The organism is Brevibacillus borstelensis (assembly GCF_003710865.1).
Classification (GTDB): domain Bacteria; phylum Bacillota; class Bacilli; order Brevibacillales; family Brevibacillaceae; genus Brevibacillus; species Brevibacillus borstelensis.
In genome coordinates, this window is sequence record NZ_RHHO01000007.1 from 57,672 (window position 1) to 101,557 (window position 43,886).

Here is a 43,886-nt window from a genome sequence, read left to right on the forward strand (position 1 = left end):
CTGCTGATCTTTGTCCAAAAACGCCCGATTGGCCGCCGTCAACAGCAGGTTGGCTGCGATCTGCTGCCGCTTCGTGCTTTCCTTGAACTGCTTGCTGGCGTCCCCCTCCAAAAAATGATGCAAGCGGGTGAGCACAACCGCAAACTGGGCTCTGGTCATGTTGGAGTACGGGTCAAAATTTCGCTGCCCGCCAAACAGTTGGAATTCCCGAATCGCTTCCGCATAAGGAGAAACGGTATCGACGTAGCTGCTCTTGTGCTTCCACTGGGAATAGCCGTCATAAAACAGTCTTACGTCATTGATTTTGGGCTCGACGATGCGAAGCTTGTATGGCGACAGCACATGGAACAGGATCATGCTCGCCTCTTCCCTCGACATCGGATATTGCAGGTAAGGCGTAGGCACCCACCATTCGGGATTGACTTTCTGCGGTTTTTTCATCAGCATGCCATTTGATGCGAGATGCAGATTGTAGACCATCAGATCGCCCGGCCTGAAATCGTTGACAAACCCGGTGTTTACATCGAGCAACACCTGCATGTTGGCAACCAGTCCTTCGATTTCCGTTTTCAACGGATAGCGATGATCCAGATACGGCTGGGGGACGGGGGTTGCAAGTCTTCCGTACACATCCTCCAGAACGCGGTTGACCAGTGCCAGCGCTTCTCCGCGCGACACCGTCTTGTCCGGGTTGAAGTGGCGGTTCCCTCCGTGCTTGAATATGCCCCGCTGTTCAAGAAAGAGGATCTCCTTTTCAGCCCAGTGCCCTCTGATATCATCGTAGTAAGTTTCCGCCGCCCCCGCCTGGACAGCAAAAACTGACTGCACCAGGATTGCGACAATGAGTAGGAAAAGAGAATGCCGTTTGCGCATACTATACTCCTTTCAGATTATTTTTAAAGCTAAGCTAATATGTAAGCCAACTATTCCCTCTCCATTTGGCAGGTCCACCTAGCCGAATGGTTGCATTTTCCCTTACTAAAACACTATATGACCCGAGACAAAAATACCAATCATTTCTACAATTGTAAAGATTGCCAGAAAAATTGAACAGATAGAAGTAGTCTTCAGGAACTAAAAATAGTTCCTTTCGCCCATCACCAGAAAAAATAAACGGCTTTATGTACAATCATCGTTAGTTCCAAAGAATCGTTTTGAAAACAGAAAAACCGGAGACCCTGAGGCCCCCGGTGACAGCTTGCAAATGATCAGTCGATTTTTTCCATCCAGCCTGGTCCTTTTTTCATCAATATACGATACAGAATCAGGTCCACGATCACAAACAGGACGCATACAGTGCCGGCAACCATGGAGCTTGCGGCATCTCCCTGGATCACAAAGAAGAAAATCAATCCGGAAACAGCCAGCATGATGATGAGCGGTATGAGCGTGTTCATGTTCTGCTTCACCGCTTTTTGCTCCGAGTCCCAATCCAGCTTGGGCATGTTCAGGTCGATCATGATCCCAATCAGATTGATAAACAGGATTCCCGGGACAGCCGCCACAAAAGACAGGAGCAGAAAGGAGACAGGAGCTTGCAGTGCGATACCCGCCAGAACCTCCATCAATAGCAGGCTGAAAACGCCTAAAATACATCCCGGTACAATTTTTGCCAAGATGATCACCGAAGCGGGAACCGGCAGAAACTTGTTGACGAAAAAGTTCTGTCCCTCCCGAGAAATTGCCGTTACAGAGATGCTCCCCGTGGTCGTAATAAACATGGCTGCGGCCACTGCGATTGCAATGCCGATCCCTGCCGCTGTCTCCGATTGAAGCATCTCCCCGTATGCGGAAAGGCCGGACAAGCCATCTGAGCGTGTCGCCAAGGGCAGAAAAGCAATAAACGGCAAAAAGAGACTGGAAAGCACGCAGTTGAGCAGAAAGGCAGGTGTCCGGAACAGCGTTTTCCACTCTTTGATCGCGTAGGCGAGGAAGGCGGAACGTTTTCCCGTCATGCGGTCAAACTCTTCCGCACTGGCCCGCTGGCGCTTCGCAGCCGTTTCCGAAATGCCCATAACGCCTTTCAAATACAACCGATCACCGAGAATAATGAGCGCTGCTCCGAAGGCTGCGGAGATGAACAGGAAAGCCCCAAGATAGCCGATGCCGACTAACGTGCCTGCTTCTGCCAAAGCCATCGCGCCCAGTCTGCTCGTCGGAAACATCTGTGTGACGAGCGACAAAAACATATTTTTGTCTGACAAAATCATTTCCTGAAGCTGCTCTGCGTTCTCAATCGTACTTGCCCCCCGCTGCACGATTGCCTGAAACCCGATCGCGATCGCGGTGGCCACCAAGCCGCCGACCAGCCGGAAGCGGTCTTTACTCTTGCCGATGTTGGTAAACCGCATGAACACCATCGCCACAAGCGAGGCTAGGACGACAGGAATGACCGGCAGCACCAAAAAAGTGATCAGCATGTGCAGGTAGTAAAGGACGCCTGCGCCGCTTTTGACTCCGTACGTAATCAAAAGAGGTCCTAAAAGGATCGCCACCGTCGCATACTCGTACAGAAGCGTGACGAGAAACTTCGCGCCGATAATCTGAGCGGGCTTGAGCGGCAGAGGGAGCAGATGCTCAATGTCCTGTGAATAAAAAAAGACGGATAGAACGTAAAAAATGCCGAGAACAAAGATGCCCAAGCAGGCTGCAGCCAGCCCCAACCCCAACAGAACCGTTTCCTGTCCGACCAGCTTCAGGCCGTCATAGAGCGCTGATGCAATCATGACGTAGGCCGACATCAACGGCAACAGGCCGAGACAAGCCAACAGCAGCAGCGCAATCTTTTTCCACCTGTCCTTTGCTTTGCCTCCCAAAAAGCCGCTGCCGTTTTTCAGCATCACTTTTGTCAATTGCCAGGTCTTATTCATGATCGGTCATCTCCAGGAACAAGCGCTCCAGTGATTCATCGGACTGGAAGTGCTCCTGCATCTCGCGGAATGTACCGCAGAACTGCAGGACTCCTTTGTTGATAATGGCTACCCGATCGCACAGCTTTTCCGCCACTTCCAGTACGTGAGTCGAGAAAAGCACAGTCCTTCCGGAGTCGGCGTGCTCCCGCATCATTTCTTTCAGGGTATAGGATGATTTCGGATCGAGACCGGTCAGCGGTTCGTCCATAATCCAGACTTCCGGCTCGTGGATGAGCACTCCCATGATAATGATTTTTTGCCTCATTCCGTGGGAATAGCTCTGGATGGGATCGGTCAGGGCATCGATCATGTCGAACCGTTTCGCCAGAACTTCGATCCGTTCCTTGCGCAGGCTGTGCGGAACCTCGTACATATCCGCCATGAAATTGACGTATTCCAATCCTCTCAGCCGCAAAAACAGATCCGGGCTGTCGGGTACAAAGCCAAACTGGCGCTTGGCCGCAACTGTATCGGTCAAAATATCCTTTCCATTGATCAGCACCGTTCCCCGGTCAGGACGAGTGATCCCCGTAATCATTTTGATAGTGGTTGTTTTCCCTGCGCCATTTGGCCCCAGAAAACCGAATATCTCGCCTCTCGGAATGGTCAACTGAAGGTTGTCGACCGCTTTTGTCGAGCCGTTGTAGCTTTTGGTAACTCCTTGGAGTTCTATCATCATGTACCTCCTCATATGTGCCGCTGGGAAGGAAGGTCCCCTGTTTAAGTACGTTTTAACCGGCTTATTGGTTGCATATATCGGAATTTGCGCAATTCCCCAAATTTATCAAACAAAACAAAAAGGAGCAGTGAACAAATTCACTCTCCTTTTTGGATGCAACTGTTTGCCGCATTCTGTTCATTAGGCTTGCGGAATGAAGCTTCCGTCTCTGAGCATGGTCAATTCGCCCATGATAAAGGCAATATCTTCATTGTCGCCCAGCACGCCGCGCTCTTCCAGCGCTTCCAGACGGCGCAGCAAAATATTGGCAAAGTCCTGGATTTGCACCGGATGCCCTTCCATGTCTGCCTCGTCCATGACAGTGATGTCCATCATGGCTTCCAGGTGGGTAACCATGCGAAAACCGCCGATCTCACCGAGGTATTCGGGCTTGTTGAAAGAAGAGCGCTCCAATTTTTTCAACATGCTCACAATATCGTTTGCATACATGCTGGGAAAGGCCACCTGATAAAAATTCCGGTTGGCTGCTTCTTCTGTCTTAATGATCAGTACGTCCGTACCTTCCAGCTTTTTCACTTTTTTTCCAAAACCAAACATGATTATCCACCTCAACTATTCGAACTGCATGACTCCCTTCATGATAGCCGTAAATACTGGTTGGAAACAACCCCTATCTGTTTCCTGTTTCTTTCACCTGGTCTTTCTTGCCCTGTCAGGAAAAAGTTAACGCGATTGGCTGTTCTCTCCCGCAGGCATGCTAGATAAAGAGAATCATGTGAGGAGAAGTGAGGTGCTGGCATGAAACGATGGTTGATTCTGTTTGTGGCGGCTGCTCTCTTCGCTGGCTGCAATGCGGGACCGCAGGACGAGAAGGGAAAAGCCAAAACGACGCAAAGACAAGAAAGACAAATCGCTGTACAAAAACTGGGGGAGAGCAAGGCCGATACGGTTATTTTCCTCAACAGGGCTGAACACGTCTGGGAGGAGCTTTACTTTGCGGCGATGGAAAGCAAAAGAAAGCCGATCCGCGAAGACGGCTTGACCTATCGTGCCCTTCCCTCCCGCTTTGACAGCCGGGAGAAAATCGTCTCCTATTTTTCCCGCTACTGGACTCGCCCCTTGGCTGAGCGGATGTACGACAATCTGACTACTAAGATAGTCAAGGGAAAGGTCTATCTGGCAGGGCCCTCCGCCCTGTATCCGGTATTGATTTCGACCGGCAACACGAGCTTGGAAAAAACGGCAGACGGGCTGCTCGTCACGGTGAACGAGGCCACCTCCCCTTCTTTTGCGTCGGAAAGGACGATTACGTATTTGCTCGTTCGCGACAAAAAAACAAAGCGGTATGAAATCAAATCGAGAACGGGTGCGTACGGCAGCGAACAATTTGAATAACCCTCTTGACATTTTTATCCCTCCATGCGAATAATTATGAATTAATAAGCGCATACGGATTGCAATGACGGGGACTAGTAAAATCGCATGTCCGGACCAGAGAGCGAAATTCAGCGGCTGAGAGATTTCGCCCGCGATACGGTTTGAACCCACCCCCAGAGCTGCCAGGGATGACCTGGACAGGTTTCTTTCACCTGTTATCAAAGAAAGAGAGCTGGACGATATCCGAGCATCCAACGTGCTCCTATCGTCAAGTAAGGTGGTACCGCGAAGGTAAATGAACCCTTTCGTCCTTATGTCGAGGAACGAAAGGGTTTTTTATTTTTCTAGACAAGGAGGCTCTGAGATGAAAAAGGGAAAATTGCGGCTGGTTGTAAAGGTGGGCAGCAGCTCGCTTGCCGCTGCGGGTGGAGGCTGCGACCCGTACAAGATGTCTCTGCTCGTCTCCGCTGTAAGCAAGCTGCGGGAGGCAGGACACCAGGTCGTTTTGGTCTCCTCGGGCGCGGTGGCGAGCGGTTTTCGGGGACTGGGGTATCAGCAGCGACCGCGAACGCTGGCAGCCAAACAAGCAGCAGCCGCGATCGGCCAGAGCCTGCTGATGCAGACCTATACACAGCTTTTCGGGTCCTACGGGATCACAATTGCGCAAATATTGCTTACACGCAGCGACTTTTCTCACCGGGGACGGTATCAACACGCTTTCCAGACGCTGTCGCTCCTTTTGGAGAAAGGCGTGCTGCCGATCATCAACGAAAACGACACAGTCTCTGTGGAAGAGCTTACCTTCGGCGACAACGACATGCTGGGCGCGCTCGTTGCCGGTCTCGTTCACGCCGATCTCTATCTTATTTTGACGGATACGGATGGTCTGTACGACAAAGATCCGCGCAGCCATGACGACGCCGTTCGCATTCCTCACCTGCCTGCGATCACAGAAGACGTGGAGGCGCTTGCCGGTGGCGCTTCCCGGCTCGGTACAGGCGGAATGCGTTCCAAGCTCATCGCTGCCAAAACAGCCCATCATCTGGGCATCTCTACCTTCATCGGGCGCTTGGGAGAGCCGGACGACCTGATTGCCGTGTTGCGCGGCCAAGGGAAGGGCACGTACGTCGGCCACAAGCCGGAAGAACCGCCGCTGCACGCTCTTCCGACCCGCAAGCAATGGATTGCCCTGCACTCCCCTGTCAGCGGCCAGATCACGATTGACTCCGGGGCGGCAGAGGCTGTCCTGGAAAAGCGGAGAAGCTTGCTGATAGCAGGCGTTCTGGAGGTCAGCGGAAGTTTCCTGCAGGGCGAGGTGATCGACGTGTACTGCGACGGCCGCCTGATCGGCAGAGGCGTAAGCCGTTATGACGCGAGCGAATTGCAAGACCTGTTGTCAGCGCATCACCCGGCGAAGCCAAGCGGTACGGTAATCCACCGCGATCAATGGACGGAAGCCGCCTTTTTAACCTAGAAAGACAAATAAACGGCAGTAGCCGCTGACGTATTGGAAAGGGAGATGAGAACCATGGAGAGCGCCCTGAAAGAGAAATTGTATGGGCAAATGAAGCTGGCAAAGGAAGCGTCCCGCCAGTTGGCCCGCTTCAAGCAGGAAGCCAAAGACGCCGCCCTTTGCGAAGCAGGCAGACAGCTGCTGCAAAACCAGACGGCGATCCTGGCGGCAAACGAGCAAGACCTGATCAAGGCCCAGCAGGATGGTCAGCCCGCCGCCTACCTGGATCGGCTGCGACTGACGCCTGAGCGGCTGCAGGATTTGGTGGACAGCCTGCATCAGCTCGCAAAGCAAACCGATCCGGTCGGTGAAATCATGGAGCGCTGGACTCGTCCAAACGGTCTGGTTATCGAGCAAATCCGCGTCCCGCTCGGCGTGGTCGGCATCGTCTACGAGGCACGTCCCAACGTCACTGTCGATGCGGCGGCAATCGCCCTGAAGACAGGAAACGCGATCGTCCTGCGTGGCAGCCGAAGCGCACTTTCCAGCAACCTCGCGCTCACCGAATGCATCCGCAAAGCGCTGGTCCAATCCGGCCTCCCCGAAGAAGCCGTTCAGTACCTGCCTTATCCGGATCATGAAGCTGTAGATCTATTGTGCACCGCAAACGGCTTGATCGACGTCATCATTCCTCGCGGAGGCGCTTCGCTGATCCAGCGCGTACTGCAAAAGTCGACTGTGGCCGTTCTGGAAACAGGGGTCGGAAACTGCCACGTCTACATCGACAAAACGGCCGACTACGACATGGCCGAAGCGATCATCCTAAACGCGAAGTCAAGCCGCCCGGCTGTGTGCAACGCCGCCGAAACTCTGCTCGTCCACCGCAACTGGCCGCAAGATTTGCAAAACAGACTGCTTGCCAAGCTGCTTTCAGCCGGAATCGAGCTTCGCGCCTGCGAAAAGACACGGTTGCTCCACCCCGCTCTTGCGAACCGATTGGCAGCAGCTTCGTCAGCGGATTGGGATACCGAATACTTGAGTCTGACCCTGGCAGTCGCCACTGTTGACAGTCTTGATGACGCCATCGGGCATATCGAAAGCCACGGAACGGGGCATTCGGAAGCCATCGTCGCTTCGGACAAAGAGAGAGCCGAGTTGTTTCTGTCCCGTGTAGATGCCGCTGCGGTTTATCACAATGCGTCGACCCGCTTTACAGACGGAGGAGAATTCGGCTTCGGCGCGGAGATCGGCATCAGTACTCAAAAACTGCATGCACGCGGCCCGATGGGTTTGACCGCCCTGACGACCAGCAAGTACGTCGTCCGCGGCTCTGGCCAGATCCGCTAATACAAACAAATCAGCTGCAAGTGGGCTCGCCTGCACCGCTGCCCGCCTGGGAAGGCGACTGGCAGGCAGGTCCCCGCGCAGACAGAGGAGGATTCAGCATGAGTAGCATCAACCTTCAAACCGTGCGCATCGGCTTTCTCGGCGCAGGCTCCATCGTAGAAGCCATGCTGGCCGGTATCGTCAAAAACCGATTGCTTTTGCCGGAGCAGGTGCTGATCACCAATCGCTGCAACCAGGATCGTCTTCAATGGCTGTCAGAACAATTTGGCGTATCCGCGTGCTCCAATAAACATACATTGATTTCCCAATCGGACATCCTGATCCTGGCGATGAAGCCGAAGGACGCTGCCGAGGCCTGCCAAAGCCTGAGAGGATTGGTACGCAAGGAGCAGCTGATCATCTCCGTCATCGCCGGTGTCTCTACCGATTGCCTCGGCGAATGGCTCGATATCGACTGCCCGATCGTCAGAACGATGCCCAACACTTCGTCCGCCATCGGCTTGTCGGCGACCGGCATGGCAGCCAACCGCTTTGTCACAAAGGAACAGCTCCAGCTCGCCACCCTGCTGTTTGAAGCAATCGGTTCCGTCTACACCGTTGCCGAGGAAGAGCTGGACATCATCACAGGTCTGTCCGGCAGCGGCCCTGCATACATTTACTATCTGGTGGAAGCGATGGAAGGTGCAGGCGAGAAAGCCGGCCTTTCCAGGGAGATGGCCCGGAAGCTGACGGTCCAGACTCTGCTCGGGGCAGCCCAGATGCTGCTGCACACTACGGACGAACCTGCCCTTCTCCGGAAAAAGGTGACCAGTCCGGGAGGCACCACTCAAGCTGGCCTGGAGGTGCTGGAATCGTTCCGCTTTCAACAAGCGATCACTTCAGCTGTTCTTCGCGCAGCCGAGCGGGCCCGTGAACTCGGTGCCCAGTACCAATAAGCCCTCGGGCTTTTCCGCTGGGGCCCGCTTTCGTGTATACTGGTAGAAATGAACCGAACGAGGAGAACATGCATGGAGATCTACGCCCTTTTTGGAACAAGCGGAACCGGAAAAAGCACGAGCGCCCTCCAGCTTGCCCATCAGCTGGGGATTGACGCCATCATTGACGACGGCATTCTGATCCATCAGGGACGCAAGCTGGCCGGGACTTCCGCCAAATATGAAAAAACAAAAATACAGGCGGTAAAACGGGCCATTTTTCACTACCAGGACCACGCCGATGAAGTGCGCCGGACGCTCGCGCTGACCAATCCGGAGCGCTTGCTGATCCTTGGCACCTCCCGCCGGATGATCTCCCGAATCGTCGAAGCGCTCGGACTGCCGGACCCTGTCCGCTACATCCCGATCGAATCGATCAAGCCCCAGCAGGAGATTGAAGCAGCCCGCTACATCCGGGAGACGCAGGGAAAGCATGTGATCCCGATTCCGCGGGTCGAGGTGGAAAAGGATTTGCTGCAGCGCCTGATCGCCTCCGCCCAACAAATTTTTTCCCCGAAAAAAGAAGTGATCGGCGAAACGACCGTCGTCCACCCTTCGTTTACTGGCGGACGAATCATGATTCATCCCCAGGTTTTGCGAAAAATCGTTCAGGTTACATGCGCCCGATTTCCCGAGGTCACGCAGCTGCAAAAAACAGTCTATACGTTTGAGGATTTGCCGCGTCTGGAGGTTTCCCTGACGCTGCGTCTGCCCTTCGGCACTCCCCTGCAGCCGCTTGCTCACCGGATTCAGCAAGCGCTTCACGAGGAAGCGACGTATTGTCTGAACATCGCACCCGCAAGCATCGATCTGAAAGTGGTTCAACTCGAATTGGAAAAATAAAGGGCTGGGGCAGTTCTCTGCTTCCAGCCTTTTTTTGCTTCCTTCCTGCAAGGATATTCCCCTTTGGCTTGCCCCATGCTAATACGTGTGTATCCCATCATGGTTAATGAAAGGAGAACACCGATGCCTGCAATGATGACTGCTCCGCAGCAAACACAAGTGCCGATTCCCCAGCCTCCCCGCGCAATCACCACAAAGGACTGCAGCTACCTGAAGGATGCCCTGTCATGGCAGCTTTTGGCCTTTAAAAAGCTTCACTTTTTTGCCCAGCAAGCGACCGATCCGGAAGTGAAGCAGGCTTTGGAAAAAGCAGGCCAAATGCACCAGCGGCACTACCAGAAGCTGTTGACCCATTTGCAGGTCAACAACGCCGCGGTGATGGCTTCCATCCCTCAGATACAAGCCCAAGCGCAGCAACAGCAAAACCAGGCCCAGTAAAGGGAGGGGAAACCTGATGCCCAATCAAAATCAGATTGCCAATCCACAAAGCGGACAGCTCCCCCAGGTAAAAGGACCGCAGATGAACGATCGGGACTTTATCAACGATGGCCTTGCCACGTGCAAATACCTGACTGACAGCCTCAATGTTGCCGTACGGGAAGCCAGCCATCAGCAGTTGTACGACGACCTCTTGCAAATCTTGAACGAGACGCACCAGAGCGCTCGGGAAATGTACAATCTGATGTTCCAAAAGGGCTGGTACAAGCTGGAGGCAGAAGAGCAGCAAAAGCTGCAGCAGGCATATCAGCAGTTCAGCGGGTACTCCAGCCAATTTCCTTATCATTGATGGGAGAAACACGAAAGAAGGGACATCCACGACCGGATGTCCCTTTGCTTTGAAATCGATGTACGCAATGCAATACCGCTTGGCGTTAATGACTACAGCACAAAAATATCAGTCTTTTGCCGCAGCTGCCTGATGTGGACTGCTACCTCTTCTGCTTCCCTCGCAACCTGCCGGATATGTTCCCCAACCTCCTGGATCGTAGCGGTGACCTCCTCGGCCGAAGCAGCGGTCTGCTCGGAAACCGCGGTCACGGAAAGGACGTCCTGCCGAATCGACTGCTGGAATCGGCTCATCTCATCCGTAATGACTACGACTTGCTCCAGAGCCATCTGCAAAGCGTCCGTGATGGCTGCCAGACGGGATACTCCGTCAGAAACGCCCTTGATCTTTTCGGACTCCTCTTCGTACTTCGACATCGTCAATTCCAATTCACTTGTCACCCGGTTTACTTCTCCGATGACATCCTGCACATTTCTTTGGATCACCAGGGTCGCTTCGGAGGTTTTCTCGGCCAGCTTTCGCACCTCTTGGGCGACGACAGCGAAGCCTTTCCCCGCTTCCCCCGCCCTGGCGCTCTCGATGGCCGCATTTAGTGCGAGCAGATTCGTCTGCCCGGCAATTTCCTGAATCGTGGTCACGACGCTGCCGATGTCAGCCGACTTTTGCACCAGCCGTTCCATACCGGAATTGACTTGTCTGAGCTGGGCTGACGTTTCTCTGGAATGCGACAGGAAGGACTCTAGCTGCAGCCGGCTTTCTTCTCCTGTCCGCAAAACGTCTCTGCCCAGGCGCTGCATGTCTTGCACCTGTTGATTCACGTTTTGAATCTTATCCGTCAACTCGCCATTGAGCCCGGAGATGGCTTCGACAGACCGGGCCGTCTGCTCGTTCCCCCGCGCGATCTCGCTGCTCGCCGTGCCGATTGCAAGTGCCTGTTCCTCTACGTTTTGCATGCTGCGGGCCATTTCGTCGGTCATTTGATCCATTTGTCCAGCCGCTGTTTTCACATCGCCAATCAGCTCTCTGAGGTGCGCAATCATCTGGGAAAAAGAATCCATAATCAGGCCGATCTCGTCTTTTCTCGAATAGGCAAAATCCGCTTCCGCGAGTTTTCCGGCTGAGACTTCCCCGGCCTTTTCGCTGATTTGGCGCAGAGGACGCAGCCTCCTGCGAATGAACAGCGCCAGACAGATCGCGGCGAGGAAGGAGACAATCAAATTGAGTGAAAGCGTAGCGGGCAGGCTTTCCCATTGGACCTTCGAGATGATGCCTTGGACAGCCGAAGCATCAATATCGACGCCGAGAATGCCTACCACCTTGCCAGACTGGACCAATGGGGCAAATGCAGAAAGGTAGTCCTCATTGTATTTGGCATCATGGACGATCGGCTGACTGGCTGTTCCCCCGTTGAGAACAGGAACCAGCTCCTTGTACGTCAAGGTGGAAGCCTCATCGCCGATCTCGGCTGCATTCGGCTCCCCTTTGGGCAAGCCATCGATCATCAGCTTCACGTTTTCTGCCTCATCTACCTGAATCGTATAAATGTACTTTGCCCCCATTTTCTTGCGAATGTCGTCCAATTGATTCCGGATGCTCCAATAGTCCTCGCCCTCCACAGGGTTTTCCAGGAAGCGTTGATACGTCCCGATGTCCACCTGTGCTGCCGCATTCCGGGCCAAATCCATCCCGAAAGCGGAGATCGACTTTTCTACGGCATTGCTGTTGTGCAAATAAAGACTAAGCGCATTGACAGCCGCCAATAAAAGCATCACCACTCCGATGATGATCACGATATTTGTCACGATGCTTGTCTGTTTTTTTGTTTTCATGGAATCCCCCCAGCAATGGCTTTCCCGACATGTTTTTGTATGGATTTCCCTACCCTTTTTCCCGCCGCGATAAACCCGCTACTTCCGCAATAACTGCGAGAGCCGGTACAGCGCATGCTCCAGGTCCTCCTCGCTTGCGTAAGCGTAGGAAAGACGCATATGCTGACTGTCTGTTTGGTCATACACATATCCGGGGTTCAGCAGGATTCCCTCGGAGAGCGCCCGTAAAAAGAGCGTCCGCATGGATCTCGCCTGCTCTAGGCGCAGCCAGATGTAAAACCCGCCACGCGGCTCCTGCCATTCGGCAATGCCGGAAAACCAGCGAGAAAGAGCACTGCATGTCAGGTTCCTCCGCTCTTTCAGCGACGCTCTTACCCGCTTCAAGTGTTGCTCGTAGCGATTTCCCCGCAGCCACTCTGCCGCAGCCAACTGGGACAGAGCGCTTGCACCGTAATCTGTCTGCATTTTGACATCGGCCAGCCGCTCGATCACCGGCTCCGGCCCGACGATCCATCCGATACGCAGCCCGGGGCTGAGCGTCTTGGACAGGCTCCCGGTGTACAGGACAAGCCCGTTCTGGTCCAGCGCTTTCAGCGGCAGCGGTCCCGGCTCGTCCAGCCACAGCTCGCCGTACACATCGTCCTCCAGGATCGGAAGCCGCTCCCGTTCGCAAATAGCCATGACCTGACGTCTTCTGTCTTCAGACATGAGCGTGCCGGTCGGATTGTGAAAAGAAGGAATCGTATACAAAAGAGCCGCATCCCGGAGCTGCTTTTGCCTGGCCAAAGACTCCGGCCGTATTCCTTCGTCATCCATCGGAATCCCCAGCAGGCGCATCCGGGAAGCTTGGAAAACCGATAGCGAGTAAAGGTAGGAAGGTCGCTCCAGGAGAATACCGGAGCCCTGTCGCAGGATACCTTGCGAGATCAATTGCAGGGCTTGCAAGGCTCCCGACACGATCAGTATCGATGCGGGCGACGCCTCAATCCCTCTTGTCCGCAGATAGCCGCTGACGGCCTTGCGCAGCGGCATCCAGCCCTTTGGCTCCGAGTAGCCCAGGTGGGTAAGGCGTCCCCGCAGCGAACCGAGGATCTCTTCCGTTTCCCTGAGCGGCAACAGGTCGGGGGACAGCTCTCCCGTTCCCAGACGGATCATGGAAGGATCACTCTCGTATTTGTTGATGTCCTGTATCGTCTGCATATTGGACGGATGATCTCCTGTCTGTACATAGCTCATCCAATCGGGAGGCGCTGCGGATGCGAGAACGGACCATGTATTGTTGCTTACGACCGTTCCGCTTCCCACTACAGACTCGATCAGTCCTTCCGCTTTTAGCTCGTCCAAGGCCGTGACCACTGTACTGCGATTTACCCCCCAAGCCTCCGCCATCGCCCTTTGCGTGGGAAGTCGGGTATGAACCGGCCATTCGCCGCTTGCGATCTTTTCCTTTATATACTGGATGATTTGCAAATAAACAGGCAGGTCAGCATGTTTGTCCGGCTTCCAGTCCAGCTTCAGCATCACAGCATTCCCCTCCTTTTCCGACAGTTCGTTTTGTTGCTATTTTACGAATTGGTTGGTCTCAAAGCAAACCAATTGGCTGGAGACATTCTCCGTTTTTTCACGTACGCTAAAACCTATGAAAAGGATACAAAGGAGGCTCCCGCATGTGGGAAGCAATCGCGCACGGTTTCGCACTCGCACTTGGCTTAATACTGCCGCTAGGTGTGCAAAACGTATTTGTCTTTAACCAGGGAGCACTGCAGCCTACTCTCTGGCGTGCACTGCCAGTCGTCATCACGGCTGCTCTTTGTGATACCGCCCTTATTTTGCTGGCTGTGCTCGGTGTTTCACTGGTCGTCCTTACCTTTGCCTGGCTGAAAATGATCCTGTTTGCAATCGGTGTCTGTTTCCTCGCATATATGGGCTTCATGACCTGGCGCAGCCGCCCGGCTGTGGACAAAGAGGCAGCGGAGCGCTTCACGCCCAAGCGGCAGATCATGTTCGCCGCGTCCGTTTCCCTGTTGAATCCGCATGCCATCCTGGACACGATCGGGGTCATCGGAACGAGCTCGCTTCAGTATACGGGTACGCTGAAATGGGCCTTTTCCCTCTCCTGCATCCTGGTCTCCTGGCTCTGGTTTCTGGCGCTTGCCATCGCCGGAAGAACCGCTGGAAAGCTCGACACCTCCGGCAGACTGCTCCGCGGGCTAAACATCGTCTCCGCGCTGATTATCTGGGCTATCGCATTGTATATGGCCATTTCCTTGATCCGCGATTTTCAGTCTCTTTCCTGACCAAAAAAAGAGAGCCTCCCCGCTCTCCTTTTTTGCTTCTCTACGTTCCTCTGCGCTTTTCGGCCGCAAACACTTCTCTTGTTTATCCCAAAGAGGTCCAGGGCAGGATAATAGTAACACCTCCAAGAATTCCGCACACGCAAAGGAGCTGAAGGGATATGACTCGTCAACGGTACAGGCAGCTTCGCTATCCGTTAATCGCGTTGGCGTTGATACTGGGGTTACTGGCTATTCATCAGTACCGCCTGTATGCCTCTCCAGTGACTGCCCAACGCGTGCAGACTGTAACCATCTCCAATGCAGGTTTCTTGCCCAACAAGCTATCCGTCAACAAAGGAGAGACCGTCTCCCTGATGATCGTCAATACGGATATTCGCCCGCACAATCTCGTGATCCGCGAATTGAACGTGCAATCCTCCGATCTGAAGCCAAACCAGTCGGCAACGCTGCAATTTTTGGCTGAGCAGGAAGGCCAATTTCCATTCATCTCCAATACCCCCGGCTATCCGGAAATCGGTTACCAGGGGACTTTGATCGTCAATTAGCCTTCACGCTGGATGGCTCTAGCAACGGAAGAGCTTTGCTAGAGGTGGCTGCTTTGGGCAAACCGGGGCTGCTTCCACGGCCCATAGCGGATTACTAGCAAGGGAATCAAGCCTAGAGCAGTCGCAATCCCAAAGAACAAATACGTTTCCAAAATCGACGAGAGGTCCTTGATCCAGCCGCCGACCAGATTGCAGGTCATCGACCCGAGTCCATTCCCGATAGACACAAATAAAGACAGCGCCGTCACTTGCAGAGAAGCCGGTGTGTTGTCCCTGACAAATTGGGAAGCTGTGGCCAAATAAAAGCCGACGGAAAGTCCTTGCAGGAAAAAGAAGGCGATCACAAATGTCGTCCCCGGCGCCGAGCTGTACCATAGCCAGCGCATGGCAGAAACAGTCCCCGCCAAAAGAATCGTCAGCTCCAGGCCGAAGCGGCGGACAAAGAAACTGGCCAGCTTCATGAACGGCGCCTCACTGCCGGCAAAGAGCATAAAGGCAAGCCCGATGCCGGCGACAGAGCCGCCAATATGCTGGTAGTACAGCGAAAACCAGATGTTGTGCGCATTAATGGCTCCGTAGATAAAGAAAGAAGCAATGAGAAAAAGGACATAGCGAGGGAGCTTCATCAGCTCCATCACGCCCTGAAGGAGGCTCCCGCCAATCCGCGGAGCCGATTCGGTATTATCCGGAATATTTCGCAAAAACCAAACAGCGATCAGCGACGCCGCACAGTAGGAAACGAAAATGCTTCCCGTACCCCATTGCTCCAGAGCGAGTCCTGTCAACAGCGCTGCCACGGCAAAGCCGACGCCACCCCATAGGCGAATGTCTCCAAACTGGAGGTGATGTTGTTTGGCATAGCCGAGCGCCATGCTGTCCGAGATCGGTACCAGCGCACTTTGGAAAATAGAGAGCAGGACGTACATAAGGAAGACGAGCGCAAACGTCGAAACCGCCGGAAAGAGCAGACCGACCAATCCCGAAGCGACCAGCGCAAGCATCAATACAGGTTTTCGTATCTGAAAACGATCACAGATCATTCCCCAAATCGGCTGGGTGACCATGGAAACAACAGGAGTCACTGCACTGATGATGCCGATTTGGGTTCCCGTGAGCTGAATGGACTGATAATACTGAGTAATCAGCGGATAAAGCGCCCCGTACCCGTAATAGATGAACAGATACAAAGCACACAAGCTCATATGCCGCCCTACCTTGCCCTCCATAGAGTCCTCCTTCTGATTTAAGAAAACCAGGTTTTCGCCAAACTGTTTGGCGGTCGACCAAAGAAAAGACGAGCCAACAGTGCTCGTCTTTTGCAGGTCTTCAGCATCCGCGCCCCATCGACAGGCTCTGGCTCTCCTGCCGCAGTGAGCCAGCCGCCTGACGAAAGCCGGCGCTTTACTTTACCGATGGAAGGATTTTGTTCATATTGACCGTTCTTTTCTTATCCCACGTCTCCGGCTTCGTTTCGTCGTATTGCTCGAGAAACTGGATAACCTCTTTGGTCAGCGGCGTCGGGGTGGACGCCCCGGATGTTACAGCCACCCGCTTTTTCCCTTTCAGCCACTCCAGATCAAGCTCGGACAAGTCTGCGATCCGATATGCCGGCACACCGGCAATCTCTTCCGCTACCTGAGCGAGCCGGTTGGAGTTGTTGCTGCGGGGATCGCCGACGACGATGGTCAGATCGGCCTCGCCTGCCTGTTCGGCAACGGCTTCCTGCCGAACCTGCGTGGCCAGGCAAATTTCATTGTGGACCTCTACTTGCGGATAACGCTTGATGATCGCGTCCATCAGGTGTTTGACATCCCACTGGCTCATCGTGGTCTGATTGGTGACAATCAGTCTGTCGGTCGGCATCGACAGTTTTTCGATTTCGTCTACGGTCTGCACCAAATGCACCCGATCAGGAGCGATTCCTACTGCCCCTTCAGGCTCCGGATGCCCCTTCTTGCCGATGTAGAGGACGTGGTATCCCTCCGCCACCTTTTCACGGATCAAATCATGCGTTTTGGTGACATCGGGGCATGTCGCATCCACGACGGTCAGCCCTTTATCACGAGCTTTTTTTCGCACCTCCGGCGAAACGCCATGGGCGGTAAAAATGACTGTCCCTTCGTCTATTTGATCCAAGAGGGCAAGCCGGTCTTCGCCATCCAGCGTTTTGACCCCCATCTTTTCAAACGATTCAACCACATGGGCGTTGTGCACGATCATCCCAAGAATGTGGATGGGACGGGGCAGATCGAAGTTTTGCGCCGTTTTGAGCGCGAGCACCATAGCGTCAACGACGCCGTAGCAATAGCCGCGGGGGGAAATCTTGATGACTTCCACGTTTACCCCTCCTCCATTTTGCGTATTGCCTTCATTATAACTTATTTGGCCGCTTCACGCTTCAATTCGTACACCTTCAAATTGTTGTAAACAACCTTGAGCATCGGTACGGCAATCCCGAGCTGGTCTGCTTTCTGAATCAAAAATCCTTGCAAGTGGTCGGCTTCCACCGGCAAGCCTTTTTCCATGTCGCGCAGCATGGATGCCTTCATGCGATAGCCTTGCTTCATAAATGTATCCATTTGCTTGTCCTCAACGTCCTCGTCGATCGGAGCTCCCAGCTTGCGCATAACGGCTGCGCTTTCCTCGGCCAACTGGCGTGTCAGCTCCAGTCCGTACACCGCATCGCGGATCGGACCGACTGACGAATTCATCAATGTCGTGATTCCTGACAGCGTGGTGATAAACAAGTATTTTTGCCACATGTCACGCTGAACATCGGCGCTGGCCCGAATGCTCGCTTTCGTACCGGCGAATGCCTGTTTGAGCGCTTCGACTCGTTCGCTTCCTCCACCCTCCCACTCGCCGAAAACCATGTCGTGCGTCTGGCTTGTCTGGACGACATCTCCCTCCGGGTTCAGCGTCGTTTCGATGAAGCACAATCCGCCCAGCACCCGGTCACGACCGAATGTATCCCACAACCGCTCCATGTGAGCGATTCCATTCAAAAGCGGCAGAATGACTGTATTTCCGCCTACATACGGCTCGATCGACTCGATGCTGTCATCCAGGTGATACGCCTTATTGGATAACAAAATGACATCAAACGGTCCTGCCTTTTCTCCCGAGACAATCAATTGGGGCTGCTCCAGGTGAATATCGCCGTGAACGCTTTGTACTCTCAGCCCTCTTTGCTTCAATTGTTCCCGTCTGCGTTCCCTTACGAGAAACGTGACGTCGACCCCTTTTTCAGCGAGCCGGGCACCGAAATAACCGCCTACTGCCCCCGCTCCCAACACCAGCACCTTCACCTAAATCCCTCCACCCTTTTTGTTCGAAATAGTTCGTCTATATTTTACAAAAAAGGAACCGGATACAACACCCCGCAATATTATGTTAGAAAAACTAACATTGAATGTCACTAAACCTCTTGACAGCCTCGTTCGTAAACTTTTATAATCCTCAGTATAGAAAACAGAAGAAAGTCGAACGTTTAAAAATGGATTCTTAATAAATATTCGTGAACGGAGTGATTCGAATGGATGCTAAAACAATTCTGTCTCTCATTGAGCTGGAAAACATTGAATATGTGGACTTCCGCATTGTAGATTTGCTCGGTCGCCAACACCATGTCACCATTCCTGCCTATGCTGTCGACGAGGACACTTTTCACAACGGCGTCGCTTTTGACGGCTCCAGCCTTACAGGCTACAAGGGCATCGAGGAAAGCGATATGGTCGCGATTCCCGACCCGGCCAGCGCCTTCGTCGATCCGTTCGTCGAAGCCAAAACATTGAATATCGTCTGCAACATTCACAATCCCGACGGGTCCGCTTATGATCGCGATCCCCGCGGCATCGCCCTGAGGGCGGAAGCGTATTTGCAGGAGCTCGGAGTGGCAACAGATGCCTACTTTGGTCCGGAATCGGAGTTCTTCCTGTTTGACAACGTCCGCTATGCTTCCGGTCCATCCGGCTCTTTCTACCACATCGATTCCGAGGAGGCTTACTGGAACACTGGCGCGGAAGGAAAAAATCTTGGCTACAAGGTCCGCAACAAAGGCGGTTACTTCCCGGTTCAGCCGACGGATTCGCAAGCGGATATCCGCAATGAAATGTGCACCCTGATGTCGCAAGCGGGTCTGAAAGTCGAGCGCCACCACCACGAGGTAGCAACGGCTGGCCAAGGCGAAATCAACTTCCGCTTTGACACGCTGACCCGGACGGCAGACAACCTGCTTCTGTTCAAGTACATCGTGCGCAATGTAGCTGCCAAGCATGGCAAAACTGCCACCTTTATGCCGAAGCCAATCGTCGGCGACAACGGTTCTGGCATGCACGTCCACCAAAGCCTCTTTAACGGCGACACGCCGCTGTTTTTTGAAAAAGGCGGATATGCGAACTTGAGCGAGATGGCCCTCCACTACATCGGAGGCATCCTGCATCACGCGCCGGCATTGATAGCCCTGACCAATCCGAGCACCAACTCGTTCAAGCGGCTGGTTCCCGGCTACGAAGCACCCGTCAATCTGGTGTTTTCCAAAGGAAATCGCTCGGCAGCTGTCCGCATTCCAGTCGCGGCCGTAACACCGAAGGCTTCCCGAATTGAATTCCGCACCCCGGACTCTACAGCCAACCCATATCTGGCGTTCGCCGCCATGCTGATGGCCGGACTGGACGGAATCAAGCGCAAGCTGGACCCTCGCGAGCTGGGCTACGGTCCGATCGACAAAAACATTTACGACTTGTCCGATGCCGAAAAAGTGGATATCAAGAGCGCGCCAGGGTCGCTGGCTGAAGCTCTGGATGCTCTGGAGAGAGATTGTGACTTCCTTCTCGAAGGCGGCGTCTTTACACGCGAGGTAATCGAAAGCTGGATTGCCGTGAAACGCGGCGAAATTCAAGAGGTCGAGCGTACGGTGAATCCGAAGGAATTTGAGTTGTATTACGATCTGTAAGAGGAATGCTCGTATAAAATCCCTTTTGTATGAAGTGTGATCTTGTGTTTCATCTGAAAATTGGGACAGATTGGGGACAAACGGTAAAAAACAACACATAATGATGAAAGGAAGAGAGCCCTTCTCGCTTGAGGAGGGCTTTGTTCATGTATGCGCCCTTTTGGCTTTAGAGAGAGTGGCGAAGAGATTGGATAGCGCTTTGATGTCCTGTTTTGCAGAGGATTATTGCGAAAGTCTATCATAAGTTTTCGTCATTTGCGGAATACCTACATTGATCTATGTCTACCAGGGAGGTTTCATCATGGCAACGTTTTACGAAAAATACGGTGGCGAAGAAACAGTTGCTAAAGTCGTTGACTACTTTTATGAGTTGGTTTTAGCTGATGATACCGTGAACCATTTTTTTGCCAACACCGATATGGAGAAGCAGCGGAAGCATCAAACAAAGTTCATCAGCTTTGCCCTGGGTGGGCCAAATCAATATTCGGGCCAATCGATGGCAAAGGCCCATGAAGGCATGAATCTGCAGCCGGTTCACTTTGACGCCATTGTGAAGCATTTGCATGCTGCCCTTGCCCATTTTGGTGTAAGTGAAGAAGATATTGATGATGCGTTGACCAAGGTCGGGTCGCTACGGGATGATATTCTGTACAAATAGGCGTACTGCCACTGTGTTCATCAACTTCCTGGCAATGCTGAATAAACAACCGCCAGCGAAATAAGCAAAGCCCTTCCCGTTCAAGGAGGGCTTTTTTATATTGGTTTGATGAAAAATCCGCGGCTACCATCACGGCACCCAATTTTGATCAATCTCCGCATTCGCCCTTACCCCACACTCTTCTCACGCATAGCTTATTTTGAAGCTTTTTCCAAACCTAGCTAAGGAGTGATTCAGAGTGTCCAGCAGCTGCGGAATTTTTGGCGACAACTTTTCTTTGATTTTGGTTCTGTTCATCCTGTTGGTAATCGTCGGTTGCGACTGTGATTAATTTGCAATGCTTGCGGGCGGCTTTTCCAAGCCGCCCAATGATGGACTTACGAATCAAAGGCAATTATCCTCACGTAAACAAGGAACATAAGAGCAAACAAACCCTTCCCGGGACAAACATTCATGATGCGAACAAGCGAAGCCCTTCTCTGTCGAGGAGGGCTTTCGCTTATAATGGCGCGGATTGTTTCGTCGCGAAGGCAATCGCTGTTTTAGTAACGCAGCTCGTCTGTCAACTGCTCCTCATTTGGGTTCCCGGCCTCATCCTCCACAATCGCCTCCCCCACCCTCACCTGAACATAGCTTCCGTTTGGCAACAAATCAAGGGTAATCACCAGCTTGTTCGCGGAGAATTGAATCGTATCGTCCCGGCCCAAAGATTCGTAAGGGCCTCCATCTACCGAATAACTGATCATACCCTTGACGTCATCAAGATCTCTGCTAAGCGTGACTTCTTCTGCAAACAAAAGCGTTACTTCCAGATGAGGCGCATAGGTCTCGGCTGTCGCCAATTCCGACCGATCATAGCCGCCAGCTACGAGGACGCGTCCATCCGGGAGAGGCGCAGCTACTCCTTCCAAGCGTCTGCTGGAAAGCGGAACGGTATACTCCCACGTATCGGTTCGGGGATCATATATTTCCGCCGAGCTCTCCGAAATCCCCCCTGCTACCAGCACTTTGCCATTTTTCAATGCGACTGCTGAAGGCTTGTATCGTTTCTCATACATATCACTTGCATATGTCCACGAATCCGCGTCGGGATCGTAGACTTCCGCGGACTTCAGCTCGTTGCCGGCCGCATCTATACCGCCCATTACCAATACTTCTCCGGTTGGAAGAAGAACTGCGCCAGCACCTTCCCTTCCTGTATTCATGTTTGCAGCGCTGCTCCATTCTTCGGTCTCTGGATCAAATATTTCCGCTGACTTTTGAACGCCTTTCTTTGAAAAACCTCCCACTACGAGAATTCTTCCGTCCTCAAGCGTTGCAGCTGCCGGCTTAAACCGTTCCATTTCCATGGGGATACTTTCGGTCCAGCTATCCGCTTTTGGATCGTACACTTCTGTCGACTTTAAAAATGTACCCCTTCCTTCCGGGTCGCCGCCAACGACCAGTACCTTGCCATCAGGCAGTACGGCTGCAGCCGGACCGTACCGAGGCACGCTCATGTCTTCCAGTTGTGTCCACTTTTCACGATGCGGGTCGTACATGACCACTGTTTTTTTCATACTGCCTCCAGCGACCAGAATTTCACCATCTGGCAAAACCGCGGCTGCTCCACCGATATTCGGCTCCATCATCTTCGCCGTCTCTTCCCATCCTCCAGCTTTTGTCTCGGCATCCTCCGAGACGGGCCCTTCCAGGTCAACAGCAAAAACAATCGGGGTGGGCAGGGAAACAATGCCCTGTTGATCAATTGCATAGAGAACGTATTGTCCTCCATGGGTCAGTTTTGTCTCCCTCGGGGCAATGGTGATCACCGTTTCCGCATCGGCTGCGGTCACATCGGTGCTGCCAACTGCGGCCAGTCGGATCCGGTTCTCATCGCCGGGTATGCCGCTGGGAACGAGATATGCACTGCCAGCCTTCGTGCTTTTCACTACTACATGGAAGCCGTCCTGATATTCCTCCTTGTTTACCCAATGATCTCCACCGGCCGTTTGCTCTGGCATCCAACCGACCACTGGAGGATTGTCGCTATTCTCGCCTTATACCACGCATGGCTTTCGAACGAGCCTACACCGTGCGGGCGCCTTTCAGCGCACACGGCGTTCCATCAACGAATAAGAAAACTTGTACAACGGGCAATGTAAGTCTAGTTCGAAAATCTTGCTCTGTAGACTAACTAAAGTTATAGGGGGGCCGAAATTTCTTTAGACAAAGGCTCTGTTAAAGGCTCTGGCTTGTATCACCTTTAAAATGTCAACAGTCTCCATTCTCGTTTGAAACAATGGATAGACCGCTTTAAAGGCGTGACTACAGCGTATCTCGACAACTACGAAATGACAGAGACATATGACAGTTTGCGACTGTCAAGTTTTACTGTAAATTAGTAAAATTATGGGCGACAAAAATTATTCGTATAACAGAAAGACAGACAAGGTATTTCGGGAGGTATTTTTTTGATAAATAGAGAAGAAATATTTACTTATGTAAAGGAGAAATTTGGCACAGAGCCAGACTACCCTTGGTTCAAGTATCCAGATTATGCGGTATTACGACACAACAAGGATGGCAAGTGGTATGGAGTGATTATGAATGTACCGAGAATCAAATTAGGTGTATCAGGGGAAGGAAGAGTCGATATAATTAACTTGAAGTGCGACCCGGAAATAAATCGTTTATTAAGGAGTCAACAAGGAATTTTGCCTGCATACCATATGAATAAGGAGCATTGGATTACAATTGTTTTGGATAGTCCTTTTCCTAAAGATGAAATCTACGATTTAATTAATTGGAGTTACAATCTAACCAAATAAAACAGAATTCATCTATTCAAATATATAGGCAGTTAGCATAATCCAGAGGCAATATCTGTTAGAGGCGCAGCGTTTTAGTTGCATCTCTTATTTTGATAAAATATCAACACTATATGGCAACGGCAACAGAGCCTAGACAACAAAAACAGCCGGACAAGCATCCGGCTGTTTTTCGCATACAGCAGTTTTCGCTGTATAAAATCAATCATTTTGTCAGCTTTGTCTACGGCCATATGCTGATGAGTATATCACTCGGCCAACAAACACGAGCAAAGCAAAGACGATCAGCAAATTGCTGTAGACGAATGCCGCAGGCTGGCCTACTGTCGGGAGCAAAGGGAAGTCCAGCAGGCTATTCGATAACAAGCCGCCGACAATCGCTGCCCCGATCCCCTCTGACAAGAAGCAAGCCAGGTTGAGCATTCCCATGCCAGCGCCGGCTTCGTGTTCTTCCAGCGTCTCTGCCACACTGGAGGAGATCGCTGTTTTCACAAAGGACAGACCGCCAAATGCCAGCACCAGTGCACCAGTCATAAGCCACGGTGTTTGGTCAGCAAACAGTGCTGTGCCGAGAAAGCTCATAGTGATCAGGAACACACCGAGAGACAATACAAACAGATGCCCTCGCCTATCGGCCAGTCTCCCTCCAACAACACCGAAAAACGCTACGCTCATGGTACCCGGGAACAGAATTCCTCCCCCGATCAAGCCCGTACTCAAATGATGCACGTCTCTCATCATATACGGCACCATGGAAATGAAGCCTGCGGCAGTCCCGAGCAAAATGCATCCCGTCAGAACGCCTTTGACAAACCTCGGTTTCCTAAACAAGGATGGTTCGATAAACGGCTGTTCCACGCGACGAATATAGAAGGCAAACATCCCTAGCAGGAGAAAGCTCCCCGCCAGATACCCCCATTGGTATCCTGTCGTATACAGGGTAAACATCACCATCACAGCCGAAAGCAGCAAAGCGCCCTTCACATCCACTTTCCCTTTGCGAGAAGGCTCGTGCGGCAATACCCGCAGAAAGAAAGGAATGGAGACAAGCGTTACTACCGGGAGCAAAAAAAGGAATGACCAATGAATCGTGTCTGCCACGACACCTCCGATGACGGGGCCGATTCCCTCTCCCATAGCAACCATGGAGCCTACGATTCCAAATGCTTTCCCGCGATCTTCAGGTCCGATATAGCGGGCGATCATGACCATGATCATCGCGGGAACGGCCGATGCCCCTGCGCCTTGAATAAACCGGGCAGCAATGACAGCCGGAAATGAAAATGGCGCGAACAGACCGAGCAGCGATCCTCCGCTGTATATACACAAACCGATGACAAGCAGCCATTTGACGCCGTACATATCGGCCAGTCTGCCATAAATGGCCGAACCGATCCCGAAAGTAATGACAAAGCTGATCGTTACCCAGTTGGCGGTGGATGGCGGTATGCCAAATTGGTTGGCGATGTCCGGCAAGGATACGGTAAATACCGTTTCATTCAATACGCTGAAAAACCCTAGAAAGCCAAGCCACGCCAACACCGCTGGCAAATGGCCGATAGCTCTGGCGGGACCGGCAGCTTCCGCGCCCTCTGTTTGCAAACGATCCTGCTCGTTCCGTTCCTTGTCCACCAAAATGAAAACCCCTTCCCCATTTCAGGGGAAGCTCGCAGTTTACAGGGCAAGTTATGCGTCTTCCCCTTGAATTTGAGCCCTAACCATCATCGTGTACTTCATAAGAACGCCTCCTATGGATTATGTAGAAACCATTATACAAAAGGAATAGTCCGAATTCTAGGTATTTCCAATGAAAAACGAGCCTTGGCAATCACGCCCACAGGCTCGTTGATGTGGTGCAAGTTGGTCCTACGACATCATCCACTGAATGAGTGCAAAGGCCGCTGCTGCGAGACCTCCGGCGAGGGCTCTCCAAACAGCAATATTCTTCATCGCCATTCCCTCCCATCGGCAAGCTTTCCGCTCTTATTAGCTGCATGCCCGATTGGAGTTTAGTGTGCTCCTTTGCCGGTTGAGCTAATCCAATTTGCCCTGTCCTTGCGTCCAGCCAAGCGATGGGAACGCAGACAGAAAAGCAACGCGATCCCTCACAGATACAAGCACAGAACGGTGGCCGTCATCATCACGGCATAGCCGATCTCCGAGATTCCGACGACTTTTATGGACGGCTGCAGCCGGGGCGAAACGATCGCCCGGATCAAAAGCGCGCCGGCCGGCAATAGCAGCCAGGGCGAGAACAGCCAGGCCATCACGGCAATTTGAATGATATGATAGCAAACTGACAGCCAGTAAAACACTTTGTTCCGCTTCTCGCGGATCATCGTTTTGACGTAAAAGACCGTTCCCGCAAAGTAAAGAACACTCAGAGAGAACAGCGACAAAGCGACTCCCCAGTCGTTGCCCCCGCCGATTTTATAGGTGACAAAGACGATAGAGCTGAACAGAAGCACCGCCGCAAAATCGTTCGCAATCGCCCGCTCTTGATTTTTTCGCGCGTAGTAGCAGTTGATCAAGAAGAACGGCAGCAGCGACAGCGCGTACCAGCTCAATCCCGGCTTTGCCAGCAGCAACGCTCCGGCGAGCGGAGCGAGCAGCACACCATAGAGCATGAGCGGCTTTTTGTAACGGTCTTTCTTGCCGGTGCGAATCAACTGCAGCAGCGGAAAGGTAAACAGATACAGCAGCAGCCAGCCCAAAAACAAAGGGAGGTGAAAAATCACGGGAGCGGACGCAAACACGCCGAACAGAAACGGCACGATCAGCATCGCCCAGGCGCCGTGCTGGTTGGGGATGAACGCTCTCATTTCCGACGCTCTCCTTTCTTTTCCGATTGCACAAAAAATTGCTTACGTCGCTTGGCAAGTTTCTCCGGCATTAGCGCTAATGCCCTCATCATAAGCACAGTAAGGGTCGCTTTCCAGGTAATCGCCCGTTACGCCGTAGGCCCGGGCTCTTGAGCCTCCGCAGATTTCCTTGTATGGACAACGACCGCACTTTCCCTTGAGGAGAGACTTGTCCCGCAACTGCTTCATTACGGGCGCTTCCCGATAGATCTGCCTGAGAGAGCCCTCGCGAACATTTCCCGCCTTTACAGGAAGAAAACCGCTCGGGTAGACATCGCCGATGTGGCTGACAAAGACAAAGCCATCCCCGTCATTGACTCCTTTTGGGGCTCTGCCCAGCCAATCCGGACGCTTCTTCGTCCGCGCATCCCGAGGCATTGTCTCGCGCTGCCTGAGCTGGTTCCAGACACGGCGAAAATGAGGGGCTTCCGTCACTTTTACATCGTACGGCATTTGTTTGTTCACCTGGTACAGCCAGGTCATCACTTCTTCGTGCTGCTCCGGGGTGATCATGTCTGCTTTCATCCCTCTGCCGACCGGGACGAGAAAAAACAGACTCCACAATACAGCTCCCATCTCCCGGACGACCTCTGCAATCAATGGCAAGTCATGAAGGTTGTAGCGCGAGACTGTCGTATTGATCTGGATCGGTATCCCCAGCTCCTGCAAATAGCCGATGCCTCTCTGTGTCATTTCGTACGAGCCTGCCGTCCCGCGAAAGTGATCATGGACCTCGGCAGTCGATCCATCCAGGCTGAATGCCCACCGCGCCAGCCCCGCTTCCTTGGCGCGGCGCACTGCCTGAAAAGTGACCTTCGGCGTAGCGCTGGGGGTCATGGATACGGACAGACCCTTTTCCTGAACAGCGTACTCGGCCAGCTCAAACAAATCTCGGCGCATCAATGGATCCCCTCCCGTAAAAACGAGCAGCGGACGATCCATCTCCGCGATATCGTCAATCAGTCTTTTTCCTTCCTCAAACGTCAATTGCGCCGGATCCGATGCGTACTGCGCCTCAGCCCGGCAGTGCAGGCATTGCAAAGCACACGCTCTCGTCAGCTCCCAGACCACGATAAACGGACTTACAGCGTAATCACGTTCTTTCAACAAGCTCATCGCTCGCCCTCCTGTCCTGCCAATCAGCTTCAGCTGCTCTTATCGTAGCGAAACGGCCGACTGACAGGTGTGAGGAGCGTCACCATGCGTACAAAAAAAGCTGCCTTTTTCGCAGCCTGATTTGCTAAAAGCCATGCGAACGCAGGCCTGCACTTCTCCAATAGTACAGCAACATGAAAATCTGTTCTACTCCAATATTTCAACGACATGAAATCCGTTTTGTCCCAATATTTCAACCACCTGGAGTCTGTTTTTGTTCCGATATTGCACCTGCATGGATGCTGTCTGTACTGCTGCTCCTCCAGCACAAGCGACCGGCTTATGTAATGCAGCTTGCAGCTATTCGCCGCAATCCCGCAGTCAGCTCCTCCACGGACCTCGGCACCCGGGAAGAACCGATCTCTTCCCGCAGGGCGGCAGGCAACGCTTCCCACACATCGAAGACAGCAGGCGTACGAAGCTGCAGCCTCTCCAGAGTATCCCGCCGGGAGAAAACCGCCTCCGGCTCTCCTTCCAGGGCCAGCTTCCCTTTTTCCATGACCAGCACCCAGTCGGCCCAGGCAAATGCGAGGTCAATGTCATGCGTAGCCATCAGGATTGTCGTTCCGGCCGCATGGATGCGGTCCAGCTCCTGCACAAAATTTCTCGTCTGCTCTTGATCCAGATAGGCTGTCGGCTCGTCCAGCAGCAGCAGCTCCGGCTCCAGCACCATGACTCCGGCCAATGCCACACGCCGTTTCTGCCCTAGGCTGAGCCGGTGAATCGGCGTTTCTGCCCATTCGGTCATCCCGAATGTTTCCATCGTGCGGTACACCTTTTCCCTGACAACGTCTTCCGGCAGCTTTTGATTGCATAGTCCGTAGGAGATATCCTCGGCAACCGTCGCGGCGATCAGTTGCTGCTCCGGGTCCTGAAACACCAGACCGATTTTTTGTTTCAGCTTGAGCAAATGAGCCCGGTCGTAGGAAACGGCCATCCCTTTCCACAGGACTTGGCCCAGATTCGGCCGAAAAATTCCGTTCGCATGCAGAAACATGGTGGACTTTCCGCAGCCATTGTGGCCCAATAGCACACACTTTTTTCCGGCAGGGACACCGAGAGAAAGTCCGTTGAGCGCCGGTTGGGAAGCTCCCGGATACGTGTAGTGAACGAATGAAAATCGCAATATGTCCAAGGCAGCTCTAGCTGTCTGTTCTGATGCATCTGCTTGTTCTGCTGCATCTGTCTGTTCTGCTGCATCTGTCGTCACTTCGAATGCCACTCGCGCCTCATCCTCCCATCCACCATTCCAGCATCGCCAGCAGGAGACATCCGGCTACCGCTTCCCATTCGTACCTTTTGGAACGCATATGGGAGGCATGGACCAGGACGCGGAAATCGTCCGTAAACCCTCTTGCCGTCATGCTGATGTACATCTGGCGGTAGCGTGCCATCGTGCGGATAAATAATTGAACGATCAGCCTGCCCGCATCCTTGAGTGTTCCCGCCGTGCCGCGGTGCCCTCCTCTGGCCTTTTGCGCCGTCCAGATTTGCTCGGCTGTCTCCAGAAGAACGAAGACAAAACGGTACATGATCATCATCAGATCAGTCAGAATGGAGGGGATGCCGATCCGGCGGAACACTTGCAAAACCTCGGCAAAGGGAACTGTAAAAAGAATAAAGGAAAAGCAGGAGAGCGCCGCCAGCGAGCGGGCGGCCAGGCTCATGACCCTGGACAGCCCCTCTGCCGTCACATAGACAACCCAGCTTCCCAACTGCCAGGATGCGATTGCATTGTCATCCCGTGTCCATTCCGCCAGTCTGGATGCCTCCAGGAGCAGCGCCGGGCTTCCGGCGAGCAGGAAGGCGACGGAGGCAGCCACCACGACAAAATAGATCCGCCATGGAGTGCGGGCATAGACGACGATCCAGACGCTCATCCAGACGAACAGAATGCCCTGGACAAGCGGGTGGCTGATCAGTGCCAACAGCAGCATGGCCAGCGAAAAGAGCAGCTTCTGTTCGGGCGGCAGCCTCTTCAGCCTGTTTTCGTAAGCGAGGGAGTCGATCCGTCCAATCATTCTTGCCTGTTTTTCAGCCGGCCCCGGTACAAGCCGATGGCATACCCGATCACGCCTGCTCCCAGAGCAGCCTGCAGGGCGAACAAGAGGCTTTCTGTCTCACCGCCGGGAGGTTCGAGCAAAGGCTGAAACCACGGCTCGTAGTCAGGAGCCACCTCCATGATCGCTTCCTCTGCCGCTCCATCGGCTCCGCCGAATTCCGAATCTTTTACGACCAGCAATGGCACCACCGCCAGTACCGCTGCCGCCAAAATGAGCAGCCAGTTCGTCCAACGCTTCATCTCTTACCCCTCCCTTTTCAGCAGCTTCAGCTGCGACAATTCTTGCGCGTTGTAGGCTTGAAGCCAATTCCACACGAGCACCGTCAGCAGTCCCTCGCTGATCGCCAGCGGCACCTGCGTCAAGGCAAATATCCCCGCAAACTTGACAAAGGAAGCCATAATCCCGCCAGAAGCAGCCGGGAATGCCAGCGCCAGTTGAACGGAAGTGACCAGATAGGTGCTGAGGTCAGCCAGCGCTGCCGCGAAAAAAATGCCGAGCTTCTGGCCACCTTTCTTTCTGGCCACCAGCCGATACACGCCATATGCGACGAACGGGCCAACAACCGCCATGGAAAACGCATTGGCGCCGAGTGTCGTCAAGCCCCCATGCGCGAGCAGCAGCGCCTGAAACAAGAGCACCAGACTGCCCAGTACAGACATGACCAGCGGACCAAACAAGATCGCGCCCAGCCCTGTTCCTGTGGGATGGGAGCTGCTGCCTGTCACGGACGGAATTTTCAGCGCGGACAGGACAAATGCAAAGGCTCCCGCTACCCCTAAAAGCAGCTTGAATTCGGGCTTCTCTTTGACAATGCGTTGAACCTGACGCAAGCCGAGGAAAAAGAAGGGCAGAAAAACAGCCCACCAAAACAGCGACCACCCTGCCGGCAAATACCCTTCCATAATATGCATGGCATGTCCGGTTTGTGGCGTATTGAACAGCAAGTAAACAAGAAATCCGGTTATCAGAAGACCACTGGCAACGGTGCGTCTACCCCTCATTCAGCAACACTCCTTACTCTGATTCTCTAAAGAACACACGCAAAAAAGCTCACCCGATTTGGATGAGCTTGGCACACGGCAACTAACGATACTGCGAACAGTCGTTTCGTTTGGGCTCACCTCTCCTTTCCTCGAAGGCTCATGGGTGTGGCAGCAAGGTAGGTCTCCTGGCTTCCGGATCAATACGCTCTTTTGCCTTCCCCGTCAAATCGACAAGTGGCTTTCGAAAAAAGAGCATTCCCCTGGTTACAGTGGCGGGACCGCTCGGGAGTTTCACCCGATTCCCTGTTACCCCTTACTATTCATAAGGGCACCTTGCTGCATTTTATTCTTTTCCAAAAATTCGCAGATGATTGTCTATTATATACGATGGGTTGCAAAAGAAAAAGGAGAACGTGCCAGTTCTCCCTTTTCTCTTTGGCAGTTGAAAGCTGCAAACCGCCAGATGCCGAAGCTGCTACTCTGAAAGCTGCAGACTGGCTCGCCTCCCAAGCTTTTATCACAAAATTACCGTGCATCTACGCCGACTGCTTCGCTAATGTGCGAAAAGCCGTCGCGCTTCAGGAATTGGAGCAGCTGCTTGTTGATCATTTTGACAATCCCCGGCCCCTGATACGCCATGCCTGAATAGACCTGGACGAGGCTGGCGCCGGCGCGAATCTTGCGGTACGCATCCTCTCCGGTAAAGATGCCGCCCACTCCGATGACCGGCACCTTGTCCCCGACTTCCTGATAAATCTCCTTGACCCAGGCGGTCGCTCTCGCTTCGAGCGGTTTTCCGCTCAAGCCGCCTGCCTCATTCGCTCTCGGATGGTCTTGCACAGGCTCGCGGGACAATGTCGTATTCGTCGCAATGATACCGGAGATTCCTTCTGCCACGGCAGCCTGCACGACGTCGCGCATCTGCTCGTCTGCCATATCGGGAGCCACCTTCAACAGGATCGGCTTCGCCTTGGCTCCCCGCGATTCCAGCTCGGAAGCCTTGTCCTTGACTGCGCGAATCAAGCTGCGCAAGCTCTCGGTCTCCTGCAAATCGCGCAAATTCGGTGTGTTTGGCGAACTGACATTGATGACAAAGTAATGGCCGTAGCTGTACAGCATGTCCAAACACTTGCTGTAATCGCTGGCGGCGTGTTCATTTGGCGTAATCTTGTTCTTGCCGATGTTGATCCCGATCGGAATATCGGCATAAGCGTAATCGATCAGATTTTGGGATGCCAAATATGCCCCCAGATTATTAAAGCCCATTCGGTTGATGATGGCGCCATGTTCCACTAATCTGAACAGCCGCGGCTTCGGATTGCCCGGCTGGCCTTGCGGCGTGATCGTCCCGACCTCGACAAAGCCAAAGCCGAGCGCTGCCAGGGCGTGGTACACCTCCGCATTTTTGTCAAAGCCCGCGGCGAGCCCAACCGGATTGGGAAACGTAATCCCCCAAAGCTTCGTCTCAAGCCGCTCGTCGCGCACCTGATACATCATCTTTAGAAGACTTTTGCCTGCCGCTGATTTTTCTGCCACTTTGAGGAGATGGACGGTTTTTTCATGCACTTCTTCCGCATCCATCTGAAACAGGAATTTCCGCACTAGCTGATACATCGCTGCACTCCTCACTGCTTTTTTCTGCCTAGTAGCATACCATATTTTTTCGTATGAGGCGCACAAAATGAAAGATTCTTTTTTTTCCAGTGGAAATACGGGTGCCGGGTAGACATTACATAACGCCTTTCCTTTTTGTACATAGTATGGACATCCTTTGAAAAAGGAGTGCACCGGTCCGTGAGAAACCCAACAGGATCTATTGGATTTTTGCAAGCTGTGATGATGATCATGTTGTCTGTCGGGATCACCACTCACGTAACGATCATTCCCCTCTTGCTAAGCAAAGCAGGCCGGGACGCCTGGATCAGCGTTCTGTTGGTAGCCATTCCCTTCATCGGATGGCTTTGGCTTCTTTTTCTCATCTGTCGCCGGATGAACAGGCAGTCGCTCTCCGATTGGCTGGAAGCCACCGTCGGACACGTCGGGAGCCGCCTTTTGCTTTTCCCGTTCATGCTTCTTTTGTACTTGATGGCATTCGTCAATTTGACCGACACGCAGACCTGGACAACCGTCAACTATTTGCCGAACACTCCGGAAATCGTAACGGGATTGGTCCTCGTCTTGCTTAGTGTAGCTGCCGCGTATGCCGGAATCCATTCGATCGCTATCGCCTCCGGGCTGCTATTGCCGTTCGTCGTCTTGTTCGGCTTTTTAGTCGGCTTTGGCAATATGCCCAAGAAGGATTACCATTTGCTTTTGCCCTTGTTTCAAAACGGAATGACTCCGGTTATAAATGGCATGCTCTATGCGGCTGGAGGCTTCCTGGAAATTGTCCTGATTCTGTTTTTGCAGCATCATCTGAGAACGGAAACGAAGTTCATGTACCTCTTAGTGCTCGGAGGGATTATCATCATTCTCACACTTAGCCCGCTGACTGGGGCTATCGCGGAATTCGGACCGGTAGAAGCGACCAGGCAGCGCTATCCTTCCTATGAGCAGTGGCGGCTGCTGACCATGGGCAGATACATCGAAAATCTCGAATTTCTTTCCATTTACCAGTGGCTGTCCGGGGCGTTCGTCCGCCTCTCTCTTTGTCTCTTTCTTGTGACCGAGCTGTTGCAAATCAGCAAACCAAAACAGCGCTTGGGGGTTCTCTCGTTTCTTGGCGCATCGATGCTCGCCCTGATGAGCTTGCCCTTTTCGGACATGCAGTTTCTCACCTTTTTATCGAGATGGTATTTTCCCATGTCGGCGATCATCGTCCTGGTGCTTACCATGGTTCTTGCCATCGTCGCCTTGGTCGCGGGAAAACAGCAGAAGGGACGTCATCATGAATCGTGAGCAAAAGCCGTTGCCGAGCTACCAATTGAGAAGCGAGCCTGCTCTCGGAGTTCTGGAAAATCCGGGCGAAGACGAACTGCGGCGAGCTTTTGCCCACTGCGCGGATGTCATGATCCAGTCGGTTTCATTAAGAGATGGCTCCGGATTCATTCTCGTTTATTGCGAGGGTCTGATCGATATCAAGCAGATGCAAGATACCATCCTGCCTGAGCTAAAAGAAATGGACGAAGGATCTGGGCTCGACGCTTTTCTCGCAGAACCTTTGCCTGCTGACTTTACGGAGTGGACAAAGCGGCTATTTGCCGGAGAGCTGTTGCTTTTTTGGCGTGGAAAGGGTGCGTATTCCTGCGGTCTTTCCAACCGCCCGCAGCGCTCGACGGAAGAAGCCAATACGGAGGTTTCGATCAAAGGACCCCGCGACGGCTTCGTCGAGGATCTATCGGCCAATGTCGCCCTGGTCCGCAAAAGGTTGAGGACCACTTCTTTGGCCTATGAATCCTTTACCTTGGGCACCAAGTCAAAAACTCGGGTGGCACTGCTTTATATGACTGACAAGGCTCCCGTAGAGCTTATCGGGCTTTTGAGAGAGCGCCTTGTCAAAAACGAATCGCTTGAGGTCGTAACCAGCGCCAATCTGGAAAAAACGATTACCGACAATCCCTACTCTATTTTTCCTTTGACCGACTACACGGGACGGCCCGATTACGTCACCTATCTGCTTTTGCAGGGAAAAGCCGCCATCCTGGCAGACAACTCTCCCATCGCCCTGCTTGTGCCCAGCAGCCTGCCGGAGCTGGTCAAGGCCCCTGAAGACGACCAATACCCCGTGGCCTATATTTGGCTGGAGCGGGTTTTGCGCCTGTTTGGCATCTGGCTGGCGATCTTTCTTCCCGGCTTTTGGGTGGCGCTGTCGGCATACAATGTCGAGCAATTTCCTTTTCAGCTTCTGGCCACCGTGAGTCAAGGCAGAAAGGGACTGCCCTTTTCTTCGCCGATCGAGATGCTGGGCATTCTCTTTGTTTTTGAATTCTTGCGCGAAGCCGGGGCACGCCTGCCCAAAAACGTCGGGCAAACGCTGGCGTTGGTAGGCGGGTTGATTATTGGGGACGCATCCATTCGGGCAGGGCTCACCTCTCCCTCCCAGCTGTTCATCGGCTCGCTGACGATCGTCGCCTCTTTTACGCTGGTAAACCAATCCCTGAGTGGCGCTGTCACGATCACCCGTTTTGCCGTCTTCCTGCTCAGTTCGATTCTTGGCATGTACGGTTTTGTCATCAGTGTCATCGGTACCGTGCTCTACCTGTCCACGCTTTCCTCTTTTGGACAGCCGTATGTCCTTAGCCGCTCCCCCATGATCTTTTCCGATCTGGCGCAGGTGCTTGTCCGCCCCTTGCTTTCTTTGATCACCAACAAAAAAAGATCCGACTGAGGGAGGAGGTTTCATGAAAACCGGGAGGAAGCTTTTCCCGCTTTTGCTGTGTCTGTTCTTGACGACCGGCTGCTGGGACCAAAAGGTCATTCAGAATATGGTGTATTTGACTGCCATCGGCATCGATTATACGGACGGCCAATACGTTTTTTACACGCAAACGGTGGATTTGGCCAGGGTCGCAAAACAAGAGACCCAGGCAGACGAAAGGGAAGCCCCTGCCGTAATCGCCGTAGGCAGAGGAGATACGCCTCAATCGGCCATCGACAACCTGATCAAAAATGCCCAGATCCCGACATTCACCGGATTTGTTTCTTCGCTGATCTTTCACGAACGAATACTGGAAAAGGGGATTCTTCCGGTCTACGATATTTTGAACCGCTCTGGCCTTCTCCGATATACCAAGTGGGTTTTCGGAACACACGACAAGCTGGAGGAGGTACTGAGTGTACAGCCTGTTTTGGGCTTTTCTCCCGAATCCACCTTGCTTCATCAGCCCGTGGATGTTTACAAGCAGCGCTCTTTTATCCAGCCGATCCGCTTTCACGAATTCATCTCCGAATACTGGGAGCCTGCGAATACGATCTTGCTCCCCTCGATCACCGTCGTGAAGAACAAATGGAAAATGGACTCTCAATTTATTACACGCCTGTCGCTCAACGGCGTATTTGCCATCCATCACGGAAAGCTTAACGGCTTCTTTCCCGAAGACGAGTTGCTCGGCTTGCGCTGGCTTACTCCCAGAACCCAGAGTGCCGGAATCGTCATCCGAAAAAACGGCAAGTCGGTCGCGACAGTCCGCTTGCAGCGCCCGGATGTCGTCATTCGCCCGAAAAAGACCAAAGGTCCTGTTCGTTTTGATATATCCATCAGAGTAAAAGGGTACATCCGGGAGTTGATGGAAGACAATCCGTCTTCGTTTATCCGGAAGGAATCGGAGAAGGAAATAGAGCGGCAGATACGGGGAGCTTTTGAGAAAAGCCTGCGTTCGGGGGTTGATCTGCTGCGGCTGGAATACGTTTTGTTCCGTGAGGATTATCAAAGGTGGAAGCAAATGCCCAAATCCCAAGCGTTCCCCTTTCAAGCAAACGCCCTGGCAAAAGTCGAGGTCAACGTCGATCTCGCGGATTCGGGCAAGATGAAGCTGGATTGGTATGACTATCCCCGGTTGATCGAGCAGAACTAATAACTGCCCGCCCCGATCGGCAGGGCAGGCAGTTGATCTGCATGTGTATGAAAAGGGCAAGCCTTAGTTTTTCACCAAAAGCACTTCTTCAAGCGCTACATACGGCAGGTTGTGAGCTTCTGCAACTGCCTTGTAGGTTACTTTTCCGTCGATGACGTTTACGCCTTTCGACAGCGGACGATTGTCCAGGACCGCTTGACGGTAGCCTTTGTTCGCCAACTGCACCGCATACGGCACGGTCACGTTGGTCAGTGCCAGCGTGGATGTGCGGGCTACAGCACCCGGCATGTTTGCAACGGAGTAGTGAATGACGCCGTGTTTTTCGTAAGTCGGATTGTCATGTGTAGAGATGCGGTCACAGGTCTCGATGGAGCCGCCTTGGTCGATTGCTACGTCTACGATCACGGAACCAGGAGCCATGGTTTTTACCATTTCCTCCGTTACCAGACGAGGCGCACGCGCACCCGGGATCAGGACAGCGCCTACGAGGAGATCCGCTTTTTTCACGGCATTCGCAATGTTGAAGGAGTTCGACATCAGTGTTTGCACGCGACCTTGGAACAAGTCGTCCAACTGACGCAGACGGTCCGCGCTCACATCGAGGATCGTTACGTTCGCACCCAGACCGAGTGCCATCTTCGCAGCGTTGGTACCTACGATACCGCCGCCGATTACGACGACTTCACCTTTCGGCACGCCTGGTACGCCACCCAAAAGCACGCCTTTGCCGCCATATGGCTTTTCCAGGAATTGAGCGCCGATTTGCACGGACATGCGTCCAGCCACTTCAGACATTGGCATCAGGAGGGGCAGAGCGCCGTTGTCCAACTGAATGGTCTCATACGCGATGGCTACCACTTTTTTCTCTACCAGAGCACGCGTCAGTTCCGGTTCTGGAGCGAGGTGCAGGTAAGTAAACAGGATTTGGCCTTCACGGAAAAAGCCGTATTCGCTCGGAAGCGGTTCTTTTACTTTCATCACCATATCGGCTGCCCAAGCTTCTGCTGCCGTGGCTACGATTTCCGCGCCCACTGCGGTGTAATCTTCATTGGTAAAGCCGCTGCCGAGTCCAGCACTGTTTTCGATCCGGACCGAATGGCCGTTTTGCACGAGTGCTGCTACACCTGCTGGCGTAATGGCCACGCGGTTTTCATTGTTTTTAATCTCTTTGGGAATCCCTACAATCATCGTATAAGTCCTCCTTTTGCAAACGCCGAATGACGAGATTACCTACATTGTACAGCGTTTACAAACCGATTTTCCTTGGGGATTCCCTTAATCTTGCCTTCCTTTTATTTGTGAAAATCCACAAACGAACTACCGTTCGCTGTTTAATTTGTCCAGCTTCAACTCCAGGTAGAGCGCCACCCGCTGATTCATGTCTTCGAGATCGACCTGCATGATCTCTTCGATTCTCTTCAATCGATAGCTAAGCGTATTGATATGGATATGCAGCCGATTGGCGGTAATGTTCACCTTTCCGGCAGCATCCAGATACGTTTCCAGCGTTTCCGTCATCGCGGTCTGATTTTCCGCGTCATACTGCTTCAGCCTGGCGAGCCTTTCATTTTCGTACCCCTGTTCCTCGTCCCATTGCTTCAGCTTGAGCAGATACCGGTAGATCCCCAGCTCGCGATAGCCGTGGATGCCCGCGGTTTCTTGCGGAAACAGCCGCTTGATCTTGACCGCATGCAAGGCTTCCCGGTAGCTTTTCACGAGATCGGCGTAGGCTTTGTAGCTGCGGCCGTAGCCTGCCGTCACCTGCCCCTCGCTTACGTGCGATTCCAGTTTTCCCAAGGAATCGGCCAGGAATTGCTTCACCTTTCGAACCAGCGCCTCATCCTGCTGTTTTCCTGCCCCGGCCTGTCCGATCAACAGGACGATTTGGTTGCCATCCACGACCCAGAGCAGCTTGTCTCTCATCAAAAGCGGGTACAGATACTGCTCCAGGCGCGTCCCCGCCGCCTCAATGATACAGATCAGATACGGCGTGGACAGCTGCAATTGCAAACTTTCCGCCTTCTGGCGAATGAGCGTGTCGCTGCTGTGGTTTCCGAGCAGCAGCTCCCACAAAAATTCTTTGCGCCGTTGCTCCTCCGCCTTCCGCTTGCCCTGCCTTTGAACAAGCCGGGAGACGGCAGCCCGTGCCGCTTGGCGCAAGATGTCGTCGTCTTCCTCCGTGATCGGCCGATTGACCTCGATCGCCCATATATACCCCAGGACCTCGCTCCCTTTGCGAATGGCGATGGCTACCCGCTTGCCCAGCCCGACCTCGTCCTTTGCCGGGATGTGCACAGGCTCATCCTTGGTCAGCAGCTCCTGAAACACGCCGTCTTTCCACAGCCGGGTCAGCACCTTCTCAGGCACGCGCCGGCCCATGATCGTCGACCACCTGGCCTGATCGGTGCTCTCGCTGTGAGAGCTGTAGGCGATCAGCTTGTGGTCGGCATCCTCAATTGTGATCGGGTTCTGCAGCAGCTCGCCGATGACATCAGCCAGCTCGTCGATATCGGCATGCTGAAATTGTTGGAAAACATTCGGTTGGTTTGACACGGCTCCACCCTCTTAACGCTCGTGTATTGCTATTTGTTTATTATAACGAAAAGACGTCCCGGTTCGTATCAAAAGTGAACGAAAAAAGCCGCTCCCGCAAACGAGAGCAGCTTTTCATACATTTACACCAGACGGGAAATCGCGTCCAGAATCTGTTCCTTTTGAAAGGGTTTGACCAAAAAGTCGCGGGCACCATTTTTCATTGCTTCCAATACTTTTTGCCGATGGCCGATAGCAGAGCAGATGAGTACCTTTGCTTCCTGGTCGATGGCCAGAATCTCACGCATCGCTTCGATTCCCTGCATTTCCGGCATGGTAATGTCCATCGTGACGACGTCAGGCTTCAGTTCCTTGTACTTTTCAATGGCCTCCACACCGTTGGCCGCCTCTCCGCACACCTCGTGCTTCCCGGCTACCATGTCGGCCAGCATTTTCCTCATAAACGCCGCATCGTCTACAATCAACAAACGGGCCACGTAGTTTTCCCCCTTGAATTGTCTCGCACTTATCCTTTAACTTTTACAAAAAATCAGAGACTTGTCCACGAGAGAAAATGGCTATTTTTGTCGAACGTACAGTTTGCGATCCGGCTGGGTTCCCTCAGGGAAAATGCAGATGAAACACGAGGAGCAGCGGGCTTTTTGACTCTCCTTCTACTCCGCTAAAAAGCCGACGGACCGTTCGGTTTCTCCTGTCTGGACGGAAGGGCTGCTTGGTTTTGGATGTGGGGTCGTCTCGCCAATCTCGGGAAGATCTACCTGCCTGATTTCATCGGGAATGTCGATTTGGGGAATTTCAATCAGATCTTTTTCCACCTGCCGCACCTCTCTTTTTTGTCTTTCGTAATTGCTCACGGTTATCATTCCCTGCCGTCCACTCCCCCATTCCTCTTTCGCATGATCACGCGCCAGTTGGACATAATGTAAAAGGCGAACTGCCGAATTGTTTGCGCACGTCTATTCCATTTACTGGAGGGTATGCAGATGAACAATCGTCATCAATACGATCTGGGACAAGCTCACCAACAATATGCCCACCTGCACCGGAGCCACGCTCAGGCTCACCAGCAGCAAGCGATGTACCATCACCAGCAGGCCGAAATGCACCAGCGAAACGCCCACGCCTACTCGATGCAACAAGGTCAGGGCCATATGATGTATCCGAATCAGCCTGCCTACAACGAGAAAAACACCGCGTACAACGACCAGGTTTCCCCGGCCGCCCTGGTTTTCCGCGGTCACATTTCTCCTGAGGCGATTCAATCGCTCAGCCAGTACCAAAACCCGTATGCCACTCCAGCCAACCCTGCCCTGTCGCAGCATGCGGCTCACGCGGTTGAGAATCAACGCGCTCTGCAAAGCGGCTATCGTTTCTAAATCGGTTTTCTGTAATTCAAAAGGAGGTCTGTACTCTAGGAGTACAGGCCTCCTCTTTTTTCCTGCGGGAGGATTTTTGTCTCATTTTGTAGAAATGTGTCCAATTACGTTTTCATTTTTGTGGAGGAGACACTCATGCCCAAGCTTCAACCGTTTCCCGCTTTGTTTGCCTGCCTGGTGATCGGGTTGCTTTTGCTGAATACAAGTCAATTTTTGACCAGTATGAAGCATATACGGCAAATGGAGGAAAAAGGAGTGCCTGGCCATCGGCTGCACGTCGCCCTGATGCTGGAAGGTCCCACCTACGACCAGGGGTGGAACAGCAGCGCCCTTGAAAGCTTGACAGAGCTGCAGAAGCAATATGGGTTCTCACTGGAAGTAGCAAGCAATCTGGACCCTGAAAAGATTACAGCGGCCGCCGAGCAGTACGCCTCCAATGGCTATGATCTCATATTCGGACATGGTGTCATTTTTTCCGAACCTTTTACAAAAGTGGCTCCGTTTTATCCGGAGACCCGTTTTGTTTCCTTTAACGGAGAAGCTCCACACTCCAACCAGACCACCATCCGCTACGATATGTGGCCCGCAGGATACCTGGTAGGAAAGCTCGCCGCGCAGATGACCCGTACGCGAAAGGTCGGCTATATCATCGCGGACAAGCCCACCGAATACGATCAATTGAATGGCTTCACACAAGCAGTCAAAGACACGAGCGGAAAAACAAAAGTGATCGTCGGCAAGGTTAGCGATTTCAATGACATCGCAGGAGCCACCAAGGCGGCAAAAGAGATGATCTCCAAAGGGGTCGACGTGGTCTACACCACGGGGGACAGCTTGAATCTGGCCGTCATTACCGAAGCGCAGCGTGCCAATATCTACGCGATCGGCTACATCGCTGATCAACGCTACATCGCACCCAATCACGTAATCGCGTCGATGATTCAGGACGTTCGACAATGCTATCGGACGGTCATGTCTCAATTTACTGCCGGAAAATTGCCTTCGGGCAGCGTTACCTACGGGCTGAAAGAAGGAGTAAACCGTCTGAGCTCGTTTGGACCCATGGTTCCCAAAGAAATACGCGAAGAAATCAAGCGGGAGCTGGACAAGTTGATTCAGCGCCGCTAGATGTTTGGAGGATAGACATGATGTCTCCGTTTCGCAGCTTAGGTTTTCAGAAGAAAATCATGCTCAGCTACTTGGTCATGATGCTGCTGATCGGGTGTGTAACGACCTTGTTCAGCTACCAGATGACCAAGGTGACATCCGATGAGATGCATCTGACCCAAAATGTTCTTCCTCAGGCCAGTGCTCTTTTGGATGTGAAAAACCAGCTCTACCTGAAGACATATGCCTTGAAAATGTACACCTTGACGCGACAGCCATCTTTCCTTGATCAATACTACACAAATCTTGTCAACAGTGCCCGGTTCTCCTCTGTTCCCAAAACGGAAGAAAACGGTGAGCTGCTCACGGTCATCGATTTGATCTCGCAGCTCGATTTCATCTTCTTGAACAAAATCAATCCCCTGCTGCAAGCAGGCAACGTAACGGCTGTCAGCTATGTACTTGAGACAGACGTGCAGCCAAAAATCAACGAATTGGAACGGCATCTGACCTATTCCCTCAACCGCCTGGAGTACCAGACGAACAAGGAATTTCAGAAAACGAATGAGACCTTGAAGGTTTCCCTGATCCTGACGTACAGCGTATCTGTCGCTTCTATTTTATTCGGACTGTTTTGCACGTTTTACTTCCGAAGAGAGCTGCTGCGTCCAATCCGGTCTTTGATCGAACAAGTCCGGGAAGTGTCCAAAGGAACATTCGGCCAGCAGATTGTCTACGACACCAAAGATGAATTTCATGAACTGGCGCAGGAGTTTAACAAAATGTCGACCAGCATTGCCCGACTGTTCCAGCAGGACGAAGCCCGCAGACAGGTGCTGGAGGAAGAAAAGAATGTCAGAGAGCAGATTCTCAACTCCCTCCCGGTCGGCGTCATTACCCGCCATTTTCATTCGGAATGGGTACACATCAACCAAAAAGCAAAAGAACTCGTCCGCCTGGATTCCAGTCATTTCCCCATGACCAAAGACCCCGACCTCTGGAGTGGCGGACCGGGGGAGCAGACACCCTGGTTTGAAAATCGGAAAATCTCGCTCTATCGCGAGAATGAAACGCCATTTACTGCGCTTGTCTCCTACGTGCCGCTGCGGAATCAGCACGACCAGGAAGCTGGATGGATGGTCGCTTTTTCTGACATCACCGAACAAGAGCAAGTCCAGGATTACCTTCACCAGTCGGAAAAACTGGCGATGGTCGGCCAGCTGGCCGCAGGCGCTGCCCACGAAATTCGCAACCCGCTGACTGTGATCTACGGGTTTATTCAATTGCTCCAGCAAAGGCTGCCTGAGGAAGAAAGAGACCGCCACTACCTCCCTTTGATCTTGCAGGAAATCGAACGGGTCAATCATATCGTGACAGAGCTTTTGATGCTCTCCAAGCCGTCGGAGCCCAACTATCGCGAGGTGTCGCTGACAGAGGTGCTGCACTCCATCCTGCCGTTGATGAAGGGCGAAGCTGCCCTGCACGGAATTGAAATCGTCGACCTGCTGGAAAAAGATACGCGGCTGGAGGTTGACGTCGAGCAGCTCAAGCAGATTTTGCTCAACCTGATGAAGAACAGCATCGAGGCGATGAAGCACGGGGGATCGCTCTGCATCGGAAGCAAGGTGATTGATTCGACTGTCCAAATCCGCGTGGCCGACACCGGTTCGGGCATTCCTCCCGAGCATCTGGTACGCATCTTTGATCCTTTCTTCTCCCTCAAGGAAGAGGGAACGGGACTTGGCTTGCCCATCTCCCGCCGCATGGTTGAAAACCACGGCGGGAGCATGCAGATCTTCAGCGAGCCGGGCAAGGGAACAGAAATTGTCATTTCCCTGCCGCTCTGCCGCCATGGACGCGCTTAGGCCCGAGGAGCTGCCAGCCAGTCAAACATCCGCCTCGTGTACGCCTCCAGTACTTCTCCTTTGAACAAGTGGCTGGCACCCTCCGCCAGCCACAGCTCATGGGGCTTTCCGTTTGCTTTCAGCGCATCGGCCAGGCGCCGGGCGTGCTCAACTCCGACATTCCCATCTTCTGTACCGTGGATGATCAATACCGGACAGCTAATTTCCGCTGCGCGAAAAATCGGCGAGCGCCATCTGTAGGCCTCTTCCTGCTTGCGTGGGTGGCCGACCACACGGCGAAGCATTCTCCTTAAATCAATGCGCTCCTCGTACGTCAAAAACAGATCGGATACACCTCCCCACACAACCGCAGAGCGCAGACCTGGGCACTCGATCGCCGCCAGAAGCGCCATAATTCCGCCTCGTGAAAAGCCATAGACGCTGATCCTCCCGCTGTCTACACCGGGCATCCGGCAGAGCAGCTCATAAGCGGAAAAGACATCGTGCCGATCCTCACCGCCAAACTCGTCTCGCCCCTCTCCTCCTTCATTGCCCCGATAGTGAGGGGCAAGCACGACATAGCCAAACGAGGCCATCTGGCTAATCCGCTCCGGCCGGACCTTGCCCACCCCCTTGATGCCCCCGCGGCAATAAAGCAGCGCGGGCAGGCATTCCCCCAACTGGGCATCGGGCACAGCGAGCGCCGCTTTGACCAGAAGTCCCTGACTGTAATAGCTGACTGTGTAGAGACGGACACCGGGCTCAACAGAAAGCTCCGGGACAGCTTCTACAAACGGCTCCAAATAGTTGCAGGCGGTTTCTGCTTCCACTTTACTCTCCCTCTCCTTTCTGATCCTCGAAGCTGGCGTCAGCCCCGATCAAATCAGCCAAAGACTGCGACAACCATTTCTTATATACTGTCTGCTGGGGACCTCTTTAGATTCCCCAATCGAGTAGGAGGGGGCG

At 53.1% G+C, this 43,886-nt stretch carries 42 protein-coding genes, 1 pseudogene and 1 riboswitch (1 of these 44 only partly in view); of the genes and pseudogenes, 20 read left to right on the plus strand and 23 right to left on the minus strand.

Annotated elements, in window-relative coordinates; translation table 11 throughout:
• From EDM54_RS03570 to EDM54_RS03590, 4 genes are all read right to left on the minus strand, one after another.
• A protein-coding gene (locus tag EDM54_RS03570) for an S-layer homology domain-containing protein (RefSeq protein ID WP_003391313.1) crosses the window boundary here: on the minus strand, positions 1-873 show its 5' portion. Its footprint begins 249 nt before the window's first position; 873 of the gene's 1,122 nt are visible here — the first part of the coding sequence; its start codon is at positions 871-873; the stop codon falls past the left edge of the window.
• Between the two features lie 335 nt (positions 874-1,208).
• The gene (locus EDM54_RS03575) at positions 1,209-2,870 is read right to left on the minus strand and encodes a putative ABC transporter permease subunit (RefSeq protein ID WP_122957779.1); all 1,662 of its coding nucleotides are present in this window, start codon (positions 2,868-2,870) and stop codon (positions 1,209-1,211) included.
• Positions 2,863-3,588, minus strand: coding sequence for an ABC transporter ATP-binding protein (locus EDM54_RS03580; protein ID WP_003391310.1), 726 nt, complete (start codon positions 3,586-3,588; stop codon positions 2,863-2,865). The genes EDM54_RS03575 and EDM54_RS03580 overlap by 8 nt, the downstream gene beginning before the upstream one ends.
• 183 nt (positions 3,589-3,771) lie before the next feature.
• Entirely contained in the window at positions 3,772-4,188 is a 417-nt protein-coding gene (locus EDM54_RS03590; RefSeq protein WP_003391307.1) for a hypothetical protein, read from the minus strand.
• A gap of 201 nt (positions 4,189-4,389) precedes the next feature.
• On the opposite strand from EDM54_RS03590, the gene EDM54_RS03595 reads away from it, so the two are divergent.
• From EDM54_RS03595 to EDM54_RS03625, 7 genes are all read left to right on the plus strand, one after another.
• Positions 4,390-4,986, plus strand: coding sequence for a DL-endopeptidase inhibitor IseA family protein (locus EDM54_RS03595; RefSeq protein ID WP_122957780.1), 597 nt, complete (start codon positions 4,390-4,392; stop codon positions 4,984-4,986).
• Positions 4,987-5,332: 346 nt separating this feature from the next.
• A complete protein-coding gene (proB, locus tag EDM54_RS03600) occupies positions 5,333-6,442 on the plus strand; it encodes a glutamate 5-kinase (RefSeq protein ID WP_003391301.1) in 1,110 nt (369 codons plus the stop codon).
• A 54-nt stretch (positions 6,443-6,496) separates the two neighbouring features.
• A complete protein-coding gene (locus EDM54_RS03605; protein ID WP_039071009.1) occupies positions 6,497-7,768 on the plus strand; it encodes a glutamate-5-semialdehyde dehydrogenase in 1,272 nt (423 codons plus the stop codon).
• A 98-nt stretch (positions 7,769-7,866) separates the two neighbouring features.
• Positions 7,867-8,703 (plus strand): pyrroline-5-carboxylate reductase, encoded by an 837-nt coding sequence (gene proC, locus EDM54_RS03610; protein ID WP_003391295.1) that lies wholly within the window; start codon positions 7,867-7,869, stop codon positions 8,701-8,703.
• 72 nt (positions 8,704-8,775) lie between these two features.
• The gene (locus tag EDM54_RS03615; RefSeq protein ID WP_003391293.1) at positions 8,776-9,585 is read left to right on the plus strand and encodes a hypothetical protein; all 810 of its coding nucleotides are present in this window, start codon (positions 8,776-8,778) and stop codon (positions 9,583-9,585) included.
• 123 nt (positions 9,586-9,708) lie between these two features.
• The gene (locus EDM54_RS03620; protein WP_003391291.1) at positions 9,709-10,023 is read left to right on the plus strand and encodes a ferritin-like domain-containing protein; all 315 of its coding nucleotides are present in this window, start codon (positions 9,709-9,711) and stop codon (positions 10,021-10,023) included.
• A gap of 16 nt (positions 10,024-10,039) precedes the next feature.
• Positions 10,040-10,372 (plus strand): spore coat protein, encoded by a 333-nt coding sequence (locus EDM54_RS03625; protein ID WP_003391289.1) that lies wholly within the window; start codon positions 10,040-10,042, stop codon positions 10,370-10,372.
• 92 nt (positions 10,373-10,464) lie between these two features.
• Here EDM54_RS03625 and EDM54_RS26360 read toward each other — a convergent pair whose 3' ends face one another.
• Positions 10,465-12,201, minus strand: coding sequence for a methyl-accepting chemotaxis protein (locus EDM54_RS26360; RefSeq protein WP_003391288.1), 1,737 nt, complete (start codon positions 12,199-12,201; stop codon positions 10,465-10,467).
• Positions 12,202-12,279: 78 nt separating this feature from the next.
• The gene (gene pdxR / locus EDM54_RS03635; protein ID WP_122957785.1) at positions 12,280-13,722 is read right to left on the minus strand and encodes a MocR-like pyridoxine biosynthesis transcription factor PdxR; all 1,443 of its coding nucleotides are present in this window, start codon (positions 13,720-13,722) and stop codon (positions 12,280-12,282) included.
• Between the two features lie 146 nt (positions 13,723-13,868).
• Here pdxR and EDM54_RS03640 point away from each other — a divergent pair, with 146 nt between their 5' ends.
• Both EDM54_RS03640 and EDM54_RS03645 read left to right on the plus strand, forming a co-directional pair.
• A complete protein-coding gene (locus EDM54_RS03640) occupies positions 13,869-14,498 on the plus strand; it encodes a LysE/ArgO family amino acid transporter (RefSeq protein WP_003391283.1) in 630 nt (209 codons plus the stop codon).
• A gap of 158 nt (positions 14,499-14,656) precedes the next feature.
• Entirely contained in the window at positions 14,657-15,043 is a 387-nt protein-coding gene (locus tag EDM54_RS03645) for a cupredoxin domain-containing protein (RefSeq protein ID WP_003391281.1), read from the plus strand.
• Positions 15,044-15,081: 38 nt separating this feature from the next.
• Here the strand turns inward: EDM54_RS03645 and EDM54_RS03650 are convergent, their stop codons facing one another.
• The 3 genes from EDM54_RS03650 to panE all read right to left on the minus strand — a co-directional run bounded on the left by EDM54_RS03650 (position 15,082) and on the right by panE (position 18,351).
• The gene (locus tag EDM54_RS03650) at positions 15,082-16,269 is read right to left on the minus strand and encodes an MFS transporter (protein WP_122957781.1); all 1,188 of its coding nucleotides are present in this window, start codon (positions 16,267-16,269) and stop codon (positions 15,082-15,084) included.
• 175 nt (positions 16,270-16,444) lie between these two features.
• Positions 16,445-17,380, minus strand: coding sequence for a 4-hydroxy-3-methylbut-2-enyl diphosphate reductase (locus EDM54_RS03655; protein WP_003391276.1), 936 nt, complete (start codon positions 17,378-17,380; stop codon positions 16,445-16,447).
• A 41-nt stretch (positions 17,381-17,421) separates the two neighbouring features.
• Positions 17,422-18,351: a 2-dehydropantoate 2-reductase gene (panE, locus tag EDM54_RS03660; protein ID WP_003391274.1), complete on the minus strand. Its 930-nt coding sequence runs from the start codon at positions 18,349-18,351 to the stop codon at positions 17,422-17,424.
• A 227-nt stretch (positions 18,352-18,578) separates the two neighbouring features.
• Here panE and glnA point away from each other — a divergent pair, with 227 nt between their 5' ends.
• The 3 genes from glnA (at position 18,579) to EDM54_RS03675 (ending at position 20,986) form a co-directional block, all read left to right on the plus strand.
• A complete protein-coding gene (gene glnA, locus EDM54_RS03665; protein ID WP_003391272.1) occupies positions 18,579-19,997 on the plus strand; it encodes a type I glutamate--ammonia ligase in 1,419 nt (472 codons plus the stop codon).
• A 301-nt stretch (positions 19,998-20,298) separates the two neighbouring features.
• Complete coding sequence (locus EDM54_RS03670) at positions 20,299-20,655, plus strand: group I truncated hemoglobin (RefSeq protein ID WP_003391270.1); 357 nt, start codon at positions 20,299-20,301, stop codon at positions 20,653-20,655.
• A gap of 238 nt (positions 20,656-20,893) precedes the next feature.
• The gene (locus tag EDM54_RS03675) at positions 20,894-20,986 is read left to right on the plus strand and encodes a YjcZ family sporulation protein (protein ID WP_024985359.1); all 93 of its coding nucleotides are present in this window, start codon (positions 20,894-20,896) and stop codon (positions 20,984-20,986) included.
• A gap of 211 nt (positions 20,987-21,197) precedes the next feature.
• Here EDM54_RS03675 and EDM54_RS03680 read toward each other — a convergent pair whose 3' ends face one another.
• Positions 21,198-22,658 carry a Kelch repeat-containing protein gene (locus tag EDM54_RS03680; protein WP_051925281.1) on the minus strand — a complete coding sequence of 487 codons (1,461 nt, stop codon included), beginning with the start codon at positions 22,656-22,658 and terminating at the stop codon, positions 21,198-21,200.
• Between the two features lie 228 nt (positions 22,659-22,886).
• Here EDM54_RS03680 and EDM54_RS03685 point away from each other — a divergent pair.
• Positions 22,887-23,039, plus strand: a pseudogene (locus tag EDM54_RS03685) (IS1595 family transposase); the annotation flags it as partial.
• Positions 23,040-23,108: 69 nt separating this feature from the next.
• Positions 23,109-23,465, plus strand: a complete 357-nt coding sequence (locus tag EDM54_RS03690) for an MmcQ/YjbR family DNA-binding protein (protein ID WP_003391266.1) — start codon at positions 23,109-23,111, stop codon at positions 23,463-23,465.
• Positions 23,466-23,678: 213 nt separating this feature from the next.
• On the opposite strand, the gene EDM54_RS03695 is transcribed toward EDM54_RS03690, so the two are convergent.
• The 8 genes from EDM54_RS03695 to EDM54_RS03730 form a co-directional block, all read right to left on the minus strand.
• Positions 23,679-25,025, minus strand: a complete 1,347-nt coding sequence (locus tag EDM54_RS03695; protein ID WP_174768857.1) for an MFS transporter — start codon at positions 25,023-25,025, stop codon at positions 23,679-23,681.
• A gap of 545 nt (positions 25,026-25,570) precedes the next feature.
• A complete protein-coding gene (locus EDM54_RS03700; RefSeq protein WP_003391262.1) occupies positions 25,571-26,287 on the minus strand; it encodes a YwiC-like family protein in 717 nt (238 codons plus the stop codon).
• Between the two features lie 42 nt (positions 26,288-26,329).
• Positions 26,330-27,442 carry a TIGR04053 family radical SAM/SPASM domain-containing protein gene (locus EDM54_RS03705; protein WP_024985362.1) on the minus strand — a complete coding sequence of 371 codons (1,113 nt, stop codon included), beginning with the start codon at positions 27,440-27,442 and terminating at the stop codon, positions 26,330-26,332.
• A gap of 319 nt (positions 27,443-27,761) precedes the next feature.
• Positions 27,762-28,703 carry an energy-coupling factor ABC transporter ATP-binding protein gene (locus EDM54_RS03710; RefSeq protein WP_238986175.1) on the minus strand — a complete coding sequence of 314 codons (942 nt, stop codon included), beginning with the start codon at positions 28,701-28,703 and terminating at the stop codon, positions 27,762-27,764.
• Positions 28,704-28,710: 7 nt separating this feature from the next.
• Positions 28,711-29,502, minus strand: coding sequence for a cobalt ECF transporter T component CbiQ (cbiQ, locus tag EDM54_RS03715; RefSeq protein WP_122957783.1), 792 nt, complete (start codon positions 29,500-29,502; stop codon positions 28,711-28,713).
• Positions 29,499-29,783, minus strand: a complete 285-nt coding sequence (locus EDM54_RS03720; RefSeq protein WP_003391254.1) for an energy-coupling factor ABC transporter substrate-binding protein — start codon at positions 29,781-29,783, stop codon at positions 29,499-29,501. Before EDM54_RS03720 ends, cbiQ begins: the two co-directional genes overlap by 4 nt.
• A 3-nt stretch (positions 29,784-29,786) precedes the next feature.
• Positions 29,787-30,545 (minus strand): energy-coupling factor ABC transporter permease, encoded by a 759-nt coding sequence (locus EDM54_RS03725; RefSeq protein WP_003391253.1) that lies wholly within the window; start codon positions 30,543-30,545, stop codon positions 29,787-29,789.
• Between the two features lie 140 nt (positions 30,546-30,685).
• Positions 30,686-30,878: riboswitch (cobalamin riboswitch) on the minus strand.
• 174 nt (positions 30,879-31,052) lie between these two features.
• On the minus strand, positions 31,053-32,141 hold the full coding sequence (locus tag EDM54_RS03730; protein ID WP_024985365.1) for a quinone-dependent dihydroorotate dehydrogenase: 1,089 nt from the start codon (positions 32,139-32,141) through the stop codon (positions 31,053-31,055).
• A 180-nt stretch (positions 32,142-32,321) separates the two neighbouring features.
• On the opposite strand from EDM54_RS03730, the gene EDM54_RS03735 reads away from it, so the two are divergent.
• Genes EDM54_RS03735 through EDM54_RS03745 form a run of 3 tightly spaced genes read left to right on the plus strand, consistent with a single transcriptional unit; the run spans position 32,322 to position 36,040 of the window.
• Positions 32,322-33,425: a GerAB/ArcD/ProY family transporter gene (locus EDM54_RS03735; protein ID WP_003391249.1), complete on the plus strand. Its 1,104-nt coding sequence runs from the start codon at positions 32,322-32,324 to the stop codon at positions 33,423-33,425.
• A complete protein-coding gene (locus tag EDM54_RS03740; RefSeq protein ID WP_024985366.1) occupies positions 33,415-34,854 on the plus strand; it encodes a spore germination protein in 1,440 nt (479 codons plus the stop codon). Before EDM54_RS03735 ends, EDM54_RS03740 begins: the two co-directional genes overlap by 11 nt.
• 13 nt (positions 34,855-34,867) lie before the next feature.
• Complete coding sequence (locus EDM54_RS03745) at positions 34,868-36,040, plus strand: Ger(x)C family spore germination protein (RefSeq protein WP_003391245.1); 1,173 nt, start codon at positions 34,868-34,870, stop codon at positions 36,038-36,040.
• Positions 36,041-36,103: 63 nt separating this feature from the next.
• On the opposite strand, the gene ald is transcribed toward EDM54_RS03745, so the two are convergent.
• The 4 genes from ald to EDM54_RS03765 form a co-directional block, all read right to left on the minus strand.
• Positions 36,104-37,228: an alanine dehydrogenase gene (gene ald / locus EDM54_RS03750; protein WP_003391243.1), complete on the minus strand. Its 1,125-nt coding sequence runs from the start codon at positions 37,226-37,228 to the stop codon at positions 36,104-36,106.
• 129 nt (positions 37,229-37,357) lie between these two features.
• Positions 37,358-38,593, minus strand: a complete 1,236-nt coding sequence (locus tag EDM54_RS03755) for a PucR family transcriptional regulator (RefSeq protein ID WP_003391242.1) — start codon at positions 38,591-38,593, stop codon at positions 37,358-37,360.
• 122 nt (positions 38,594-38,715) lie between these two features.
• Positions 38,716-39,069, minus strand: coding sequence for a response regulator (locus tag EDM54_RS03760; RefSeq protein ID WP_003391241.1), 354 nt, complete (start codon positions 39,067-39,069; stop codon positions 38,716-38,718).
• 177 nt (positions 39,070-39,246) lie between these two features.
• The gene (locus tag EDM54_RS03765; RefSeq protein WP_141334198.1) at positions 39,247-39,447 is read right to left on the minus strand and encodes a hypothetical protein; all 201 of its coding nucleotides are present in this window, start codon (positions 39,445-39,447) and stop codon (positions 39,247-39,249) included.
• A gap of 129 nt (positions 39,448-39,576) precedes the next feature.
• On the opposite strand from EDM54_RS03765, the gene EDM54_RS26195 reads away from it, so the two are divergent.
• The 3 genes from EDM54_RS26195 (at position 39,577) to EDM54_RS03780 (ending at position 42,941) form a co-directional block, all read left to right on the plus strand.
• Positions 39,577-39,969 carry a hypothetical protein gene (locus EDM54_RS26195; protein WP_035980135.1) on the plus strand — a complete coding sequence of 131 codons (393 nt, stop codon included), beginning with the start codon at positions 39,577-39,579 and terminating at the stop codon, positions 39,967-39,969.
• 135 nt (positions 39,970-40,104) lie between these two features.
• On the plus strand, positions 40,105-41,097 hold the full coding sequence (locus tag EDM54_RS03775) for a BMP family ABC transporter substrate-binding protein (protein ID WP_035980137.1): 993 nt from the start codon (positions 40,105-40,107) through the stop codon (positions 41,095-41,097).
• Between the two features lie 20 nt (positions 41,098-41,117).
• A complete protein-coding gene (locus EDM54_RS03780; protein ID WP_003391236.1) occupies positions 41,118-42,941 on the plus strand; it encodes a sensor histidine kinase in 1,824 nt (607 codons plus the stop codon).
• On the opposite strand, the gene EDM54_RS03785 is transcribed toward EDM54_RS03780, so the two are convergent.
• Complete coding sequence (locus EDM54_RS03785) at positions 42,938-43,750, minus strand: alpha/beta hydrolase family protein (RefSeq protein ID WP_003391235.1); 813 nt, start codon at positions 43,748-43,750, stop codon at positions 42,938-42,940. The two genes, EDM54_RS03780 and EDM54_RS03785, sit on opposite strands and share 4 nt — an antisense overlap.
• Positions 43,751-43,886 lie beyond the last annotated feature (136 nt).

Coding starts and splice junctions, on each gene's coding strand:
- proB (WP_003391301.1), top strand. CDS start 5,333: ATGAAAAAGGGAAAATTGCGGCTGGTTGTAAAGGTGGGCAGCAGCTCG.
- proC (WP_003391295.1), top strand. CDS start 7,867: ATGAGTAGCATCAACCTTCAAACCGTGCGCATCGGCTTTCTCGGCGCA.
- EDM54_RS03580 (WP_003391310.1), bottom strand. CDS start 3,588: ATGATAGAACTCCAAGGAGTTACCAAAAGCTACAACGGCTCGACAAAA.
- EDM54_RS03720 (WP_003391254.1), bottom strand. CDS start 29,783: ATGAAGCGTTGGACGAACTGGCTGCTCATTTTGGCGGCAGCGGTACTG.
- pdxR (WP_122957785.1), bottom strand. CDS start 13,722: ATGCTGAAGCTGGACTGGAAGCCGGACAAACATGCTGACCTGCCTGTT.
- EDM54_RS03595 (WP_122957780.1), top strand. CDS start 4,390: ATGAAACGATGGTTGATTCTGTTTGTGGCGGCTGCTCTCTTCGCTGGC.
- EDM54_RS03645 (WP_003391281.1), top strand. CDS start 14,657: ATGACTCGTCAACGGTACAGGCAGCTTCGCTATCCGTTAATCGCGTTG.
- EDM54_RS03650 (WP_122957781.1), bottom strand. CDS start 16,269: ATGGAGGGCAAGGTAGGGCGGCATATGAGCTTGTGTGCTTTGTATCTG.
- EDM54_RS03615 (WP_003391293.1), top strand. CDS start 8,776: ATGGAGATCTACGCCCTTTTTGGAACAAGCGGAACCGGAAAAAGCACG.
- EDM54_RS03780 (WP_003391236.1), top strand. CDS start 41,118: ATGTCTCCGTTTCGCAGCTTAGGTTTTCAGAAGAAAATCATGCTCAGC.
- EDM54_RS03640 (WP_003391283.1), top strand. CDS start 13,869: ATGTGGGAAGCAATCGCGCACGGTTTCGCACTCGCACTTGGCTTAATA.
- EDM54_RS03625 (WP_003391289.1), top strand. CDS start 10,040: ATGCCCAATCAAAATCAGATTGCCAATCCACAAAGCGGACAGCTCCCC.
- EDM54_RS03745 (WP_003391245.1), top strand. CDS start 34,868: ATGAAAACCGGGAGGAAGCTTTTCCCGCTTTTGCTGTGTCTGTTCTTG.
- EDM54_RS03670 (WP_003391270.1), top strand. CDS start 20,299: ATGGCAACGTTTTACGAAAAATACGGTGGCGAAGAAACAGTTGCTAAA.
- EDM54_RS03575 (WP_122957779.1), bottom strand. CDS start 2,870: ATGAATAAGACCTGGCAATTGACAAAAGTGATGCTGAAAAACGGCAGC.
- EDM54_RS03705 (WP_024985362.1), bottom strand. CDS start 27,442: ATGAGCTTGTTGAAAGAACGTGATTACGCTGTAAGTCCGTTTATCGTG.
- EDM54_RS03680 (WP_051925281.1), bottom strand. CDS start 22,658: ATGCCAGAGCAAACGGCCGGTGGAGATCATTGGGTAAACAAGGAGGAA.
- EDM54_RS03620 (WP_003391291.1), top strand. CDS start 9,709: ATGCCTGCAATGATGACTGCTCCGCAGCAAACACAAGTGCCGATTCCC.
- EDM54_RS26195 (WP_035980135.1), top strand. CDS start 39,577: ATGAACAATCGTCATCAATACGATCTGGGACAAGCTCACCAACAATAT.
- EDM54_RS03775 (WP_035980137.1), top strand. CDS start 40,105: ATGCCCAAGCTTCAACCGTTTCCCGCTTTGTTTGCCTGCCTGGTGATC.
- EDM54_RS03605 (WP_039071009.1), top strand. CDS start 6,497: ATGGAGAGCGCCCTGAAAGAGAAATTGTATGGGCAAATGAAGCTGGCA.
- glnA (WP_003391272.1), top strand. CDS start 18,579: ATGGATGCTAAAACAATTCTGTCTCTCATTGAGCTGGAAAACATTGAA.
- EDM54_RS03730 (WP_024985365.1), bottom strand. CDS start 32,141: ATGTATCAGCTAGTGCGGAAATTCCTGTTTCAGATGGATGCGGAAGAA.
- EDM54_RS03590 (WP_003391307.1), bottom strand. CDS start 4,188: ATGTTTGGTTTTGGAAAAAAAGTGAAAAAGCTGGAAGGTACGGACGTA.
- ald (WP_003391243.1), bottom strand. CDS start 37,228: ATGATTGTAGGGATTCCCAAAGAGATTAAAAACAATGAAAACCGCGTG.
- EDM54_RS03740 (WP_024985366.1), top strand. CDS start 33,415: ATGAATCGTGAGCAAAAGCCGTTGCCGAGCTACCAATTGAGAAGCGAG.
- EDM54_RS03725 (WP_003391253.1), bottom strand. CDS start 30,545: ATGAGGGGTAGACGCACCGTTGCCAGTGGTCTTCTGATAACCGGATTT.
- cbiQ (WP_122957783.1), bottom strand. CDS start 29,502: ATGATTGGACGGATCGACTCCCTCGCTTACGAAAACAGGCTGAAGAGG.
- EDM54_RS26360 (WP_003391288.1), bottom strand. CDS start 12,201: ATGAAAACAAAAAAACAGACAAGCATCGTGACAAATATCGTGATCATC.
- EDM54_RS03700 (WP_003391262.1), bottom strand. CDS start 26,287: ATGAGAGCGTTCATCCCCAACCAGCACGGCGCCTGGGCGATGCTGATC.